Source organism: Chryseobacterium urinae, from assembly GCF_030518295.1.
GTDB classification, from domain to species: domain Bacteria; phylum Bacteroidota; class Bacteroidia; order Flavobacteriales; family Weeksellaceae; genus Chryseobacterium; species Chryseobacterium mucoviscidosis.
Genome location: NZ_JAULSJ010000012.1, coordinates 57,672 through 115,342, shown reverse-complemented (window position 1 = coordinate 115,342; position 57,671 = coordinate 57,672). Strand labels below are relative to the sequence as shown.

The following is a 57,671-nucleotide window of genomic DNA, read 5'->3' as shown; positions in this document are numbered from 1 at the left end:
AGTACATAGGATGTTTGATGATACCAAAAAAAGAACATTTTCCTTTTTTCCGTCACGAACTAACTGAATATGTCAAATATATGCGGGATGAAAAAGGACTATCAGAATGGACTGTTGATGGTCAATGCAGAAAACTTACCTATTTTCTTAAAGACATTTTTTTCAAATGTAAATCATTATCTGATATTTCTCATCAAATTATAGACAGGATGGTAATGAAATTACTTAGTAGAAAATCAAGAATTACTGTAAAAGATTCCGTTGGCGCATTTCGGGTGTTTTTAAGGTTTGCTGAAAGTAAATGCTGGTGTAGAAAGGGGCTGGCTGATTCCATAAAAATACCAAGAGTGTATAAACAATCCTCACTCCCTTATCCTCCACAATGGAAGGATATTCAAAGATTGATTGCAAGTTGTAATAAAGAAACCGCAATAGATATTCGAGATAGAGCCATTATTATGTTATTTGTCATCTACGGATTGAGGAGAAGTGAAGTTACTGAACTTCTGTTGGATGATATCGACTGGGAAAATGATAGAATTTATATTAGAAGATCAAAGCATTCCAAACCACAAATATTTCCACTCTCACCGAATGCAGGTAGTGCCATAATTCATTACCTACAAAAAGTAAGACCAAATAATATTTCCTTAAAAGAAATTTTCCTAACTACTTTAGCTCCTTATAGAAAACTATCGGTTCATACCGTATACAAGATTGTTGAAAAGCGATTAAGACCAATGCAATTAGGAATTGCACATCATGGTCCTCACGCTTTACGGCACGGATGTGCAACCCATTTAATAAACAATGGGATATGTTTGAACGAAGTCCGTGATCATTTGGGACAATTAAGCATGGATGCTGCCCGAATATATGCAAAGGTCGACCTTATAAGCCTTCGGAAAATATCTGAATTTAATTTAAAAGGATTGCTATGAAACTTAAACAAGTCATTGACAAGTATGTCTCATATAGGAAAGCACTAGGTGAAATATTCCGGATGCCTTCAATTTATTTGCAGTCATTTGCAAATAAAATGGGATCATCAACACCTGTTGAAACTATTTCTAAAGATGAAGTTGAACAATTTTTATACGGAAATTCTAAAGTTGTAACGGGCGCCTGGTTTTCCAGATATTCAGCTCTACATGGATTTTATGACTATTTATTGATCCGTGATTATGTCAAAAAATCACCCCTACCAACTATTTTACCTGCACGCCCTAAAGGCCTGAGCGCCTATATTTACTCTAATAATGAATTAAAGTCAATTTTTCACGCTGCATTAACCTACTCAAAGAGAAGAAGCAATATTTCCCCATATATGGTTCAAACAATTCTTTTTATCACATATGCGTTGGGTTTGCGAATTAGTGAAACGCTTTCTATTAAATTGGGGAATATTGATATGAATAATTTAGTTATTGCTTTACATGGAACCAAATTTTACAAATCACGATTGGTTACATTCAATATACAGGTAAAAGCTGTACTTAGTTCTTTTCTGAAATGGAGAACAGATCATAACCAGCCTGGCTTTACAGATGCTGAATTATTTTTAAACGATGACAATCTGCCTGTACACTCAGCTTGCATTGAGGGCATATTTGGGAAAATAAGAGCTAAAGCAGGAGTTAAACGTGATGATGGTGGACGATATCAACCCCGAATACATGATCTTAGACATACTTTTGCTGTTAACAGATTAATAAATTGTTATAAGAAAGGGACTGATCCCCAAAAATACTTACCTATCTTATCTGTGTATATGGGGCATGCACATTATGCTCAGACATCAGTATATCTGACAATGACCGATGCGTTGCTTCAGCAAGCCAATAAACGTTTTGAAAGTTACCTTGAAAATATAAAGTCATGAAAAACTACCAATGTTTAAGTGTTTGGGTAACACGTTTTTTTCTGGAATATCTGGATAATATTAAAAAATTAGCAAAAAATACCCAATGGAGTTATAATGATACGTTCCGGTTACTACTCCCATTTGTAGCCCGGAAAAATAAAAAACATTTTGATCAATTACTTATCCTTGATATAAAACCCGAGATCATTAAGTCATTTCTTTCCGATTTGGAGCAAACCCGTAAATGTTCAATTGCGACAAGAAATGTACGGTTATCTTGTCTCCATGCTTTTGCGGAGTTTGTAGGGATAAGTTGCCCAAGATATATGAATTGGTGTCGGCAGATACGAAATATTCCATTTAAAAAGAAGCAAAAAACAACGATACGTCCCCTCGAAGATTCAGAAATGAATGCCATGCTGGAAGCTCCCGATAGACAAACCGACCTGGGTAAAAGGGACCATATTCTGTTGTTATTTATGTCTAATACTGGTGCGCGGGTAGATGAAGTGGCTAATGCGTTAATTTCTGATCTATCAATCCCACTTGTTCCAAAAAGAGATTATTCTTCGGTACGTATCAGAGGTAAGGGAAACAAGGAAAGGTTTTGTCCTCTCTGGAAAAGAACCATAAATGAATTGATTCCTTTTATAGCTGGTAGAAATACTTCAGAAAATATCTTTCTAAATCGTTCGAAAAAGCCACTAACCAGATTTGGGATCTACACTATTGTAAAGCGATATGCCATGAAAATTGGGGAACAGTTTCCGGCTGTTCTTCAAAAGAGGGTAAGTCCACATACAATCCGGCATACAACAGCTACACAATTATTAGACGCAGGGGTAGATTTTGAAACAGTTAAAAATTGGCTTGGCCATGCATCGTTTAATTCTACATTGATATATACCGATGTCAGTATTAAAAGAAAGACTGCTGCTATAGCTCTTAGTGAACCTGACTCGAGTAGTAAATTAATAGATTGGCACACTGAACACAATGTAATGAGTTTTTTAAAAGAATTAAGGGAAAATGGTGGAAAAAGATAGTTTAAATTCTCACTGTTTTCCATTAACAATTTAATTTATTAAAAAAAATGAAATTCAGAAATGAAATATTTTAAGTTAAGATATAAGAAAGTACAAATTATAGCAATTAAAGGAAATAATTTCATAATTTTGTAATGTTGAAAAATTTCAGTAAACATATCAGCTTTGTCATTTTATTATGCTTGGGCTTTTTTTTAGTGCCAGGCATAAGTTATGCTTGTGCAAAAAAAGCATTTAAGACAGAACAGAAATCTTGCTCAAAAGATCAATCCCAAAAATTAGAACATAAAAGTAGTTGCAGGGACAAGTCCTGTAAAAAATGCAAGGATGGTCACGTCTGCAACGGGATATGTAAGCACGGTTCCTGTGGATGTAGTACTTCTTCATCTTCTGTAAGTTTACAAATACCAATATATTTAAAAGTAACAACCCCTTTTGCCGAAACTAAAAAGCAAAAATTCGGGTTCAAACAAGCCTACTATTCTGCGGGCTACTCTTCCATTTGGCTACCGCCTAAAATAAGCTAAACGATGGCTCGCCAGCCATAGGTATGTCTTGTCGAAAGCTATTAAGTTTTCGCACAATCTTTGTACATTTTATTAAATTAAAAATTTTCAAAATGAAATCATTATCAAAAATAGTGATGGTAATCGCCGTATTACTATCATCAATAAACGGCTTCGCACAAATCAAGAATGCGAAAACAGAAACCGTAAAGATTTACGGCAATTGTGGTATGTGCAAAACCACCATCGAAAAAGCAGGTAACGTAAAAAAGGTAGCCAGTGTGGACTGGAACAAAGATACTAAGATGGCTACGCTCACCTATGACGGCGACAAAACAAATCAGGATGAAATCCTGAAACGTATCGCTTTGGCTGGTTATGACAGTGAGAAGTTCCGTGCGCCGGATGACGTATATGCTAAACTGGCTGGTTGCTGCCAGTATGATAGACCAGTTAAGACGGTTGCCAAAAACAAAGAGGCGGGAATGGACATGAATGCCGGACATGGCAATCACGACCATAGTCAAATGGCAGCTAACAAAGATGCAGCTCAAAACCAATCACAGCTAAAGGTTGTATTTGACAACTACTTTTCAGTGAAAGACGCTTTGATAAAAACCGATGCGGCGACCGCATCTGCCAAAGCCGCTGAATTGGCTGCATCCCTTAAAGCAGTCGATATGAACAAATTATCGGCAGAGGAACATACGGCTTGGATGAAAGTAATGAAGGACTTGACAGCCAATGCGGAAAGCATTTCAAAATCAAAAGATGTTGCAAAACAAAGAAGTGCTTTTGCGGCACTTTCGGGAAGCATCTATACGCTGGTCAAAGTGTCTAAACAGGATACCCCCGTTTATTACCAGCACTGCCCTATGTACAACGGAGGTAAGGGAGCCAATTGGCTAAGTAAAGAGAATGCCGTTAAAAACCCATATTACGGCTCACAGATGCTTACCTGCGGCAGTACCGTTGAAACCATTAAATAACAGGTCTGAAAGCTATGGTACAGTACAATGACATGGTGCAGGCGCTTAAAGACCTAAGACAGCGTGGGTACAGTATGGACTTTAGTCTGTTGCCGGACTGCCTGTACTGTGCGTCGAGGAGCCTGAAACTGAAACCGGAGGATTTTACGGTTACGGAAACTCATAGGTTTGACAGCCTCGACAGCAGTCCTGATAACAATGCCGTGATTTATGCCATATCATCCAATGATGGTAAGAATAAATGCGTACTTGTTGATGCCTATGGTACTTATGCCGAAGAAATGACCCATGAGATGGCAAAAAAATTAAGTGCAACATAACTTTTAAATCCCTTGTTATGAAAAAATACACGTGTCCTATGCACCCGCAGGTGCTAAAAGACGAACCGGGCAAATGCCCGCTCTGTGGCATGGCATTGGTTCCCGTTGGCGGTTCGTCAGCTTCTCATGAACACACATCAGGGCATGGGCATTCTCAACATGTCCATGCTGACGAAAACTTTAATAAACATGAGGGGCATCATACAAGCGATTTCCTCACACGTTTTTGGATAAGTCTTGTAATCACAATCCCTATCCTGCTCCTGTCGCACATGATACAGCAATGGCTGGGTTTCTCCCTTGCTTTCAATGGCGATAAATATGTGCTGCTGGCATTGGGTACGGTGATTTATTGCTATGGAGGCTTGCCGTTCCTAAAGGGAATGATTGGCGAGGTGAAAGCCAAAGCCATAGGGATGATGACCCTTGTTGCTATCGCCATATCCGTAGCCTATGTCTATTCCGTAGCCGTTGTATTTGGCTTGCAGGGTATGGACTTCTTTTGGGAACTGGCAACCCTAATTGACATCATGCTATTAGGGCATTGGCTGGAAATGCGTTCCCAAATGGCTGCTTCACGAGCATTACAGTCATTGGTGGCTTTGCTGCCCAACGATGTTACCGTGGAACGTGGCGGAGAAGCCGTAAAGATAAAGCTCGAAGACCTGCAAAGCGGTGAAACGGCTATCATAAAACCGGGTGAAAAAATTCCAGCCGATGGATTGGTACTGGAGGGGCTTTCGTATATCAACGAGAGTATGCTTACCGGAGAAAGTGTTCCCGTAAAAAAGGAAAAGGACGGAAAGGTCATCGCAGGCTCTATCAATGGCGATGGTGCGCTGAAAGTTAAGGTAACAGCCGTGGGAAAAGACAGCTACCTGAACCGGGTCATCAATCTTGTGCAGGAGGCACAGGCTACTAAGTCCAATACACAGAACCTTGCGGACAAAGTTGCCAAATGGCTCACCTTTATTGCCATTGCCGTGGGCATAGGCACATTTGCCTATTGGTATGCAAGCAGTGGAGATATTGCCTTTGCGCTTGAAAGAATGGTGACGGTGATGGTAACGGCCTGCCCGCACGCATTGGGCGTGGCTATCCCATTGGTGGTCGCCATTTCCACAACGCTTTCGGCGACCAATGGTCTGCTCATCCGCAACCGTACGGCATTTGAAACCACCCGCAAACTTTCCACCGTCATTTTTGATAAGACCGGAACGCTCACCAAAGGTTCCCATGCCGTAGAAAAGGTTATACCGTTAACGGATGAATATAATGCCGATGAGGTTATCCAGTATGCTGCCGCAGTACAGCAAAATTCGGAACACCATATCGCCAAAGGCATTATGGCTACATTGAAAGAAAAGAGCCTTACCCTATGGAAATCTGAAAACTTTAGCTATATGCAGGGCATAGGCGTTAAAGGTGTTGTGAACGGGAAAAATGTCGTAGCTGGCGGCCCGAATTATTTCACCAAAAACCGCCTTTCCCTGCCGGAAATACCAAGCGAAATCAATCAGGAAGCCGAAACGGTCAACTTTGTCCTCATTGATGACCGGGTAATCGGCATCATTACTTTGGCAGACAGCATCCGTGAGGGTTCGGCACAGGCGATTGAGGAACTCAAAAAAATGGGCATCAAGTCCTTTCTGCTCACCGGGGACAACGACAGGATTGCTGCTGCCGTAGCCGGAAAATTGGGTATGGACGGGTATTTGGCCAATGTGCTTCCGCACAACAAGCAGGAAAAAGTAAAGGAGTTTCAGGACAAAGGTGAAGTGGTTGCTATGACAGGTGACGGTGTGAACGATGCCCCGGCACTGGCACAGGCAGATGTGGGCATTGCCGTCGGTTCCGGTACGGACGTGGCTGCCGAAACAGCGGATATCATATTGGTGGACAGCGACCCGAGGGATGTGGTCAAACTGATTGACTTCGGCAAACTTACCTACAAAAAAATGGTACAGAACCTGATATGGGCGGTTGGCTACAACGTAGTGGCAATACCGCTTGCAGCGGGCGTACTCTATCCGAATTTTATTCTAAGTCCCGCTATGGGTGCTGTGCTGATGAGTGTAAGCACCATTGTAGTGGCTATTAACGCAAGTTTTTTAAAAATCAAAAAATAAATAAAAATGAAAAATCTAACATTATCAATCACTGCTGTTATCATGGCATTTGTAACAGTATCATGCAATCAGGCATCCAACAAAAACGAGCAGTCTTCAAATGATACTGCTGTGGTATCACAAGAACAGCCAGCTTCCCAACCAAAAGAGGATGATACGGTAGCTGCGTCCGCTGTGAGCGAAACACCGAGCGGTCAGGAAGCAAAGGCAACAGGAAAAGAAGAAGCAAAAAACTTTTCTATTGCGCCCATAGTTACCGATTATCTGTCATTAAAGAACGCCCTAGTTTCGGACGATGACAAAGCCGCCGCCAGTTCAGGGAAAAAGCTGTTAGCTACCCTGAATAAAGTGGACATGAAAGCAGTTCCTGCCGATAAGCACAAAAAGTACATGGACATAGCGGACGATGCTAAAGAACACGCAGAACATATCGGGGAAAATGTTGGCAACATCCACCACCAGCGGGAACATTTAGCCTCTCTTGGCGAAGATTTGAAAGACCTGATTGATTTGTTCGGTACATCGCAAACATTGTATCAAGACCATTGCCCGATGTTCAATGACGGTAAGGGTGCTGTTTGGTTCAGCGAAAACAAGGAAATCAAAAACCCTTACTATGGCTCTAAAATGCTGACCTGCGGTAAGGTGGAAAAAACAATCAACAGCAAATAAATTTCGGGGTTATGGAAAATATGCAAAACAGTCACCATGCGGGTCATGCCTCGGAGCATAGCACGCACAATCCAAAACATGCTTCGGGCATGTACAAACGCTTTGCGGTCATGGCTGTCGCCATGTTCGCAGTGATGTATTTTATCATGTACGCCATGATTGACGGGTGGCAGAACCTGATACCCAATATCAATAACCTGTACATGACCCTGCTGATGACCTCGGCAATGCTGCTTATCGAATTAGCGATAATGAAAGTGATGTACCCCAACGGGAAGATGAATTGGGCGATAGCCATCATCTCGGTTGCCGTTGGCATCTTTTCATGGTTTGGTATCAGGGAACAAATCAATGTCGGGGACAAGCAGTTTGCAAAGGGTATGATACCCCATCACGCAGCAGCCATATTGATGTCCGAAAAGGCACACCTGACCGACCCGGAACTGATAGAGCTGCAAAAAAACATACTTAAAACCCAAGCGGAAGAAATTGAACTGATGAAGCGCAAGCTAAAAGAGTTTGAAGAAAGTAAATAACAAAATTTCAAAAAACAGTTTCGACATGAGCAAAATAATAATGGGCCTTATTTCCTTATCAGCCCTGCTGTTCACCGCTTGCGGGCAGGCAGGGTCAAATAAGGATGAAGCGGAACAGCACCATTCGCAGGCAACTCCGGAAAGCCACGGGCATATTACCCAAATAGGTGAATTGGTTCCAGCGGATGAAGTCTGCATGGTCAACGATGCCTATATGGGCAAAAAGCAGTTTGACGTAAAATTTGGCGGTAAAACCTACTACGGATGCTGCGAAATGTGTAAGGAGCGTATTCCAAAAGATGCCACTGTGAGGATGGCGATAGACCCCTATTCCCATAAGCAGGTAGACAAGGCTCTTGCGGTGATTGTTGTGACAGGGAATAACGGTGAAGTTTCCTATTTTGAAAACAAGGGGAATTATGCCAAGTATGTAAAAAAACAGTAGACACAAATAAGATGAAGCCACAATAAAATAATTATGACCATAAAGAAGAAAATCATATTGGGGCTGGCTATTATCCTCATCGGCATACAGTTTTTTCAGCCGTTACGGAACCAGGCGGATGAAGTGCCAGCCACCCATATCGAAAGGGTGTACGCCGTACCCCAAAATGTGAAGGCTATCCTTGTCCAATCCTGTTATGACTGTCATAGCAACAATACCCGTTATCCTTGGTACAGCCGTATCCAGCCCGGAGCATGGTACATGGCAGAGCATATAAAAAAGGGGAAAGAGGAACTCAACTTTAGCGAATTTGGCGACTATTCTGCCCGCAGGCAGCGAAACAAGTTCAGGGCTATGGCCGGGCAGGTTAAGGACGGGGAAATGCCGTTGTCATCATACACACTAATTCATCGCAATGCAGTATTGTCACCGGAGGATAAGCAGGTTTTGATAGCGTGGTTTGGCACAATGGAAGACAGCATTAAATAAAATTTTTCAAATAATGAACAGATATAATAAAATACCCATAAGAATATTGCAAACAGTGCTGATACTGCTTTGCACGCAAACGCTGTTTGCACAGAGAGTAGTGCATTACGAGCTGTATGTAAAAGATACACTTGTCAACTATGCAGGTAAGCAAAAAAGGGCGATTGCCGTAAACGGGCAAATCCCTATGCCCACCCTTACCTTTACCGAGGGCGACACTGCCGAAATAGTGGTGCACAACCAATTGAAAGAAAGCACATCACTGCATTGGCATGGTGTGTTCCTGCCCAATAAAGAAGACGGTGTGCCCTGGCTTACGCAAAAACCCATCGCACCGGGTACAACCTACACCTACCGTTTCCCGATTATTCAGCATGGTACGCACTGGTACCATTCCCACTCAGGATTGCAGGAGCAGATTGGCATGTACGGTAGTTTTATCATGAAAAAAAGAAGCAACGATAATACATTTAGAAAAGGGATTGACGACTTGCCGACTGTTCCAATTATATTAAGTGAGTGGACAAATCTTAACCCGGATAATATCAACCGTATGCTACACAATGCAAATGATTGGGCGGCCATTAAGAAAGGCGCAACACAATCATATGTTGAAGCTATTAAGGAGGGAAAATTAGGGGTAAAGGTAAAAAACGAGTGGAAGCGGATGCTGGCGATGGATGTCAGTGATGTTTACTATGATAAAATCCTAATAAATGGTAGCCATAGCACCGATTTGAAAACAATTGATGGTAAAAAGCTAAAAGCAGGCGACAAAGTCAGATTGCGTGTTTCCAATGGAGGGGCGTCTTCATATTTCTGGCTAAGGTATGCTGGAGGAAAAATTACAGTAGTAGCGAATGATGGGAATGATGTTGAGCCCGTAGAGGTGGACAGGTTAATCATTGCCGTTTCTGAAACTTACGATATTGTAGTGACTATCCCTCAAGATGGTTTGGCCTACGAGTTCTTAGCAACAACCGAAGACAGGACACAATCTGCGAGTTACTTTATAGGTGATGGGGTCAAACAGCTTATTTCTCCGCTCCCACGATTGAAGTATTTCGAGGGGATGAAGATGATGAACGATATGATGAAAATGAATGGCGATTTGGACGATATGGGCATGAAGATGAGCCTTAACCAAATGGACATGAATGTAGTGATGTATCCCGAAATTACCGGAGATGCAACAAAAAAAGCAGACCACAGTAAGCATGAGGGTATGGACATGGATAACGACCCCAATCGTTATAATGCTAATGCTTTGGGAGACATCAAAACTCTAAACTATGCAATGCTCCAATCACCCTACATTACTACACTTCCCAAAGATGCACCTGTCAAAGAATTAAAATTTACACTTACGGGAAATATGAACCGCTATGTATGGAGCATGGATAATAAAATACTTTCGGAAACGGATAAAATACCTGTAAAAAAAGGAGAAGTCCTTCGGATCACCATCTATAATAATTCGATGATGCGTCATCCCATGCACCTTCATGGATTTGATTTTAGGGTTATCAACGGAAAGGGCGAAAAATCTCCTTTAAAAAATGTATTGGATATCATGCCAATGGAAACTGACACCATAGAGTTTTTAGCAAATGAGGAAGGTGATTGGTTCTTTCATTGCCATATATTATATCACATGATGGCGGGAATGAACAGGGTCTTTGAAGTTGGAGACTACAATAACCCCTATCTACCCGACAAGGCAAAAGCCTATAAAGAATTACAAAGGGAAAGTAATATGCCCCATTTTATGATTGAAAATGACTTTGCAACGAATGGTAATGATGGCGGTGCAATGTTACAAAATGCAAGATGGTCGTTAGGTACAGAATGGCGTTTAGGATATAATGATATGCATGGCTATGAAGTAGAAACTCATTTGGGAAGATTTCTCGGCAAAATGCAATGGTTCATGCCTTTTGTAGGTTTTGATTGGCGTTACCGTAAAATGGGAGAAGATGAACATGAAAAGAATTTATTTGGTCAAACGAACAAGAAAGATACGCGAAGAGCCTTCAGTGTTGGATTTATGTACACTTTACCTATGTTGGTTAATTTTCAGGCAGAAGTATATCATGACGGAATTATCAGATTACAATTAATGCGTGAAGATATTCCTATCTCAAAAAGATTAAGAGGTGGCTTTATGGTTAATACAGATTTAGAGTATATGGGTGAGCTTAGGTACATCATCAATAAGAATATAGGCATACGGACCCACTATGATAGTGATATGGGCTGGGGTGTAGGACTGAATATTAATTATTAAAATAAAGGACTAAAAGCTAGCCCAAAGAACCGAAAATTTTTCAATTTGTTTGGGCTGCTTCAACTATCTATCGCAATATTACAGTATAAATTAATAATCAACCATAATAAAACTATCAAAGACAAGACCCGCATTGCGGTAGCCATCGGAGTATTCGGCATAAACTCTCCTCAAGCTTTCGTGGGTGTTATTGACCCATTGTAGAAGTACCAGGACTTATTCTTCTAGTACGAGCTAGTTTAGGTTAAAGAAAAAGTACTACAGTTAAAACGATTCCAAATAAGATTAGAGTTCATATAACTTAAGATTATGTTGTGTTCCAGATTCTGATATCGCTAAAATAGCCGACAAAGTTTCAGGAACACTAACATAACTGAATTGTCAACATTATTCCCATTATGTTGTATACAACATAACGGAAACAGTAAATGTACAGGACAGGTATTACTCTCGACAATCGGAGATATTAGACAGCCTGATTCTCAAAAATATGAAACGGTTTCCAATCTTGCTTTTATAACCGATGAATACGGTGATTTATTGAGACAGTCAGAAACAGTAGATGATACTCCAAGTTGCAGTTTGGCAGAAGCACTTGAGAAACAGGATTTATTTATTAATTCTTCTTTAGCCCAATTAGGAGGCTCACTCCTCTGGAATTTATTTCGAAATGGGATGACCGAAAACAGGGGATTTTTTCTGAATCTTCAAAATTTTAACTCACAGCCTATAAAAGTTGCCTGATGGAAATCGGGTGGCAAAAATGCAATTTCTCCTATGGTCGAAAACGCATTTTTGCCTATATGGAGCAACCACATTTTAAAATATACCTATCTAATTCCATTCCTAATATTTTAAAAAAAGGTTGCGGACTTTTTAAATTTTATCATATGATTGTAAAATTAATTTATTTTTAACTCATTGTAATATAGTTTGTTATTATCTTTATGGTAATTAACCTTGAAAACAATAATGCAATGAGAACACGTGCTAAAGAGAACGGACTTGAAGTGACCTGCGTTGCAGGAACTTCAGCAGTGATACTTTCGATTGATATGCCCCAACAACAAACTGAGGGACTACTGGGATTTTCTATCGAAAGAGAAGATTTGATAGAAAATGAAAAGTACTTTTTAAAAGGATTTAAATATTTTGAAGAAACTGTTGGGAGCGCAGTAAAAAATGAATTATTCAGCAGCTTTGAGCATCCTATCCAATCATTTATGTGGGAGGATTTTACTGTAAAATCAACCTACGATTATATCTACAATATAATTCCTGTATATGGAAAGCCTAAATTTTTAGAGCATAGACCTGGCTGTAAAATCAAGGTTAATATTCCCGACGAAAGTACTTCAAAACACTCAGTGTATTTTAACCGTGGGGTAGCGGGGAGCCTAGCATATGCTAGAGAGTTTGGGAATATCAGACCTTGGTCAGAGGGAGTATCTGAAGAGAATTCTTTGAGAGCATTAAAGTGGCTTGGTAAGGGCTTGGATGATGCTTTGTTGAACTTTATCAAAAAAGCTGAAGATGAAACATATAGTATTAGAGCTGCTTTTTACGAGTTTGAATATTTGCCCATTTTAGAAGCATTGAAAGATGCATATGAAGATAGAAGCGTTGATGTTAAGATAATTTATGATTCCAGAGGAGAGGAGAAAGCAAATAATCTTGCCATAAATGAAGCAGGCATTCCAAGACAAATTTTAATTCCAAGAAAAGAAGAAGCAAATAAAAGCTATATTGCTCATAATAAATTTATGATACTGCTGAAAGATGGTAAACCTATTGAGATATTATCGGGGTCTACCAATATAACAGCAAAAGGAATTTTTGGTCAATGTAACGCTGCTCACATTATCAGAGATGAAGAGGTCGCTCAAAAATTTCATCAATATTGGGAATATTTAGCACAAGATCCAATTAACGAAGTGTTAGGTAAGCAAACTTTGGAAATTCAAGAAGATATATTGTATGATAATCTTAACAAGGGTATAACCGTATTTTTCAGTCCCCGCGAACAAAAAACTATTCTTAAAACGTATGCTGAATATATGGATAATTCAAAAAGTCTTATTTGTGGAATGTTTCCATTTTCTTTTAGTAAGCATATGAAAGAAATAATAACTAAAGATACAGAAAATCTCAAATACATCATCTTAGATAATAATAGATCTATACATACTACATTAGTTTCAAACGATTATGATAATGTAATAATTTATGGAACTTATTTAAAAGATGGTCTATATGATTGGCTCGCAGAAAAACATTCAGGTTTACTATTGAATGCAAAGCCAAGTGGAGTAGGGACAAATTTCATTCATAATAAAATTATACTTATTGATCCTCTAGGTGAAGATCCTATTGTCATTTCCGGTTCTGCAAATTATAGTGATAATTCAATTTTGAATAATGATGAGAATACTTTGGTAATTAGAGGTGATAAGGATTTAAGTGATCTTTATTTTACTGAATTTGTAAGAATTTTTAATCATTATTATGCGCGATCTAAAGCTTTAGAAATGTCGGGAAAAGTTTCAGGGAACGATAATCCATTGCATTTGAAGACGGACTACCTTGCTTGGGTAAAATCATTCTACAATAAAAATGCATTAAAATATAAGAGAAAAAAAATGTTTGTAGATTTAATCTGTTCCTGATTTACTAGCTGCAGGGACTTTTTAATTACATAGCGATGTTACCAAATACTTATGACAAACAAGGCTTTACAAAAATTAATAGATGATTTAAATAATAAAGGTAAGAGAACAAAAAGTGTTATTTATCTTAGACCTTTAAGCCCGAATGTAGATTTCGCTAAGGTCTGGATAAATAAACCGAAAATAACTGATAATATTACATCTTCAGACGGATTCAAAAAATTTTACTTCATTAAAAATGAAACTAAAACTTATGTAGCTGTAGTCTTGGATATGTATAGTGATTTACATTGGTATGTTGTACCAGAACATAGAAAAAATGGACATTTGACCAACTCAATGAAGGATGTAGTTTTGTTTCACTTATTTATTAATAGAGATGAGCAAACAATTACTATCACAGAAAATCAAATTGGAAAATCTTTTGCTGATGCGTCGAAAAAAGTGGCACTCGAACTAGGATTTATTCAAACTGATGATAATGAATATGTGCTTGCAGGTGATGACTACGTATGTTCTGAGTCAAATTTTGTTTTGAACTCTAAAATGTCCGAAGATAGAATGGTTGAATTAAGGAACGAAATTAATTACTTAGGTCGATCACTTTGGAAAATTCAAACTGAAATTGAAATGAATCTTGGACTAAGTGATTACTGCGAAGAGCTTAAACAGACGGTTGACACATTAAGAAGTAATTCTTTGAAATTTGAATTCTTATGGAGAAACAATAACAAATAATAACTTAAACTACTGATTTTTTTAAAAAAGTAGTTTAAGATATTATTTAATTCAAGGCATCAAGATTTCCGATATATCTACTTATGATTTTTAGGTCATCATTTTCTTCAGTGTTCAAATCAGTCTTTTTAATCAATGAAATTATTTTGGAATAAAAACTATTATTAAATCCGTCAAGTGCTTTCTGATATTCGATATCAGTGTATGATATTTTGAAATCGTCAAATGAAAATGTAAAACCGATATTTGAATCAAATAACATATCTATCAGAATTTCCTCAGATAATAAAACTGACGGTTTGTCTTTTGGTACAATCTCCTTTAGTTTGAAAGTCGTTTCATATTTTTTGAATTCTTCCGATCTAATTGTTTTCTTTGAAACTTTACCTTTTTCAGAAACACGTTTATGAGCAATTGTAGTAACAAGCTCACCTATATCCTCTTGTGACAATGTTTTTGTAGTAAGTAATTCCTTTTTTTGCTTGTTAACAATTTTTGGAATATACTTTTTTGAAAATGAATCTGTGTCATAAACTCCAATGCTGTAACCGGAATTATTTGATTTGATTTTGGCTAATGGCCTGAATATTTCATTTATTTCCTCCTCTGAAAATTCTTCTTTGATTTCGGTAATTTCTTGTTCACCAAGAGGATTAATGAAAATTTCATTATGGAAATTTTTAACAATATTTGATTTTAAATTAACAATTTCCTTTTCTTCGTCATTTCTTTTCATCCAATCATTAGCAATTGAAAATCGAAAACTTCCATAACTTGAGTTTGTGATGACCGGATTAATAATTCTATCAATTTCTTTTTGAAGTTCACTTATACTGTCATCTCTAAATTTGACCAAACGCCTAACTTTAGTAAGTGCATATGCCTTTAATGATTTCAAATAATTATCTGTAAAGTCTTTAATCATTTCTAAAGTAACAGAATGACCAAATTCAAGCTTGGTAGGCTCAATAGTATAATGTGTGCTATTTTGTCTAAGAATACTTAAATAGGTATATTCTTTTGTCTGCCCAAAAGGATTAATATTTTTTAAAGAAACTAAAATCTCTAAGGCGTCATACAATTGTTCCTTAACCTCTTCATCTTTACTGTTAGTTAACCCAAAAAAAATAAACTTTTGTGCCTCCTCTATCTGTCCAGCTTTTAAATTTAAAAACGCAGCACTTCTTACCAGTATACTCCTTGTGGGTTCAAGGTCTGGTTTGTCGAAATAGAAATCTGCAACCTCACTTTCTAATTTAGCTGCCGTTTTGTATAGTTCTAATGAAGCATCAAAGTCACCTTCATCTAAAGCCTGCTTAGCCTTAAATGAGTAATCCATAGCTTCTCTATGTTGTAACTTTGGTTTCATTTATGAATTTCTTTTATGGTTGTAGGTTTGGCAAAAAGTGTGACAACGACAGATGATGATTGGTCTCTTTTTGAACCTCTATTAATTTGCTCGTGTTTCTTTTTTATGCGATTTATTAAGGTATTTGATTTGTTTTCCTCCAAAATACCGGATATTTCTACATAATGATATTCTTCGTCAAGAAAATTCAAATCATCATCATCAGGTTCAGTTTTAGAAAATCTATAGTCAACGCCATCGCCAATTTCAGTTTGTTCTACATATTTGTAATCCATTATTACTGACATTACAAACCAAGCCAATGCAACACCACCGTGATTAGCAATATCTTTATCCTCCTTCATTGTTACTTTTGAAAAATTGGAATCCCAAGTAACAATGTTTTTGCTGGATTTTCCGTCAATGGTAAATTCAAATTCAGCCTTAGAGTCTTTATGATAGCGATCAAGTCCAACAGCAGCCCAATAATTGTGAACTTTTATATGCTCTTTTGGTGGGCCTTGTAGCTTATCTAAAGTAAGATCAAGATGAAGTTCTGTCATTAAGTTATTAAAGTTATTGTTTTCACCAAATATACAAATTAATCGTTTTAGTTGTCAATTGTCATTCTAAACTACTTTTAATCTTGATTTTGTTATCAAAAAAATATAGAGTTGTTGCAACTAAGAGTTATTACATTTCCATACCTAAATCGAGTACTTCGTCAAGAATTTTCATTGTTTTAAAGGCATTTTCCCAACCTCCACAGCATTCAGGGCTTAATGCAATTGTAATGACATCTATCTTATCCATATTTTCAACTAATACATTCCCGACTTTTCTGATCAATTCATCAGAATAAATCTGATAATAGCCTTTACTGTTAGAATAAAAGAAATCTATATCCAAATTTACTATACCGCCATTTTTGGAATCTTTCAGCCAATGATGTAAGCTGTTAAGAAAGTCTTCTATCTTATACTCCCAATCTATAAATTCATTTTCCGGATATGGCTCTTTGGTTATAAAATGTGTAGTTCCAAAGAAATTCGGATATACTTCATTTAGATTTAATATATAATTATCCCAGCGGAACAACGGAGCTTTTATATTGAGTTCCTCCGGATGATTTTCATTAAGTTCAACATATTCTTCAAATGTAATTTTTTCAAGATCAACATTATCATTTAATAAATCTTCCTTGATAGATGGAATAGGGTATAATAGGTCATTATGTCTGTCAATATGATAGAAGTCGTATGATTTAGTGATATCTGTTTCCTGTAACCAGCACCACGCTGCACATAGATGATTATCCATCACATAAACCTTTCCTTTTTTGTATAAAAAATTGGCTGTTGTACTTCCTGAATCCAATAATTGCTGAGGTTTTTCTTTTATCCACATATGCTACCAAATATAGTAAATATCCAGCTGTTGTTGTATAGATAATAGTTCTCTTAAACCTGCTATAATCTAAATGTTCCGTGTTTTCGGTTTGCAAAACTATAAATACAGTTTCTGTACAAAAAAATCTTTTTGGGTTTCTAAATAAAATGCTGCGCCATTTTTTTCAGATACTCCTAAATCCGAAGGACAAAAATATTTCATAGCCTCCATTACATACTTCATTGCGGTTTTGTATTGAATCTGAATTTCTTTCGTCAGAAGCAATGAAAAACAGGGAGAAAGTAGATTATAAAACAATGCTGTTAAAATATCAACTGCTCTCAACAATTTAAATATTAACCCAAAAAAATTGGCAATTATGAAAAATCCCAAAATCTCAGCTAATGATTTTTACAATCAGTTTACAGGAACTGAGCAGTACTATTCCTACATCTTTGGAATATTATTGACTGACGGAGTCAAAAATGTGGCATATGAAGAAGAGTGCTACTGGTTTCTGGACTGTATAGCATCTTATCAGACTTCTCAAAAATTTCAAAGTGAAGATTTTCAAGTATGGACGATTAAAAGAATCAAGGATGAGCAGTTTAGTCTTTCTGCATCTGACGGAAATGAAAATCAGTTAATGTCAGCCATTATTCCATTCTCTGACTTCTTTTTTGAAGAATTTACCATCTGGAAAGAGGGTAATGTACTATTACTTCCAAGCGAACACTAAATAATATGAAAACCTCACGATGTATAGGTAATCGTTTTATCAAATTCCAAACTTAAGAATACTTATAAATTTTATGGGAACTTATTCAATTATATATTTAAAAGAAGCTCAATTAGCTGAGGAAGTAAATAACTTTCTGAAAGAAAACTTTGATTTGAACTATGAAAATTTCAATGGCGTTGACTATGGTGTTTTCTTTACACAGGCAATGTTCAATGAAGAACTTAGATTTTTAAATGAAGATGAAGAAGGTAAAAAGATACTAGCCCATTATGACCGACCGCTTACTACAGAAACTTACTATTCTCTCTTATTTGGAATAGGCAACTGCTTTGGAGATATTGGAACTGCCTGTATAAAAGTCTCAAGTGTAATTGAATCAGATTTCAAGTTTATCAGAGCACTTCAGAAGTTCAAAAAGACACCTGAATTTATCAAATATGTCGATTTGAAAAAATCACAGCATCTTCAAAGATTATTATCAATAAGGATTGAATAATTTTAATTGTTTTCTAATCCTTTATATTCTGACTTTCTCGGTTTTCTTATGCGAAATTAGAAATCCATCCTCCAATCAAAAAATCTTTTTGGGTCTCTATAATTACAGCATAGCTATAATTTCAGACACTCCTGAATTCTTCGAACAAAAAGATTTCAAAGCCTTCATTACATTCTTTCATTCCGGTTTTATTGAATGACAGATTTCTTTTGGAATGCACATAAAACAATAGAAAAGTCAGAATATTAAATAAAGTATTATGAAAACATTCACAAAAAAAAGTAATTCAAAAGATTCTTCACAAGAAAAAAATGAAGATAGATTCATTTTAAAAATACTCGAAAACCTTGATAAAGTTAATCCGCAGGACTGGGAACATTATGCTGATGTGCAATTTCAAATGCCGAAAAATCTTTTTACAAAAAAGCAATATCAAGGCTTTAACACAGTAGCTCTTTATATTGATGCTTTAATCAATAATTTCCAAACCGCCGATTATGCGACATTCAACTCTATTTCGAAAGCCGGTGGCAGACTAAAAAAAGGAGCAAAAGGTACAATCATTGAATTTTTTAGCTTCATCTACAAACATAGAGAGACGGGTAAAATCTATAGCAGAGAACAAGTATTAGAAATGTCGGTGAATGAAAGAGAAAATATTAATAAGATCAGCTGTTTAAAGAATTATACCGTTTTTAATGCTGAACTGATTGAAAATATAGCCGATCTAAATATTGATACTGTCATTGAAGAGGAAAATCTAGTACTGGATTTTCAGGAACAATGTAATAGTGAAGAATTTATCAATTCAATTATTACTAACGGTAATCTAACAGTTAGGCAAACTCTTTCTAGTACAGCTTATTATACGCCTTTAACAGATATAATTTCAATTCCAGAAAAGAAATATTTTATATCTGAAGATAAATATTATTCTACATTATTTCACGAGATCATTCACTGGACTGGTCACGAAAGCAGATTAAAAAGAGAATTAAAAGGTCATTCAGATTTAACAAGTTACTCTTTTGAAGAACTTATTGCAGAAATGGGTAGTATGCTAATCTGCCTCCAATTTGGAATTACTAAGGAGTTTATCAATTCCGTAAGATATCTTAAAAGCTGGTCTGTCAAAAATACATCTAAGCGTGAGGAAAATATCAAGAAAGCATTTGCATCATCTAAAAAAGCAAAGAAATTTCTTGAACAACTTTGATAAAATAATAAGGCTGCCATAGGGCAGCCTTTTCTATTATCGTCAAGAATTATTATTAAATATTTTCCTAAAGAATCTTTTTAAAGGATTCTTCAAGACATTCCAGCCAACGACGATAATAACTAAAGTTAGAGATATTTTTCTTGCATTATTATTGTCAGTGGTATTACCTATAAACGCAAACAGAAATATGTAAAACGCTATTGCTCCGTACACCACAAATTTTATTATTCTTTTCATTATTAATTCTGATTAATAAGAATATGTAAATATAAAAATATTTTTGAAATAATAGGTAAAATATTTTAAATTGGTTTAATAGGTAAAAAATAGTATATTTGTTTAATTCTGATAACAATGAAATGGAAGAGAGTACAAATCACAATTTATTTACGGACATTGCAAGAAGGAATTTTCTAATAAAACAGTTCTTTAAAGCAAATGATGTTACCATTGATTTACTGGGAGATATCAATAATCCCTTAATGGTAACTGAAAACAATATTGTTTTAAGCTGCTATGTCAGTAATTTTAATCTTATTTTTAAAGATGATTCTTTTGAAGGAAATGAATCATTTACCATTAAACTTAAAAATGACCCGGCTATTTTGAAAGATAAATTAGCGGACTGGATTAATTATGCTTCTCACAGGAAAATATATATTTTTACCTCTGACGAAGGATTGTATTATTCCAAGTTTATAAGAATTTATAATGGAAAATTACCCCTTTTCAGCCCTTCAAAAGAGTTGGCATATTATGTTTTCCAACGACAGAAAGCTGTTGAAATGGTTCAGAAACTTAAAAAAGACAAAATAAAATTGTCTATTGTGCTTTAAATAATTTGTAAAGCCGTAAAAATATGATTTATATTTTTCGGTTTTAGTTTTACATTTGTAATAATTTGTTGTCGTTGAATCGGCAAGTTGGCTAATAAATAAGCATTCTATGTGCGCAAAAAAAGCAACCAAAAACTTATTGGTAAAAACCGATAAGTCTTTAGTGGACAATTTTAAGATTTGCAGTTTTACTTATTACAAGGATAACGACCTGTTATCCCTATTTTCCTATAGACATTATTTATGTGTCACATTACTGAATGTTCAAAAGAGTTTTCAGCAAAAATATCATAAGGTTACCGCTCCTAATGAGCAGTATCTTGTTTTTTATAAAAAGAGAGGAACTAAGATTGAAAATACAAAAGAAGAAAGAATATTGGAAAGTATCAATTTTCTACTTCCACTAAAATATTCTGATCTTTATTATGAATTGATGCACACTTATTACATCAATGAAAAATCTGATTCTTCAAGCTATTCTATTTCCGCTTTTTTTGAATTTCTTGTTTCTTTTGTCAGCAAAACTCCTTTGGAATTTTTTTCTGTTGAATTATAACATTCTATATTTCTACATCAATTTAAATATATAATTGTATAAATACGGTAGTATGTATTTATTGAATTGTTGAATTATATGTTTATATAATTCAATAATACTGTCAATATATATTTATATAATTGTTCAATTGTAGGTTTACACATTATTGCAAATGTTGATTTCAACTTTTAAAAAATGGCTTTTGAAGATGATATTGTAAAAATAATTTGTTTTTTTTGTGGTGCAAGATGTCCTTTTGGACGTCCATTTATATAAAATGAGCCTACAAAAGAGTATCTTGCCTTTTTTCAAAAGGATTATTACTAACTCGGAACTCGTTGAAATTTTAACTTAAAATACTCAATTAATCATATTTTAAATGCTCATTCAGAATGATCTCAATCATTTTCAAATTTAAAGTATATTAGATATAAAATAGTAATTACTTAAAATGGTGAATATTTACATAAAAGAACCTTGGGCGATAGATGCAAAAAAAGCATTGAATTTTTTTGTGTCGAGAATGGGAGATGAAAGATGGTTGAAAAGACGAGACAAAGTTGTATCATATTTTCGTGAGGTTGAAGCTATTCAGTATGGATTTAAAAAAGCGGAAAGTAAAGATGGCAAACTCGTCATGCCAATTGCTTTTTATGATGACTGGATTGCATGGTATATGTATCTGGTAGAAAGTATCTTTGAAAGACCTTTATCTGGTGACGCTCTACAATCCGCTCGTATATTTCCGTTTTTTTCGATGATAGGGAAGAATCTTTCAACACTTCTTGAGATTGATGGGATAGAGAAAAAGATTGAGGAATTATTGAACGAAAAAAAGAATCACCCTGATACCATTTTTTTTGAACTGGCAGTTGCAAATTTATATTGTAAAAATGGATGGAAAGTATCCTTTATACCTGAAAGCACTTATTATAAATCTCCGGACTTGCAGATTAGAAAAGATGGACAACAATATTGGGTTGAATGTAAAAGAATGCAGAAAGTTCCGGATTATTCTGAAAGCGAAAGGTCAGAATGGCAAAACAGATCTTTACGATTGACTGCCATTTTGCAAGAATATAAATTGTCGTATTCCATTGATATTATTTTTAAGGTTCCAGTTTCAGAGACAGGCGAAAATATTTTAGTTGATTGTTTTAATGAATATCTTAAAATTCATAGTGGAGATAAAAGAGCACAAATTCAAACTTCTGAAATTGAAATTTCATTTAGACCGTTGAACTTGGCTTCTATAAATAGAGAATTAAAAGAAAGAGATATTAGAAACAATTCACCGGAATTAATTGAGGTTTGCATTGGAAAATATGAAAGTGGGGGTAATTATGTGACCGTATTTAACCACGATGAACTATATAAATTGGGTAAGGATAAAAATTTTGATATTCTAAATCTTTACATTGACAAAGTAGGAAGTATAAGTATTCTTAAATGGACAAGTGTCTCCGAACATTCTATAAATATGAAAGCAAAGGACGTAAAACGACTTCTTGTAAAAGCAGTAGATCAAATACCACTTGATGGTCCAGGAATTATTCATATCGGCTATGAAAATTTGGACGGACCATATGTAGAAAGAAAAAGATTTTTGAAGTCGGAGGAAATAATACAGGGATTTGATTATAAAGAAAAAGATATCCGAGCGATACATTGTAATAGTATTCAGCTGCTTGCTTCCAGTAATAATTTTGATTGGGCTGAAACTACCTGTTTTTATAAACAAAGCCATTATCCTGTTCTAAAAAATGATTTGCTTTTGGCTGATTCAGTAAGTGGCTTTAATAGACCTCACTGGGAAGATGATATAGAAAATTTAGAAGGTAATCAATATAATTAGTGAGCTTTTAAATATTTAGTGGGAGCTTCCATTGATAATTAGAATTGATTGGATAGAGCCATTGTATTGTCCTGAGACAAAGTATCATCTGATATTTTATACCTTTGCCGCGATTCTCAAGTTTAATTTGAGTTTTCATGGTTATTAGTTTTTATCCCCATCTTCTTGGGGATTTTTTTGTTTAAAACTTTTTCTTTGTATTGTCGAAGCAATATTTATCACTAAATTATTTGATTTTTTAAATATTTAATAACGTAATTTATAGTCATGATCAAAAAAAAGAGATCGAAATTGATGCTCAAAACCTATTTTACTTAACTTCACTAAAAGTTCTAAATAACAAACATTATTTTGTTCTTGAGTACAGCGAAAAAAGAAAATTTATTGTCTTCTACGCTAAGACAAACAAATCAAAAGTTACTCTTAAGCTTTCTCCTCCAGTCAAGTATAATAATTGCATTATTTTGACGGGGAAATTTTTTTCAAAACAGCGATACACTGTTTTTGATATTTTTATTTTGGATAAAAATGTGTTTTTATTTATAGAAGAGCAATTAATTGAAATTAAAGATTCAGATCAAGTGTTGATTAAACTTTCAAAAAAACGTACTTCAATCAAATAAAAAATCCCAAGCCAATTTGGCTTGGGATTTTTTATTTGGAATCAATATTTGTTTGATGATTATATTCAAAAATATCCGCAGCTTCTTTATCCCATCGTTTCCTAGGCAGCAATACGATTGTTGTGAATAAATCTCTTTTTTTATCATAGCTGTCAATTCTTTCAAGCCGTCCTCCATAGTCCTTGTCAGCAAGCGGATTAAGAGAATAGGGTAGAATAGTATCGGTTTTATTTAGATAGAAAATACTGTAGGTCTCTCTACTTATAATTTGGAATCTTTTAAAGTGTTTTTTTCCATAAAGTACAGTGTCATTTAGATTTTTCCGTTGCTGATAGTTGGATATAGGTAAGTCAATCCACATTGCTCCGTACCTTTTATTTTTGACATTTCTACCATTTTCAAATTTTTGATCTTTAAAAATCAAAGATTTTGACTGTAAAGTATTTCCAATGCTGAAATATAATGAATCACGGATATAATATACACTGTCAATTATTTCTGGAATTTGAATATTGGGGACTAATTCTATTAAGTCCTTATCCTGGTAGTTCATTTTGGACAAAATGATCTGTTGGTGCTCTTCAAGACCTTTTGAAGCACTGTAATAAATATTCGTGACTATATCAATTCCACCTCTTTTACTTTGAATTTTTTTTCCCTTATTACAAGAAACTAGAAATAAACAAAAGAATAATAAAGCAAAAACTCTCATAGATATTAAATTTTTCGGGAATGGCTCTGCTGATTCTTTACCTCATTAGTTTCCGAATTATCCTTTTGAAAGGCCTGCTCATTAGAGTTGAATCTTTTCATCTTATTATCATACAGATTCAGCATCTTGTATTGGGGGTTGAGAATTGCTTTTCCTTCGACTATATTATTTTTCAGATCTGAAAATTTTACCGAAACAATATTGCCTTTTTCAAGTGATTTGGTGGTAATTTCTCTGTGCTTATCGTTATCAAAATGAAGTTTTGCTTTATCAATGATCTTTTCAATGTCAATTCCGTAGTTTTTATTAAAAACCTGAAGCTTGAAATTTCCTTTTTCATTCTTTTCTTCATTCAATTGTAGCTTTACAAAAGCATCCTCTTTTGCATCCAAATGTTTATTATAAATCTCCGTTTTAACAGATCTGCCTTCTAAAAGATTGATCGCTTCTTTAGCCGTAAAGTTTCCATTAGCGGAAAATGTATGGTTTAAGTTGACATCCTTCTCATTGTTCTTAAGATTTGCAAGGAAAGAGTTTAAGTAGAAGTTTTCATTTTTTTCAGATTTTTGAAATTTCAGCTCAAAATTGATTTCATTGTTTTTGAAAGATGCTTTATCTGAAGAAATATTGATGATAAATTCTTTTTTATCTGAAGCTAAATTATCAGCCAGTTCCGTATGAACTTTTTGTTCTTCGCCAAAACCTAAATACTTGATCTGATCTTTTAAATCTTGTAGATTTCTATTTTCTTCAGGATGCCCGTTTTTTAGCCTGTTAACTTTATTGTATTCTGTTTCCAGGTTTTGAAGAATTTCTGGCTTCTCGGTTTGTTCTTTGGTGAGCACTAATGAAGTACCGTTCAAATTAACGCGTAGTGTCTCATTTGGATTTAATTTCTGCCCCGCTTTTTGCAGCATATTAACCAAATTATTAGGAGTGGACATTTTTTCAAAAAACGGTTTCTCTTGATTGGGCAGTTCGATTTTTACTTCTAAATCGGCTTTTTTGGATTGAAATACATTATTTTCCATGTTGTTAATATTATGATTGTTATGTAATTTGTTATCTAAATCATTTATTTGCTTGGATCGAAAATTTAGCAATCCCGAGAGTAGCTGCAGTCTTTCGCTGTCATTTTTTATAATTATTTTGAAGTCTGCTCCTGAGGAATTAAAAGGTGAAATAGTTAGATCAATTCCGGAAAACATTTTTCTCTTGTTTTGAAGATTTTCTATAAGAGAGTTATAGCTGTCAATTTCACTTGAGATTGAACCACGGAGCCCTTCTTTTAACCAAATACTGTTGTTTGTATTTCTAAAGTATTCAGATATAATCTCAACTTCTGATTTTAATGCGTCATCGCTTTTCATTATTGCTATATATTTGGATGTGAGGTTACCAATAGAGATTTCTATCACTCATTAAATGTGATAGATCATAATTGCGAATTTTAAAGATCTTATCATTTATACCTAACAGAAACAAAATTTTACTTTTCGTCTGCTGTTCTGTATCAAGTATAATCTGAATTGATTTATACTTTATCTTTAGATAATTTTGACCTTTTAGCTGAATGGTTTCAGAGACAACTCCTTTATCTAAAAGTTCAAGATAGAGTACAGTTAATTCAAAATTTCGCAGTGAATGAAATAAATGAATCTTTGGTACGACAAGATTTTTCTGAATGTATCGTCTAAATAAAAAGGATTTTATTTCTTTTTTATTTTTTGACGCGGTAATGATAATTAGCGAATTCCTTAGATAATCACAATGTTTATTTTGTAAAAAAAGCATTGCTTCCAAAATGTATCTGAAACAGTATATATTATGGATGATCAAATCACCAAAATGATTTATAATCTGGTAAAAAGACTTTGTCTCTAGTGATGAGCCATCTCTGTAAATAATAGTCCAGCTATTCTTTCTGAATCCTAAAAAGTAGAGATTTCCATTTTCACTGATTTTTCCCTGAAATATCTTTAGCGTTTCTAAGCTTAGGAGCATGATAATTATCATTATTACCGTCCTCTGGAATGAGATGTTGACCTTGATGCTTCTTCTGCATCTCGTTTCTCTTCCTCTTTCTTTTGATTAGCATCTTGATACATATCTGGATCGTTAACCTGAAGATTAATATTGCTCTTTTCTTTTTCCTTATTAGTATTTTCATTTAAAGAGGATTGAGAAGCAGAGATTTCTTTGCTGACAATATTAAGGTCAGTTATGATATTTTTATTATCAGGATATTGCTCTGATTTCGATTTCAGGTGTGCTTTTAGTTTTTGAAGCTCGACCTGATATCTTATACTTTCTTTTTGTAGTTGATTTTCTTCCTGCATTCTAGCAAGCTTCTGAATGCCTTTTATGATCAAGAAACTAAGACCGCCATCCGTCGCAAGGGATAGTATCAGGAGTGATTTTGAACTTGCGCTCAATTTAGCCTCATTTTTTGATGCCGGACTTATCTGTATGGTGGTTTCATCATCTAACTTAAGCTCTTTACCTTTTCGTAATTGCTGAAGCTGTTTTTCTGAGATATTGTGACCGTTAACATTTTTGAGCTCGTATTTTGTTGTATCCACATCTTTTATCGTATTGTCTTTTTTATCCAATTCAAAAATCCTGGACTGGAACTGCTTATTTTTTTCTTTGAACGGGTTTATTATAAAAACATTATCAAATTTTGCGAGTTCCTTTTCATCAGCATCATCTATTTTAAGAACCGTTTTTTCAACACCGGTCTGAATAATCTGAATTTTATCTCCAACTTTAAAATCTTTAAGACTATCTTCAAGCTTGTTTCCGAAAAAGATTGTTTTTCCCCTTTCGTTTTCTATTTCAACAAATGTGGTCATTTCGTTTTCCGGGTTCTTATTAAAGTACCCTGTTCCAATATGAGTGATGTTTCCATAGTCAGCCATCACTTTGTAAAGATTTCTATTGCTTGAAGAAATTTCAAAAAGTTCGGCAGTTGAAAGGTCTTTGTGATTGACTATATCTTTATTATAAACATTGACATCAAGCTTATCGTCATTTATTTTAAAAGTGAGCCTGTTTTTATCATTTTCGGCAATGAGAATTCCTCCTTTAAGAAAATCATCAATTTCTTTTTTTGAGAGTTTCTCGGAAAAATGATCCTGCTGATTCATGATTCCGAACTTTCTAAGTTCATCTGTAAGTAAGGTGCTAGTATTTTCCATAATTGTAATCTGAAATTGCGTTGTTTGTTTTTATTAAGTCATTTAAGAAATGAACCGGATCTATATATTTTCCTCTTTCTTTCACTGAAAAATGCAGATGCGGTGCAGTGCTTTTCCCGCTATTACCACTTATAGCGATAATATCACCGGCATAGACGAAGTCGCCCAATGAAAAAAAAGTTTTTTGCAGATGCAGATATATGGTCTCAAAATCGCCGTGCTGTACTTTGATGTAATTTCCTGCACCATTACTGTAACCTGTATCACTAATGATTCCATCCAATACTGCAAATACATAATCGCTGTTAGCCCGCAGGTCAACACCGGCATGAAATTTTTCAATTTTATCGATGGGATGAAAGCGATGCCCGAAATTCGAGGTGATCTTCATTTTTTCTAAAGGCATATAAATAATCTGTAGTTCTTCAGTTGGGTATTTTTCGTATTCTAATAATGAAAGTTTTTTATTTCTGTATTTTTTTTCGGATGGATGATTCTCTGACAATGAATCGTCTTCCGACGTCGCTTGAATATCATCATCTTTTTTAATTGAATTGGCTTGTGGAGTAGTTGTTTGCTCAGTTTCATTTGCTGCATTATTCAATGAATCTTTACTCTTCTCAAAATATTTTTTATTCAACTTCCCTGCAATATGGTAAGACAAAAAGCTGGTGGTGAATTGATTTTGTAAAGAGGAGTTCAATCGAATAGTATTGAGTTTTCCTTTATAGGAAGCCGTATTAAATTGAGGTAGGAAATTTGAAAAAATTAACAAATGCATCAGTATTACTGTTTTTTTCATTTTTTTTAAATTTTATGTTGTTAGAGTTACGGATTGAAGTCCTTAATGATCAACTCTACTTCTCTGTTGATTCGTAGAAAGTTCGACATCAGGATTTTCTCTTTATCATTTTTTCCTGACTTGTCTTTAAAGTTATAATACACGGGCATTTCAATATAGTTAGCTTCCTCATCCTCGATACTTTTCATATCAAGATTGATTCTGCCGTGTATGGCCGAAGTTTTATATTCTTCAGTTTGATTATTTTCATCACCTGCGATAATACCCACCATTTCTCCCGTTTTTAATCCTGCTATTTTACCGGCAGGAATGAGGTTATCCATCTTTTCCTGAATTGAAATGGTCGTTTGATTATTATTGATTGACATAGACTGGCTTTTTTGTTTTACTTTGCCAAATACTTTTTCAAGCCAATCCAGTGTACTTTTATCTCGAGCACTGCCACTGAGAATATTTCCGATGATTGCTGTAATCGTGTCTGCAACTTCTTTTTTATAAAATTGGCGGAACTGGGGAATTTCCTGCAGTCCAAGGAGTACAGCTACTTTATTGCTTCTTGCAGTAGCAATTAAATTATCTATCTTATGTATATAAATAGTCGGCAGCTCGTCGGCAATAATTCCGCTTGGTAAATTGCCTTTGGAATTAATCTGTTTTAATAGTCTATTTAATATGGTAGAATATAATGCAGAATTAATATCCTGTGTATTGGGATCAGACGCTAAGACAATGATTGTAGGGTTTTTTCTGTCAGAAATTTTAAGTTTGACATCATCACCTGAAAATACCCAGAAACTTTCCTTCGTTGCCAATCTGGATAGAAATATCTTAAGTGTTCCGATCTGTCCTTCCAGCTGGTCGAAAGCCCTGTTATCAAAAGCCGATTTAAAAGTTGATAATAGAGAATGCAGCTCTATATTGGTGAAAAGAGTATTGAAAATTTCCTCGTAACCACGGTTCATAAATGAAAGCAGATGCGGTAAGGTCGAAAATCTGCCCTCTTCATATTTTGCAAGAAAAGCGATGCATGATGCTAGAAAATTGATGGCTGACTGGGTGAAAAACTGATCACTTCCACCTCCTGACCCACCACCTTTTTGAAGTGAAGACACCATTGCTTCCGCCATTTCCTGAGCTTCTGCTAATGTAGCGAGATATTCTTTTCTTAAAGGATTGACTCTTTTTGATCTTTCAACTTCATTAAGATTAATTACCGCAAACTCGTGCTTATAGCTCTCGTCATGTTGCCTTTTCAATTGATAATGATAGTACGCTATCTTTCCCAAATCTGGAAATTTATAATCATAAATACAGAGACAAAATCCTTTGCCAATCAATTGCCTGATCGCCGGATTAATAATTCCAAAAGATTTACCACTACCGGGCGTTCCTATTACAAGTGTACCTCTGAATGGATTGATATTAATCCATCCGTGATTCATCCGTTTGTTATAATAAAATAAGTAAGGGATGTTGATTGAAAAGTCATTCGTAATTAATTCCTTGTTTTGATCGAATGATTCTTCTTCAATGTTCCAGCGGTCTTTACCAAGCTTGATTTTCATAATCTTGCTGATGTTGTCAGCACCTAAAAGGGTTATTAAAACACCTACGAATGAAAGTAATGCGTAAACAGCCTGATAGATATTAAAATAGGGAGTAAACTGCGGGATGTCTTTTCTAAATGTATCATCTATAAATGCCAATGAACCAAACATCATCAGTAATCCAACGACTATTGGTAAAAGGATTGATTTTGTAATATTAATATCTTGATTTTTTTTTGGCTTTGTACCAATTGCAATTAGTATGATTAACAGAAGTTCAGCAAGTTTGGCATGGTACGGAGGAAATAGAAATGGCATTTTCGCAAATGATTTCAATAGCTTTGGAAGTATCGGAATCTGAGTACCTCCAAAAAAGATAATGCTGCATTCAATCAAAACCAGCATATAGACTGCTTTCTGAAAGAATCCGTAGATTTTTTGTTGTTCTTTACTTTCCTGCATTGTTTCTCAAATTGAATTATATAAAAAGCAGACAGCCAGGAGTTCCCAGCTGTCTGCTATACTTTAGATGTAAATGAATATTAAAAAGTGTCAGCCTGTAAAATATCTGAGTATTTAATCTCCAGATTAATTGTTCTGCCGCTGATTTGATTTTCGATCAGCCTGATGTTTAGAACCTTGTTATTCGGATAAGTGAATTTCTTAAAAACGAAAATATTTCTGTAAGACTTTTTAAATGTCTTTAAGTCATACAGACGGAATACAGGCTCTATCTCAATAGACTGAACATTCGTGGCTTTGTAAACCTTTTTATCATCGATAGAAAACTTAAGTTTGTCAATATCATAGATGAGATTTGTATTGTTTTTAAAACTAATATCTAGAAATACATAATCACCAAAAGCGTATACATTATTAAGCTGCGATTCGATTCCCAAATCTCTGTTTCTACGTATTTTATTTGCTTCTTTTTTTCTGATAATCTCCACCGAATATTTTCTGAGTTCGGCACTGGACATCTGGTAATCCGGATATTCAAGAGCCTGCATGTCTTCAGGTAAAATTTCAATGTTGGTCATTATAGTCGCACTGCTGTCAACTTTATAGATCAGCTTGTACTGAGCCATAAAGGATTGTCCGACAATGGTAACAATTCCTAATTCCTGATTATCATAATAATAAATCGGAGTTTCCTCTTTTATTCTAATACTGTCGGTAGCGGAATGGCTTTCCTCTTCAAACTGTTGTATTTTAATTCTTACAACATTTTCTGTAGGAAGATCGCCTATAAGGTGTTTCGTACTTAAATCAACAAACTGAATAGGCTGGGGGCTCCTGAAATGAAGATTGACATTACCTGTAATATAGATTTCGGGAAGATTATTTTTATATACTCTCGATAGTACTGTATTCTGAGCGGATGTCTCCGTAGAAACAAGCATCAGCATAAGGATAATAATGAAATTTTTCATAGATTATGGATTGGTGTTTTTCTTATAAATGTTCTTTTTCTTTTTTTCAAGTTCTTTGTTGTCAATGAGGTAAACGAAAGAATTGTATTTAATTTTTGCCTTGTTTTTCCGTATTACGTCCGATATTGTTTTTGAGGTGGATTGATATACTGAGCTAAGCGTCGTGGTAAAAAAATCAGCGCTACCACTGGAAAGATTTTGACCTTGCACAATGTTTTCTCCCATAGATCTTGTCATTTCACGGAATGCCGAACTTGGGACATACAATCCTTCCATGCCATCAACATCATAGATATTGAGACTGATAGGAAGAATCTCGTTCTGATGCATTACCGATACGATGTTAAGGTTCACCCTTTGCAGTGAAAATCCACTGATCAATGCGTAAAGGGGAGTACCTTTCGATATTTTTGCATTTCCGACGTATACATCTTCGAGTAGGCGAATCCTTATTCTGCTTCCTGCAAAGCCCTTAATGTTTTCGTCGATCACAGCTTTGATAAAGTTATTTTCACGTTGTCTGAAGATCGAATTGAATTCTGTGCTTTTCGAGGCTTTTGTTACATCCAATGTAGAATTGAGAAAAAAATCCATCTCTTTCTCATTTTTCTTCATTTTCTCAATGGCTTTGGCTTGATTTTTAAGTTCAGGGTTGTTTGCTTTTTCGATACTATCCATTAACATCATCTGCTCTCTCATCAAGGTCATCTGATCCTTTTTCCAGTCGGAATTTTCAGCACTCCGAGTATCAGCTTTTCCTGAATTGTTTACCCCGTTATTGTCACCATTGAGCATTTTTAACATTTTCATACTTCTGTCGTACTGATCATCCTCACGTTCTTTCGACTGTTTAGCATCCATCGCGTTATAGTAGGACTGTCGATTGGCCTGTCGGGAAAGATTATTCAGACGTTCTTTTTCTCTGACATAATTCATACTGTCAATATGCCTTTTCTGTCGCTCTGAAAGATCATCATCAAATTTTTCAAGACTTTCATGCTCATCACCGAAACCGTCAATCATGGTTCTTCCATCGGTTCTTTTATCAAAGAAATCAGCATAAGCGTCGGCCTTTCCTTTAATTTCAGAGCGTTCTCCAACTTTTCCGAAATCGGTGGAAATGTCTTTACTCTCAGCCAGTTTATTTTTGTCTTTTCCTGAGTTTTCCGTGAATTGAACATAAAAATACCCTATCATTAAAACGAATGGCAGGGCGATGAGGGGAAGAACATATTTAGGTTGTTTTAAATTGAGTTTTTTCATCTTGAATTATTTATATTGTATTTATCGAGGAGGTATTTAATTCTCGAACTATCGGAAGAACTCAATATCTTTTTTTTCCGATAGTAATCAAGTTCTTTCAGCGCTTCTCTTATACCCAGAATTTTTTCTGTCTCTGTAAACGGCGAGTTGAATGAGGTAGCAGCATCCTTTAGGACATTTTGCTTTTTCATCGTTTCGTATTCAGGAATGGAAACTTTTTGTATGTAAATCAAGCTTCCAATTGAGAATAGGGTGGACAAAAAAATCAATCCAAACATGAGATAAAATGTTCTCTTCGGCTGACGTTCTGCAAATTGTTCCACACTTTTCCATATGGTTGATGGATTTTTACTGATGATTTTATTTTGCTGTTCCATTATCTAAATTTTTCTTTTACGGAAATGTCCGAGTTATCTAATGTTTTCCATTTTTCGATCAGAACACCATGAGGATTATTGGGAGATCGGGGAAGATCTTGCAAAAAACCTTCAGTGATCAATTTTCTGACGATAAGCTGCGTCTTTCGGTTAATGGTCTGTTTGCCATAGTAAATAAATTTTAAGTTCTGCTCATCGAGTTTAATGCTGTCTGCTTTTATAGTCATCACACTATTGGAAGAAATGATCTGGTTGTAAAATCCCTTTTCCTTCAGATTCATATACTCCTTCATACCACTGTCATCGATCAGATACAATGCTTTTCGTGTCTGAGATTTTATATAATCGTCATCTGCTGAAAGTGTGAAAAATAAAGAATGAAACATATCGACTTGAGCTTTATATTCAACAGGTCTGTTTAGGAGCAAATCGGTCTGCTTGACTAAAACAGGAACCCCGTTATCTAAAATATAGATGGATTTTCTTGCATCTTTTATCTGTTTATATGAGAAAACAAATCCTGCAATAACGACGATGACTGATAAAATTATGCAGCCAATGGAAGTTACTTTATTGATCTTGATTTTTTTTTCAATGTTTTTTACAACTGCCATAATTATCCTTTTAATAATGAAACTCCTTTAGTGGCTATTGCCATTCCTGCTTTTTTCATCTTACTCATGGCTCCTGTATTACCACCGCCCGACGGAATGATATAATTGGCCAGGGTAGGAACACATAATATTCCTACGGCTGTAATTAAAAAACAGACGATGACCAATCCAAATGACATGATCCCACTGCTAGAATAGGTAAGCAGCAAATCCATGTTCTTTATACTGCCGTCTGTATTGATAATCTGATCATATCTCTCAATTTCTGCCTCAAAGGCAAATAGCTGAAGGAGGGTTCCGATTTTTAAAATAATAAATGCCACAAATCCGTAAAGATTGACATTGATGAATCTGGAAACCCATTGAGAAAGAAAACTTGAAAACGCAGGAAAAACTGATAACCCAACCGGTATAGGACCGATAATAATTAAGATGGTCGAAAATATCAGCTGGATAAAAAATATCCCATAGACACATATTCGAAGTATCCATAACCCAATCAATTCCAGCGCGCTCGATATGGCTAATTGTAAACCAACCTGTAATCTGAGATAAAGTTCATAGACAGGACTCATAAGACTTGTTAATCCATCTCCAACCATATCCAGTCCTTCTTCTATTAAAGATTGGTCTCCGGCTTCCTGTTGTTGGATTTCAGCTTGTGCTTTAGCTTGCTCTTCAACAATTCTGTCTACAACCTGCTGCTGTTTTTTAAAACGTACCCATCTTAAAGAATTCAATTCCTGCTGACTCTCAACAAAGCTGCTCTCTGAGACGTCCTGAAGCTTGATTAGAGGAGTACGGAGAATACCGACAAATGATACCCAATTCACAATAACCAGTCCAATGGCGAAGGGTTTTAGCATCGGTACTATTTCCCATTCACGATCTCCGCCTATCATCTGCCATCCTATATTCCCCAGATAGAGTAGTGCGCCTAAACCCGCTACAGCCTGTCCAAATAATATAAATTGTCCATATTCTGCGGTCATAAAGCTGTCGTAAAGCGGTAGGAACTTTTCAGTAAACCAGCCTTCCAATACGCCCTCACCCTGCAGAAAATCCATTGCTTTCTGGTAATATTCATCACTGTGTGTATCCTGTGAGAATGCAAAGCACGGAATGAATAAAAGCATTATTTTCATAATGCTTTTTAAAATCTTTTTTCGTTTCATAATTTTTTTAACTATAAATGCCCCGTCATTACATCCATGAATATCTCTGCATCTCTCCGTTCTTTTGTAATCTTTCCGGGATTTTTTGTTTTGTAACTTTCAAGTTTAACTTCGGCTCTAAACCTGTTCTCTCCCTGCTGGTTTAAGTACGCTAGGTATTTTTTCATTTTTCGCCATTCGATAAGGCAGTCATGGTAGGCAAGAATCCTTTTGCCTCTCGGCATATCTGCACTTTTAGCAAATTTGTATTTGTCCTGAATGACGTTGATCTTTCGCCTGCATTCTCCGATGATGCCGTAATTATTGAATCGTTCCCAGGCTTTCGAAGAAGTAAATCCCCACTGAGATAATGCCGAAGATCCGGTGTCAAAATTATCCAGACTGTTCAGTACATCTTTATAATAAAGCAGATAAAGAGGATCAGCCCCTGAGGTCGCACTGGAATAATGATAGAATTCTTTCAGGTTTTCTTCATATGTTGTCTTTGCTTCTTCCTGAATATCGCTTGTTTTGTCCTGCTGTACCAAGGTTGTTGCATATCTTTGGTTTTGCAATCCCGCCAGTCCTAAAGGTCTGATGTCATTTCCGCCTTTGTAATCACGGTTTCGACTTGGAGCCAGCCAGCCCCATACCATGGCATAGGCATAATTAGTCTGTATGCCCAAAAAGTATTTTGGTTCAGGCTGCCAGTCTCCCCATTGATAAAAGACCTGCCTTTTCTCCTGACCTACAATGTGTTTGTCCTTAACTCTTTTTATGGTCTGTCCCTTTACGAAAGATAAAAGGGGAAGAAATGATAGTATTAATAGTATGTTTTTCATAGATTATAATTTTACCAACCGTTTAAATTCTGGTTATAATTATTAATAATATTTTGGATTAAACCTTTGTCCCGTATATACCAGCTGTTGAAAACACCAATATGACGGAAGTATGGTTTTTTTTCAGCATTCCTCAGGTAATTGATAATGTGAACTGTCCAGCCATTCATAATTTTTATCTCATGCTGTATTTTTGAAAGAATTTTCTGCCGATCGTAGCTGTCCATAAGAAAATCATTTTCTTCATTGAGAACCGATTCGCTTATATTTTCATATGAGTTCATCGCATGCAGATAAAGCTTAGAATAATAATTCATAATCAATACGGCATACTGAGGTTTTTGAGCTGAAAGCTCCAGCATTTTCTCCATGTTTCCAATAAGTTTGGTAAAATCATAGTATATGGCTTCAAGCTGTTTTCCCTGCTTCAGTGCTGAATTGACATTACGAAGCTGATTATATATGTGATTTTTTATGACCACAACCTGCACAGCCTTTTCCTTGATATCATCGTAAGCTTTTCTTTGTTTCTCGTAAGAATTTTGGTAAAGCTTTTCAGAAGCTACTCTTGCAGCCTGGTTGGCCGTTACCTGAGCCTGCAGTTCTAAATTATAATAGAGCTGATAATAGGTTTGTGACTTTGCATTATTCAGTAAAAGCAGAAAAAATACAATTAGAAATGTTTTCATTTTAATAAAGATTTGCATTGTTAATGATATCCTGAATGATTTTCTTGTCCCTGTTCACCCAATTTTGAAGCAGGTTATTACGCAGTTTTATTTTTCTCTTGACATTGATGATTTTCTGAAGGGTAGAGTAGGACTGCTGCCGAAGAGTCTTGATTTCACTTTGAGCAAAATCCAGAAGAATTTTACGTTCGGCCTTTTCCATTTCGTTTATCGTCCCATACGATAAAACTATACCTGCCATCAGCCTGATATACAACTGCAGACTATTTATAAACTCATACTGACCATTGAGTGCGACAGGAATCCAGATTGGGGCATCAGATAATTCAGTATAAATTTTCGACTGTATCTCATAAATCTTATCAATTTCTCTGACGATGTTCACCGATGTCGGAATAGCCTGAACTGCAAACGAAAGGTTGTTAAGCCTTCCACGAATTTTTTCAGTCACATCCCTGTATTTGCTCCATTGTTCCTTATTGGCTGATTCCAGACTTAAATTGGTCAGCTGCTTATTTCTCATTTCTTTCTGCTTCTCATTTTCATCCATTGTTTTTTGAATTTCAGAGTTAATAAGGTAGTAGCAGATATAATTCCCTCCAGTAAGCTGACCTTTAAGTATATTTGAAAAAATCAGAATCAGGAAACAGACTTTAGTTTTTGATAAAGTTTTCATAGTCCCAATGTTCCTGCGTTGTTCAATATTTGCTGAAAAATATGCCTGTCAGTATTGACATACGTCTGAAATGGATTGATAGATTTCCAGAATCCTTTTCTTTTGGCTCTCCTTATCGTCATCTTTACGTTGATCAAATAGACATTCAGCAGACGGGTGTTATTTTCAATATTGTACAGAAGCCTTTTCCGATCTCCTGAAGTTGCAAGATTCAGCTCACCACTTGTCAGCAGATCAGCAACATCAGTATAAATGTCGGTCGCTTTGTTAGTTACCAGCTGTATTGATTTTGTCGCAAATATGCTGTACTCCGGTGCATCCTGCACTTCGTTATATATCCCATCAACATTCGTGATTATTTTGCTAAGGTTGTTGTAAATATTCTGAACTTGAATGCCGTTTTTCAAAGTACCATTTACCTCTTTTAATCCTTTGTACAATTTATTCTGCAGATCGTTGGCCAGAACCATCTGAGTTGAGACAACCGCCTGCGCCTGCTGCAGTTTATTCATCTCGTCGACTGTTTTCTCCTGCTCGCTTTTAATTTGATTGGCATATAAAATCATAGCAGGAGCTGTCAGTACATCTATATAGGGAGTTTGTGTTTTATAAAAACTCATGATAAAGACCATGAGTATGATGCTATATTTTTTCATAAGTCTGATTTTTGCTTTTAATAAATTCCTTTAGCGTTATATCTTGATCTATAAGTAGCCGTTTGATACTTTTGAAGAAATCTTTACTAGGGTTTTGCTTTTTGAATGAATGATAGTATTCGATTAACCCGTTGTCAATAGGTTTTTGGTAAATATTTACCAATGATACCAAGTTTGGTAGACCGTCTTTCAGATGATCAATATCTAGAACAAACTGCTCCAATGCATCCTGATAGTTTCGATATTCATTAACATAGTATTCGAGTGCAGATTTTTCAGGTTTTTCAGTAGTATAAGTCAAATATTGCTGTAGTGAAACTTCATTACCATATACTTCACCTTTGCTGCCCCGTTTAAGATAAAATTCTTTGAACCGGCTTCTACCGCTTTTATTATTTAGATTATTAATGGTGAAAATCTTACTCTGCTCAACCTCATTAAGTGAGAGCAATTTTGCAATCTTATCAAAATTATCGATGAATTTTGTCTGATCGAGAAGTATGAAGGTATCCGAATTATTAATAATACTGTCTTTTACGACAGCATTCCCGATAATATCATCCAGCTCCTGTGTAACAACAACGGCTTCACCCCAGAATTTTCTGACTGTTTTATACAGGTATAAAATATAACTTCCCATTAGTTTACTCGCAATTGCCTTCCAGGCTTCTTCAATAATGAGTGCTTTTCGCCTATCTTTTCTCAGACGCATTTTCTGGATAAACGTATCCATAATAATGAGGGTTACAATAGGAAACAGCTTAGGATTATCTTTAACATTATCAATCTCAAAGACGATAAAGGGCTCATAAAATAATGAGTTGTCTGCATCTTCATTTAAAGTCGTTCCATACCTACCTCCTTTGTAAAAATCAGCCAATACATAAAGGAATGTTCTCAGGTTGAATTCAGCTTCAGAAATTTTGAACTTTTTATTGGAAAGATAAATAGGAAGAAATTTTTCAGAATACTCATAAAAAGTGTTGAAAGAAAGTTCTTCCACGTCTAGCATTTCTTCAAGCTCTACCAGTTTTTTGATGAGTGATTTTCTGAAGGCATTTTCCCACTCCGCACTGTTGATTTTGGGTCTTTCAATTATTTTAGTATTTGAAAGGATCAGTTGGCTTTCATCGTAAGTCTTTCTTTTTTCGGTATTGACCAATGTTTCGTAAGCCTCGTGTATTTTGTCGAATATGGAATCATCAAAATCAGCTTTATCAAGATTTTTATCAGGATGATACTGTACCGCCAATTTTCGAAACGCCTTTTTAATGTCCGAGCTTTCAGCATCCATTGGTATTCCTAAAATTTGATAGTAATTTTCATTTTCACTGTATTGGCTCTCAAATTCATTATAAAGATCATCTTCGTAGATGTTGTATTTACTTAGGTATAGAATCAGCTCACGCGAGGTCTTTTGCTGATACCAATTGGTACCACCTTTGAAAAACTGATGGTAATACGCTAAGAGCAGATTATCAATAATGGATTTTTGTGTGGTGGTCATCGATGAATCTGCACCCTGCCATATCAGAAAAATAAGATTTCCTAGAAACTCAATTTTCTCAATATTAAATTCCGATTGGCTGACTACAAAGGGGTTCATTGTGATTGGCTTCTCTTCGGTGTACTGAATATACTTCCCATTCTTATATTTTGCCGTCCCGCTGTAACTGTCTCCGGTGTCCACAATTACAACATCATAATTGTAGGCTAAATATTGTTCAATGATATTATTCATCAAAAAAGATTTTCCGCTTCCTGACGGTCCAAGAACAAATTTGTTTCGATTATTGATTCTGCCGATCTGCATTGGCAGATCAGCGGTGTCGACCTTTAACGGAACTCCCTGTCTGTCCGTAAATCTCAGGTAAAAACTGGATGGTTCATCTACGGGGTAGCTCTCTTTAAAAAAAAAAGCACAGCGAGGCTTCACTCGTTGTGGTAAACAAATCGTATTCTTTTAGTTCATTGGCATTCCCCGGTAGTGATGCTCGAAACAACTCCAATTGATTGAAAGAATTTTTACTGGAAATTACTCCTTTTTGAAAGAGCTGGTTCTCAATCATCGACTGGATTTTTTCCAAATCCTCAATAGTTGGGCAGCTGGTGACAAGACTGTAATGTGCGTCAACAATAAGCTGACCGTCCTTAGCAATATTATCCAGCAAAATACCTATTTCTTCGGCGCAGATCCTATTCAAAGGTTCATTCTGAAATCCTTCGTGACGATTTTTTTTATTGGCTAAAAATTTAACTCTTTCCGTCTGATCAGGAATGACAATAATTTGGTTGTAAATAATGGTATTGTACAGTTCCAGGTCATTAATAAAAGAAAAATTGTCAACTGCGGTATCTTTGATAGCTCCGTTTCCACCCAACGTTGTGTAAGGGTAAATTTCATTGGGCAGTTCAATATTTTCAACATCTACTAAAGAAATGGTCTTCACATAGGAATTACCAATCTGGAGATTACTGTCAAGTGACCTTATATTGTCAAAAGCTTTTGTTGATCTGCCAAAGTTCATGGAAAGAATAGAGGAGATGTAATACTCAAAATTCTTTTCAAAGAAAAAATGGGGCTCAAAATCATTTTCCTTCAGAAGCATAAAGATTTTTTCTGCTTTGTCTCGCAATTCCTTATACTTTTTATCTGAATATTTGTACTGGTTTTTCTTTTTGCTTTGATCGATCCTGTGGGTAAATACCAGAATGCTATCGATTGTTTTGTAAATTCTTCCCGCAAAATGTTCTGAATATTTTTGCTGTAAATATTCTTCATGTGCTTCCGCCTGGTAGATCTTTTTATCGAAAATGTCCAGCTTCTGAACGATATATCCTTCTCCAATAATACTGATAATATTAAGTAGTATTGAATGATACTTCAGATACAAGGCACGGTCTGCCGAATACTGTGTGACAATATTTTTAATTTGGATGGCAATGATCGGGTTTCCAAATTCACCGATAAGAACATCATAATTAACATTAAATTCTGAACCGTAGTCGTAGCCAATAAATGGCAGACTAAAGCTTTTCTTTTTCATTGTGTGTATTTCCTAACGTTTGTACTTCTGCTTCAGTTTTATTTTTACAGGAATCATAAAAATCTCATTTTTGTTAAGCGTTTTGTTAAAAAGACCTTTGGTTTTCTGTAATCTGAAGACATTCCAAATCAATCCTGCACCAATACCTAAAGCAAGAACTATCCCTATAAAGAATCCTATAACTTTGCTTAGAATGATGCCTAAAACCATTGTGCCGGCAAATGAACCACCGGCATAATAGATATACTTTCCTTTCAGACCTTTAAACACAAGGGGCTTCTTTAGCCCCTTGTATAGAAAGAAACTCTTTTCTTCCATTTCTTATATTCCAAAAAATGCCTGAATTACTGTGGGAACGAGAAGCAGGAAGATACAGGCACCTCCCCAGCCAATCAGTTCTTTATTGACGTCTTGGTCACCATTGTTCCATTTGTTGTAAATTCGGACACCTCCGACAATGCCTACGATCGCACCTATCATTTGAACTAAGTTTGAGACTGGCTCAACGTACTCTTCGATATCCGATGTTGCCGAAGATATAGCTCCGGCGCCTCCTGTCTGAGCAAAAAGTAAATTTGTGCATAATACCAAGATTGCGGAGAACAGCGCTTTTTTAATTTTATGGTGTTTATTAATGCTTGTAATATTATTTTTCATTTGATTTTTAAAATTTTAATTGAACAATAATTGAATTGTTTCATTTGAAACCGTCTGGTAAAAAAAGATTCCAAAGCTCCATAAAGTGCTTTGGAATCGAAACAGATACGGCGTTTTCCGTATCATTGACTGAATGTAATTAAAAAACTAAACTTGATTTGTAAAAACTCTGACCGCTTTCAGAGCCGACAACGATATGTCTTGATGCTTTTTCAAAGAAATTTCGAAACATCTCATCCGAAATAACTGACGGAATTATTTCCTTCTGATGAGGTATTGCCTCCGAATTTTTGCTTCCGATCACTGAACTTAAATTTGAAAGAAATGATTGACGCACTTCTTTTTCATCTTTGCCCTGTTGATTGTCGCCATAGAAGTTTTCAATTTCCCGCTCTTCCTCAAAACGTCGATGGTTAAAAGGTTCGCCGTTTTCTTCGGAGGATAATTCTGTCTCTTCATAATCATAGGAACTTGGTAAGTTTAAATTCTCTACGTCATCTTCATAAATATTTATTATTTCTCCTGGAGTTTCTTCAATAAAGTTCTCAAGGCTGATCAATTCGCCATCATTTTCATTTCTATTTACGATCTGTTTTTTTATAAATAAGTCATAAACTGCAATGCCGGTATAATATAGAATGTATAGTAAACCAGTAATCATTAGGACTTTTCCCATAAATTTTCACTTTTTTAAAATGTTTAAGAAATTTTCATAATCGTCAGATTTTAGAGCGAGATGCACCGCAAAACTTACAAATTCGCTTACAGATATCCCGTCAGCACGAAGGCCCACCAACTTTCTGTAATGATGATCCTGTATCCTTATCATTCTGCTGGTTTTGTCATTACTCTTGTAAGAGTCAACAAATTCATTAATTATGCATAAGGTTTTATCATCAAGTTCGGTTAGATTGGTTGGTTTTTTCTTTGTCCGAGTGTTTTTTGCTGCATCTGCTGTTTTGTGTTTAATGCCCTTTTTCGATAAGACTGCCTCGTCACTCAGAATATTGAGATTCTTTGCTAATTCCTCTTTATCTTCATCGGTCGTATAGCGGTCTAAAATTCCCATAGATGATAAATTAATTCATCGAATGTTTCTTTGACAGCTAACTTTTGTTCATATGTCAGTCCTTTTGTGTTGATGCTAAGCATACATTTTCTGGTTAGAACTGATCCGCCAATTACTTTCCCTATCGTATTGAATTCAGCATCCATTACAGGTTTCAATTCGTAGCTGTCGTCTTTGCGCATATTATTTCTGATGAAATATATTTTTGCCTTGACTTTGATAAGCTTAAGAAGATTGAGAAACAGTACTGTAGACATCATTGTAACACTGGAGTATCCATAAGGAATTATTATGGCATCACTGTATTGTAATACCTGCGTGTAATTATTCTGAATATTTCCGGCGGTATCAAAAAGAATAACCTCCTGACTTTCCTTTAACTGCATTAAAACTTTTTCATTCTGCGTGAGATGAATATTTTCTTCCGAAATTTTCTCTACTTCATAAAGATAATCTGCTTTTAATTCTTTGTCTTCTGACCATTGCCTGTAAAATGAACGCTGAAAATCAAAGTCGATGACATTTACCTTTTTATCGGTAAACATAGAAAGATAGTTGGCAAATGCAATGGCTAAAGTGGTCTTGCCAACTCCGCCCTTCTGATTTGCAAACGTAATAATCATCTCTTTTTTTTCTTTTTTCTTCTTCTATTTTCTAGTTCTTCGCTTGATGGCGGAGAAGCTGCTGAAATATCAAATAGGGAAGTGCGTTTTAACATTTCTTCTAAACTTGATGCTTCTGCAGCTTGCACGCCATTGACAATAGACTGGTGTCCTGGATTTTGAGGATTTAGTAATTGAGATAAATAAAGGTTGTAATAGTAATCTCCGACCAATTCTTTTACGGTAAAGACAACATTGTCAATCTTATTAATGACGAATGCCTCATTTGAGAAACTGACGATCTTTATTTTATCCTGCGAATTATTACTTACTTTCCTTAAGTTTAGGATGTGATCTATTGTTGAATTTCGTGTGTCTTTCCAGATATTATAATTTGTCTTTTTCGATTGTTTCAAAAAAAGCATATAATCCTGGATTTCGCATTTGTACTCTTGTTCCAAATGCTTTTTAAAAACGTTCTTCGTTTCGATTGTCAAATTTGAATTGGCCAGAATGTCAAAGATCTTTTTGTCTAATACTTGGGAGCTGATAATGAATAGGTCACTCATTTTCATTATATCACTGCCTTTGTAAATCGTATTGGTTTTGTGGTCGATGATGGAATAGCCGAAAGGCTGTTTATCATCTTTGAATGAAAGAACAACATCAATCCCAAATTTTTTCTTCAGATGGTATTGAAGCTCTGATTGGTAGGAGGCATGGTTTTTATCCGATACTCTGAAAACCGAGTTGGAAAATACCTCTTTGTATTTTTTGAATAGAGCAAATATCTGTTTTTTTCTTTTCTCGTCAAAACTTTTTTTTGAAAAATTTAAATCATTGACATTTAAAACTTTGATAAAAGCGCCGTTTTTTGTAATATTTAACTTATCATTTTTTTCATAATAGCCGTATCCATTAAGTTCCAGCAGTGTCTTAAACTGATGTAACGTACTATAATTATAATCAATCAATTTTTCTAAATTTTGATGTACGTCAGTACCGTACAACTCTTTAATTGTTTCCTGTAAAGCAGTTTGACTTTTATATTTTTCGAAATCTCTCTCAATACGCTTTGAGCTGTCTTTATTAACCCTTGTACTTACAATATGAATGTGGTTGTTGGCAGTATCATTATGAAAAACAACAATGTACGGTTGTTCACCATAGCCCATTTTATCCATGAATTTATCTGCTGTAAGCGCCAATTGTTCCTTAGAATATTCGCGTCCTTTTGCGGATATTGTAGCGTGAAACTGCGGATTTTTTATTCTTGAATTATTTTTGGAAACTGCTTTCAGATAGTTTTTTATGTCTGGAGCTCCCGAAGAGTGATTAAGATGAGCCGGGAAATTTTTAATTGATAAAAGTTCTCCCTTTCCTTTTTCAATTTTCTTGTCATTATAAATCACACCATTGAACTCACTGGATGATTTGTTTAATATTTTAACAATCATTTTGCAAGTTCAATATAGATTTTTTTGATTATTCTGTTTTGCTCAATTTTCAGACTGTTGAGAATTTCAAGCTTTGAATTATAATCAGATAAAAGGGTAGTGGGTAAGTGCTTGTTGGTGTTGATATGTTTTGCAATCTGATTGATATTATTCTCAATTTTAGAGAATAAATTAACCTGATTTTCGATGAAATTCATGATTTCTTTCCTGTCATTATCAAGTAGCTTTCCTTCGACGCCGCTAATGATATAATCGGAAAGATGAAGGTTGTATTTATTACAGTGATTCAGCCATTTTTCTTTTACTTCGTCATGTAGCCTTAAAGTAATTCGTGCAGTCTTTGATCTGCCTGAGGTTTTTAAATCTTTCATTTGGCAATTTTTTAAAATAGTTAAGGCAATCCTAATTAGGATTCGCACATTTCAATTTGCAAACGAGAAGATTCTTCTCCTGATTAGATCATCAAAATTATGTAAAATTCACTTGAAAATTATAGATTAGTATTTTCGATTTCTATTTACCGTTATTATTTTTTTGCTCTTCTTTCTTTTTTTTGATAAAATCTGTTGGACGCATCCCATTAATTTCATAAAAAAGATCTGAAAAATTCTGACGGGATGCTATACCGCATTTTTCAGCTAATGCTTCAATTGTGTATTTCAAGTAATTTTTATCAGTATTCATTAGATTGGTAATGTAATCAATTCTAAGATTGTTTAGGTAATTTTTAAAATTAACGCCTTTTGATTCGTTGATAAAAGTTGATAAATATGTTGTATTAGTATTGAATTGAGCCGCCAACTGATTTAATGTTAATCCTATTTGAGTATATTCTTGTCTATCCTCAAATGATTTTATTTTTAATAGTAAATCTTGGTAAATCTCCTTACTAATTATCGATGTCTTCTCATCCTCGTAAATGGTATCGGGACTATGTTGATGTAGCATTTTTTCAAGCTGACGATTGTCAAGCTTTATCTGCAGTATCCTGTAATTCAGCATGATCTTCTTATTCTTCCTATATTTAAAAATGTATAGTGTGATAAAAAGCAGCGAAAGACATATAAAAAATATTACCATTAAGGAAGTGAGAAGATTTCTCTTCTCTAAAGCTTCTTTGTTATCTAACAATCGCTTCGTGTCGTATTCTTTGTGAATTCTTGAGGTCAAATAGTAAAACTCTTTTCCTAATAAGCTGTCAACTGATAAGAGCTGTTTAGTGTAGTACAGCTCTTTCTTTGTGTTGTTCAGGTTATTAAAATGGTTTATTAAAATTTCGTAGCTATCACGTGTCTCCGGTAAAACAAAATTTTTATGAACGAAAATTGAATCTACCATCTCAAAATAATGGAGTGCTTTTTCCTTATCAGAATGATAGTAGCTCTTTCCTAAGTAAGAGTAAATTAATGATGCAGTCGCAAAATCATCTACCTTCAATATTTTTGGTAAAGATTTATTTAAGATATCGATTGCATGCTTATAATTTTGACGGTTATATGCTGAAATGCCTTTGCACTTTAAAAAATAACTCTTTTCCAAAGAAAATTCATCAATCCCCTCAATTTCTTTTAGCCCAACATTTATTAAACTATCAGCAGCAGCAAAATTTTTTAGATTTCTCTGACAGATTATTAACTGGTGAAGAGAGTTAAAATATCCCCTTTTATTATTGAAAACTTCATTTGGATGAAGTTGTTTAACTGATTCATTATTAAAAAATTTAATGCATTCTTCGAAATTTTCTTTAGATTCTGAATAATAGCCTAGGTAGCTTTTGACGACTCCCATATGATAGACGACCTTATATTTCAAATACTCGTCTTTAGTATTTTTTAAATAGTTATAAGCTTTTAAATATTCATCTAAAGCCGGATCAAATTTTTTATAGTTAAAGTAATAGATAATCCCTTTTCCCAAATAAGCTAAACCTATCAAATCTTTATCTCGTGATTTTAAAGCGGCATAGATCATACTATCGGAATATACTAATTTTTGCTTTTCATTTTTAGTAAAGAAAACGGCATCCCGATATCCTTGGGTTAAATGTTCAAAATCATTTTCATTTTTCGATTTTTGAATATAAGTCTTTACATAAGGAATTGCTCTTTTATCATTTTTAGGAAGATTCTCATAATTTTTTCGGATAATCTCATATTCGCTCATCTTCTGCGCATTTAACAGCAGAAAAAAGGGGAATAATATCAAAATGAATGAAAATCCTTTAAGCATGGTTAGTAGGCTTCAATTAAGAACCGCCAAATTTATGTAAAATCTCCATAAAACAGGGCTTTTCCCAATATTCTATTAAGATATTTAATTATTATTAAAAACAATTGATAATGAAGCGGTTTCATTGTTTTTTGTTGTCGTGCTTTATAAAACACGACGTCGTGCTTTGTAAAGCACACCCACATATGCTTGTTTGGACGGTCTTTTCGACAATACCTTTGACTCCAAGAATTCTGAGAAAAACCGGCCGGGATAATCCTTAATAAATTTTACTATTATGAAAAAAGTTATCCCATTTTTAATTCTTATTGTGGGTTTATGTGCGCAAAGTTGCAGACAAGTTGATGAGCAAGTAGATAATGATTTTGCACTATCTAGAGTTGCAAAGGAAAGTAATAAAACATCTGATTCAACTAGAATGAAAATTGAATTAGAAAAAGATCCCCCTGTAAAGGATGGTCAAGATTGGAAACACTAAATGAAATGATATAAAGATTCCCTATACTTTAAAAAAAGAATATCATATTCCAGTGGAGGGTTATGGGCAGAATTGTAAAATAAAAGGTAATTCAGGGGTTATGCATCAAATTGATGTGCTGACCGCTGAGTTTGATGGTTGCCAAACTTACAAAACGGCTATCGAATGTAAATACTGGAAAAAAAAAGTAACTAAAGATACAGTTATGAAGCTTCTTTCTATCATCAATGATACCGATATACAAAGAGGAATTATTGTGTCAAGGAATGGATTTACTCGGGATGCACAAATGTTTGCAGAACATCATAATATAAAGATAGTGCAGCTGAGAGAATCTGAAAATAATGATAATGAACAGAAGGAAGTTGAATTTGGAATTTTAGATTTATTTTTCAAGATCAATGTGAGCAGACCAGAGGTCACAAGAATAGTTGTTAAAACAAATGACGATAATGAAATTATACTTCCTGAAACACAGCAATATTTGGTTTATATTGAAAATAAAGATGGCACAAAAATAAGATTGTATGATTCTGTAATGGTTTTTAAAAAAAATCTACACACTCAAAAACCTTTTGAAATGGTTTTGAAATCTTACGATTTTACAGATCATAGACTGTTTTTTAATGGAAATTATCAAAAGATAAAAAGCATTACCTACACAGGTTTACTAACTATTATTAATAAGGACCATCAAAAAACATTTTCTCTAGTGGATAAAGTATGGATGATTATGAACCAAATCTTTGAACAAAAGACATTTCTTATAACCCAGCTTGGTATTGTTGTGAATAAAGAAGATTTGTCATAAATACTATTTATGTTCTTAGTAATACGGTTTCCCGTAATGTCAATTTAGTTTTCAAATCTATCTTTGACAAAATTAAAAAATGAAAGCTATTTACAGTTTATTACTTTTAGTATTAATATTATCGTGTTCTAACCCAGTCCAGCGAAATACAATAAAATTTTCAAAGCTGGAGTATGGAGAAAAATGGCCATTTTCAGTTGATGAAGTTGAAGTTTATTGTTCTGGATATAAAGAAATTTACTGCAAGGCCAGCAATGGAAAGACATATGCTTTAAATGGAACTGCTAAAGGTGTTTCACATAATAATGCTGCTATCAGTAAAGTTGATGAAATATGGTTGGATGATCCCAAATGGGCTGGATTAAAAATTTCATACGGAGATTTTATCACTAAAGGTCTGGAACTTTGTGAAAATAAATAACAAGAATACTAAAGAATCAGTTTATCTTTTTTCTTGGTAATCCAATTTCATGTTCCTGTGGATAGGGATTTCGGTGAGTCATACTAACGTCTTCCCGTAGACTTCTTTCCATTTCTTTAGATTTTTCATCATCCATCGAATATCGCGGATCGGCAATCAAAGGCATTTTTGCCATTTTAGTAATGGTAATAGTAGGAAAATGATAATCTACTTCAACAGTTCCTAATAAAAGGTAGACTCCTCCTTCCTTAAAGGGAAATTGTTTTAAACTGTCGGGAAAATGTGCCGTGTCAAAATACTCACCTTCAGCATCGATCCATGTTCCGAAATACATATCGTCTTTCTTTCCAGGATGATTTCTCATCTTGATAGGAACGTGTTTCCTGGAAATTAAATATGCCAGCATTTTAACCTGTTTTTTATGATACTTCAAGAGATCTTTAACCAAAACGTGACCTCTGTATTTAGTCTTGAGTAAATCAAAGATCGAATAGGAAACTGGAAATCCTAAAATTTCAATTTCATCAAAAGCGTCTTCAAAAGGGTTTCTATCTATTGTCGGTAGCTTATAATCTTTTTGAGGTTCCTCAAATAATGATATGATCTTGCTTTTATATTGATTCTTTGAAAGTAGGAATCTTGCTTCAATTAAAAGTTCGTGTTTCTGCTTTCCGGTAAATCTGAAAGCCCCGACAAAAATTAATATCTGTAAAGTTTCAATACCAATGTTGACTCTTTTTATAAAATCTTCTAATGATCCGTAATCGCCGTTTTCTTTCCTTTCTTCCGGGATATTTACTTTGATAGAAGCTTCAAGTTTTTCAATATGCATTAGACCTAAGTACACATCTGTTCCATATAATGTTGTATGAAATTCGCTTAGGTTAATGCAGGGGTTATGAATTTTAGCACCTGACATCTTCGCCTCGTGTACATAAACTTCTGTTCGGTAAAAACCACCGCCATTATTAATAGCAGATACCATAAATTCGATAGGGTAATAGGCTTTCAGAAACAGACTCTGATAGCTCTCCACGGCATAAGAAGCAGAGTGTGCTTTACAAAAGGAGTAGCCGGCAAAAGATTCAATCTGTCGATATACTTCCTGAGAAAGCTGCTCAGGATGTCCTTTCCTTTTGCAGGATTCAAAGAAATCATCTTTTAATTTTTGTAAAGCTGAAAGTGATCGTCCTTTACCACTCATAGCTCTTCGAAGAACATCTCCATTAGCTGCAGAAACTCCACCAAAGTGCATCGCAATTTTAATGACATCTTCTTGATAAACCATAATGCCATAGGTTTCGCCTAATTCTTTTTCAAATACATCGTGGAAGTATTCAAATTGACCGGGATGATTGTGTCGGAAAATGTACTCCCGCATCATTCCACTCTGTGCAACTCCTGGACGAATAATTGATGATGCAGCAACCAATACTTTGTAATTATCACATTTTAATCTTCTCAAAAGTCCACGCATAGCTGGAGATTCAATGTAGAAACAACCAATGGTCTTTCCAATGCTCAAAAATTCATTGCACTTGACTTCATCCTTAGAGATTCTGGTATCTTCAATATCTACATTGATTCCCTTTTTTTCTTTAATTAGATTAACGGTATCTTTAATCGTTCCCAATCCTCTTTGTGAAAGAATGTCAAACTTTTCCAGACCAATATCCTCAGCTGTATGCATATCAAACTGAACAATTGGAAATTCTTTTGGAGGAAATTCTAAAACTGAATAATTTGTAATAGGTTCTTCGGAAATAAGAATCCCACAAGAATGCATACTTCTTTGATTGGGAAATCCAACTAACAACTGTTCATACTTATAAATCTCTTGAACAATTGAATTTTGATCGTGTAGTTCTCTCGGTTTTTTTGAAAGCTGATCTAGTTCATCTTTCGGCAGTCCAAAGACTTTTCCCAGTTCTCTGAATCTCGATTTTCTCTTGAACTCCACATTAGTTCCACAAAAAGCAACGTGATTTTTTCCATATTTATCAAAAATGTATTCCAAAATAGTGTCACGATTCTTCCAACTCCAATCGATGTCGAAGTCGGGAGGACTTTTACGGTTTAAGTTTAGAAAACGCTCAAAGTACAAATCTAGCTCTAGAGGACATATGTCGGAAATGCCTAAACAATAAGCTATAATACTGTTAGCGCCACTTCCTCTTCCGACGTGCATAAAACCCATACGCTTACTGTATTGAATAATATCCCAAGTAATCAAGAAGTAGCCGCAAAAATTAAGTTGATGAATAACTGTTAATTCTTTTTCAGCTCTCTCAATAGCCTGTCTGTTATTATCAGGATATCTATGAGATAAACCTTCATAAGCAAGCTGGGATAACAATTTAAAGTCATTTTCCTTGCTGTCAGTATAATATTTTTTATTCTTCGGGGTTTTAAATTCAAAATCAAAACTGCATTGACTGACGATAAATTTCGTGTTTTCAACGATTTCTGGGTAATGCTTAAACTGATCGAGAAGAGTTTTCTTACTCATAAACAACTCATCTTTTCTACAATAATCTTTTTCAGCCAGTTTTGTAAAAAGAATATTACCATCTATGGCTCGTAATATTTTATGAAGTTCGTATTCGTCATCAGTCTTAAACGTTACCGGATGAAGGATAACCATTTTATGAGTGAGGGATTTGAATTCAGAATTGATTAAAAGGTTTAACTCATCTTGTCTGATTCCGATAAACTCGTGTTCCAATAATATATCAGGTTTATTTTGTAAAGTATAAATCACAAAGCAGTTTTCTAATTGAGGATTAGATTTTGGAATTTCAATATTTTCACAATTATAATCGGTCAAAAGCCTGTTGACTTCAGCTATTCCTTTCGGGTTCTTCGCTAAGCATATATAATACTGCTCATTTTCAACTCTGACATCAACGCCTACAATAGGTTTAATGCCTTTATCTTCACACAGTTTATAAAACTGATAGATTCCCGTTACGGTATTGATATCAGTTAGCGCAAGAACTTTCAGCTTATAATCCATAGCCAGATCAACTAATTCTTCAACAGAAATAGTCCCATAACGAAGGCTATGATAGGTATGACAATTGAGGAACATAATTTTATTTATTGAGTCAAAAAACCGGAAGCCCTTCCAAGGCTTTTAGCACCAAAACGGTCTTTCATTTTATCCATGGTCTGATATAATGAGATCAGCTCTTCGGTATCTTCAAAAAGATTCATCTGATGGCTTCCGTGAACCAGTCCTGTAAACTTGACACCTACAAGACGAATTCTCATTCTTCGGGTATAAACTTTCTTGAAGAGTTCCAGAATATATTTCAGCAATGTGTGGTCTGCTGAGGTATAAGCCACCTTACATTGTTTAGTCTCTGTATCAAAGTTGGCATATCTTATTCTTACTGATACCGTTGAGGTCAGCCATTTTTCCTGTCTTAACTGGTAGCATAACTGTTCAACCATTCCGGAAAGAATACTTCTGATATTCGGAATATCGATGGTGTCTTCGGAAAAAGTTGTTTCAGTTGATATGGATTTACGCTCTGAATATTGAATCACAGGATTTAAATCAATGCCATTGGCTTTTTTCCATAACTCAGTTCCATTTTTTCCAATTAATTCCTGAAGCACATCCACTGGCATTTTAGCAAGTGTTTCAATCTTTCTTACACCTAATCTTGAAAGGAGTTCAAAGGTCACATCACCAACCATAGGAATCTTTCTGACGGATAAAGGATTTAAAAAAGGCTGTATTGCGAGCGGTTTTAATTCTAATTTACCGGCTGGCTTTGCTTCACCTGTTCCAATCTTTGAAACTGTTTTATTGGTAGACAATGCAAAACTAATAGGTAGACCTGTATTTTTCTTTACCGCTTCCGCAATTTCGGTTGTCCATTGATAGCAGCCGAAGAACTTATCCATGCCCGACAGATCAAGATAGAACTCGTCTACACTTGCTTTTTCCATAACAGGAACTTTTTCCTGAATGATTTCAGTCACCAAATGTGACATTTTGGAATAATACTCCATATCACCTTTGATAACCTGCGCTTCGGGACATAAGCGTAAAGCCATTCGCAAAGGCATCGCAGAACGAACCCCAAATTTCCTGGCTTCATAGGAACAAGATGCTACTACACCACGATCTCCGCCACCTATGATCACGGGCTGATTCTCCAATACAGAGTCTCTCAGCCGTTCACAGGAAACAAAGAATGTATCCAGATCCATATGTGCAATCGCTCGTTCCATTTGACAAAATTATCACGATTTGTAGCAAAAAATTGTATATTTGTTGCTATAATTTATAGCAATGTCAATTTTATCAGAAAACATGCGGTATTTAAGAGGTAAGCTCAATCTGTCTCAACAAAAGGTTGCCGATGATCTTTTAATTACCCGAGGCCGATATAGTAAGTATGAAGATGATGCCGCAGCGCCACCCCTTGATATTTTAGTGAAAATTTCAAGATATTATAATATCAGCATCGATTTACTTTTGACCATCAACGTCAGCAAATATTCGATTGATGAGATTATGGAGCTCCCTGACAATAGGATTGTTCTGCCTATCAGGGTTGATCAGGATGGAAACGATCAGATTGAGATTATTCCACAAAAAGCCTCTATGGGTTATCTGAACGGTTATGGAGATCCGGAATACATAGAAAGTTTGGAAACGATATCCTTACCTTTTTTAAAAGGTGGGAAGTTTAGAGCGTTTCCAGCGGACGGAGATTCTATGCCGCCTTATAAGAACGGAACTTATATTGTTGGAAAATATGTAGAAAATCTTTCTGATCTGAAAACGGACCGGACTTATATTTTCATCACCACTAATGATGGAATCAGTTACAAAAGATTCCAGTTTCATGAAGCAGACAGTATATGGGTAAAAGCTGACAATCAATTTTATGAGCCATATAAAATTCCATTATCTGAAATTAAAGAGATCTGGGAATTTGCCTGTAGTATCAATACGATAGAATATGGAGCTGATGAATTTGCAGAACGTAATATTCAAAACTTTATGACAGAGATCAAGACCGATATCAAACAGATTAAAGAAAAAATAGGAGATAAGAATTGAATTCATTTGAATAAAGCTCAAAAATAAGTTTCCTAACATTACTTCATAAAAAAAAATCTCCTAAGGGAAGCAAAAACACAAATGATGAAAAAAATCCCGTATAAACGGGCCAGATCAAATATAAATATTTTAATAGAAAATTGCAATGAGTCAGCTGAGTTTATTTGATACGGAAGAGTTTTATAAATTTCCAAAAGACCTTTTGGAATACAAGGAACATTTCCTGAGCAGCAAAGAAGCCGATGAATTGAAAGATATACTGCTGAAAACGACACCTTGGGAACAGCGAACTCAGAAGATGTATGATAAAACAGTTGTAACACCCCGCCTTACTGCTTGGTATGGAGGAAATGATAGCTCTTACGATTCAGACGGAAATGTTTCAGGAACTAATCCTTGGACTCCCGAGCTTTATACTTTAAAAGAAAGGATAGAAAAAGAATTTGGGTATCAGTTCAATGGTGTTTTATTAAACCTGTATCGTGATAATAATGATTCCGTGGCATGGCACAGAGATAAAGAAAGCCGCTATGGAAAACGACCTGTGATTGCATCAATCAGTTTAGGTCAAACCAGAAACTTTGATTTCAGAAAAAAAGACCATCATCAGAGCAAATACAGTTTGCCATTGCCTCACGGTTCGTTACTCATTATGAAAGGGGATTTACAGGAAAACTGGGAACATCGAATTGCTAAATCAACAGTAAAAATGAAAGAAAGGATTAATTTGACCTTTCGTTTAATTATTTAAATAAACTCTTACTTATCCAATTAACTTTTCCTATTTTAGAAAAAATAAGAAAGTATTAATAACCATTATTTTATGACTCAAAAAACACATCGGATTAGTTTTCATTTTTTCGATATCGGCGGCGGTGATGCTATTTTTATCAGATTTTTAGGAACAGATTCCCAATGGCATAATATACTTATTGATGGAGGATATGGTAAAGAGTACAAAAATTCTTTTGCCCCATTAATAAAAGAAATTTTGTCTTCTGGCGAACAAATTGAAAATTGGATTATCAGCCATATAGATCGCGACCATATCGGTGCCGTAAAAGGTTTTGTCGTGGACAAAAAAATTGAAAATAAACAAGACGCTGTAAAGAATTTTTTATTTAATCATTCTCCTGAGATGATAAAGGAATCTAATGGGAAAATCTCAGTCGGTGACGGGATTTTACTTAGGGATTTTTTAACTGCAAATAATCTTCTTACCACAGTGCCAATAAATACTGAAACATTACCAATTGAATGTTTTGGTTTTAAAATGACCATTCTTTCACCTACACCTGAAAAGGAAGCTGCTGCAACAGAATTGTGGAAAGAAGAAGAAAGTAATGGTAAAATTGGTAGAAAAGAAAATCAATCCGACCATAAAAAAATAATTGAAGAACTTACAGGGAATGAATTTAAACCGGATACAGATCCTGTTAATGGAAGCTCTATTGCTGTTCTTGCCGAGTTTGATAAGGTAAAAGTACTCTTATTAGCCGACAGTCATCCCTCTGATATAATTGACAGTTTAGATGCATTGGGGTATAATAAAGATCGGCCACTGCCCGTGAAGTTTATGCAATTATCACATCATGGCAGTAAAGCCAATACCTGCCCTAAATTGCTGGAAATAGTTCAGACCAATTGTTATGTGATAACTGGAAACGGTATCCATAACAGACATCCGGATAAAGAGACTATAGTTAGAATCATTACGAACGAGAGAAGAAATTCTGAAATTATCAAAATTCATTTTGCTTGTGATACTCAAGAATTGAGAAATATCTTTGAGGTCGATGACGACGCTTTTGAAAGATATACATTTGAATGTGATTATTCACAAATAGGACCTGACAGCTTAGAACTTTCGTACCTGCCCTTAACTCATAAAATATGAATGAAAATATACCACAGCTTTCTACAATCAAAATCAGATGTAACCACGAAATTGCTACAGCAGTAATTTTCTACCCGAGTCCTGATGTTGATGACGTGTATGTCTTGACTGCAAAACATTGTTTAGAAGGTAAAAAGTTCGATAAAGAATATGTAAATACGGATATTAAACTTGAAGAGATTTTTAATCAGGAAACATCAGAATTTCATTCATACAATTTGACCGAAACAGATATTGTTATTGTGTCAGATGATGATGAGGATATGGCATTGTTGATTCTTTCTAAAAAGAATATTCTTCCACTTACAGGTAAACAATTTTTTTGTCAGGTAATTGATACTGATGAAATGGTGGAAGATTATCAAATTAGAGGGTATGCTAATTTTAATGATCAAGAGGCAGATCGATCTTTTCCTATGAAATTTATCGAAGATATCAAGAGCAATCGATATAAATTTACACTAAAGTCTGAAAATTCTCTCGATACATATTATCAACAGGCCTTGGAAAATGTTGAAGGATTGTCTGGAAGTGGCGCTTATTCTATCTTGTATGGAAAAACTTATTTTACAGGTATTATTCATACATACGAGGACGGTGGATTTTTTTTGGCGACCAAAGTTTTAGCATACAATAAGCTGATTCCATATCCTAAGTTCAGTCTGATCAATTCTATCAAACCGGAGACAGATAAAGATGTTCTCTTAAGTTATGAAGAAATGGAAAAAAATGAACAAACCACTAATTCTAGAACTAGAGAAAAAATCGGAGATTTTAATGTTCCTCGTGATAATATAGACCTCCTGCAATTGCTTAAAGAAAAGAATCTTGTAGTGGTTCATGGAAACCCGGGAGTTGGAAAATCGGCTTTGACAAAATCAGCTGTAAGTGATTTGAAAATGTCTGGAGATCGTAGTGTTTTAACTTTTACCGCTGAAAACCTGTATTGTGAAACAATTAGTGAAGCTTTGATAAAAGCCGGATGTAAAGTTAGTATCGAACAAATATTGGCAAGTCCTTTATCAAATAAGTATTTTTTAATTTGGATAGAAAGCTTTGAAAAACTAATAGAGTCAGGTAGCTCGGGAGCATTTAATGAACTACTTCAGATACTGGAAAAAAATAAAAATATAACTATAGTTTTAACAATAAGAGACTACTTATTACAGAAGTTTAAAATCGATTACTATTATGAGCTGCCAGAAAATATTGCTTATTTTCAAGTAGGTGAATTTAATGATGCTGAGGTTGAATTAATCGTTGAAAAAATTCCTGACTTACTGCCATTGATGGAAAATTCTAAGATTAAGCATCTTTTGAGAACTCCTTATTATCTTGATAAAGCTGTACGAATTATACCAGAACTATTAAGTGAGGAACACTTGGACGAGTTACAATTTAAAAGGTTAATGTGGAAATATATTGTTGAAGACAATCAATCACGACGAGGAACTGTTTTCTATGAGATTTGTCTTAAAAGATCTAGAGAAATGTCTCTTTTTACAACATATGAGAGCGATAACAGTGTGACTGCTGATCTTGTTAAAGATAATATTCTACAGTTGGATGATATGTCCGATACCAGTGCTTACAGTCCTTCTCACGACATATTGGAAGATTGGGCATTGATCAGATTTATAAGAAATCAAAAATCGGAGATTGCAAACTCAAAAGATTTTTTACTTTCGATAGAAAATACTCCCGCCATGAGAAGGGCATTCAGATTATGGATGGAAGAGTTTTATGAATATGAACCGGAAGCTTCCGTATATTTTATGCACGAGCTCTTAAGTGATGATACTTTGTCCCCTTCATGGAAAGATGAGCTACTGATTGTTTCACTTAGATCAAATCATTCCAAAGTACTACTGGATAGTTTAAAAGTACAGCTTCTTGAAGATGAAGCGAAATTGTTGGATCGCATAATCTATTTACTACAAACGAGTTGTAAAAAAATAGATCCTCAAAAAAGAAATTTTAATGATCTTCTGCCTATTGGCTCCGGATGGGATTATATAATTGATTTTATCAAAGCTAATATTAATGAAATTAAGCTGCAAAATTTTGAATTAAAACATTTGACTCTTATTGAATCATGGTCAAAACAGCTCCCTGAATTTAACCAAGGCATACTTCCATCTGGTGCAAAAAGCGCTGCTTTTCTGTTGGAAGATTTTATTTTTAGGTTGCAGGGTCGTTCAATTCAGAGGAGATTAGGCAGG

At 34.9% G+C, this 57,671-nt stretch carries 53 protein-coding genes and 3 pseudogenes (2 of these 56 cut by a window edge); 28 read left to right on the top strand and 28 right to left on the bottom strand.

Translation table 11 applies throughout. The features are described from left to right. The 15 genes and pseudogenes from QWT87_RS09845 to QWT87_RS09780 all read left to right on the top strand — a co-directional run. Positions 1-941: the 3' portion of a tyrosine-type recombinase/integrase gene (locus QWT87_RS09845; protein ID WP_302715884.1), read on the top strand. 643 nt of this gene lie to the left of the window's left edge; 941 of the gene's 1,584 nt are visible here — the last part of the coding sequence; the start codon falls outside the window, past its left edge; its stop codon occupies positions 939-941. Then, entirely contained in the window at positions 938-1,882 is a 945-nt protein-coding gene (locus QWT87_RS09840) for a tyrosine-type recombinase/integrase (protein ID WP_302715882.1), read from the top strand. The genes QWT87_RS09845 and QWT87_RS09840 overlap by 4 nt, the downstream gene beginning before the upstream one ends. Then, positions 1,879-2,910: a tyrosine-type recombinase/integrase gene (locus QWT87_RS09835; RefSeq protein WP_302715881.1), complete on the top strand. Its 1,032-nt coding sequence runs from the start codon at positions 1,879-1,881 to the stop codon at positions 2,908-2,910. Before QWT87_RS09840 ends, QWT87_RS09835 begins: the two co-directional genes overlap by 4 nt. Before the next feature lie 619 nt (positions 2,911-3,529). Then, positions 3,530-4,405, top strand: a complete 876-nt coding sequence (locus tag QWT87_RS09830; protein WP_302715880.1) for a DUF3347 domain-containing protein — start codon at positions 3,530-3,532, stop codon at positions 4,403-4,405. An 89-nt stretch (positions 4,406-4,494) separates the two neighbouring features. Continuing rightward, positions 4,495-4,725: a phosphoribosylpyrophosphate synthetase gene (locus tag QWT87_RS09825; protein ID WP_302715879.1), complete on the top strand. Its 231-nt coding sequence runs from the start codon at positions 4,495-4,497 to the stop codon at positions 4,723-4,725. Positions 4,726-4,763: 38 nt separating this feature from the next. After that, positions 4,764-6,854, top strand: coding sequence for a heavy metal translocating P-type ATPase (locus tag QWT87_RS09820; RefSeq protein ID WP_407933586.1), 2,091 nt, complete (start codon positions 4,764-4,766; stop codon positions 6,852-6,854). A 6-nt stretch (positions 6,855-6,860) separates the two neighbouring features. Further along, on the top strand, positions 6,861-7,526 hold the full coding sequence (locus tag QWT87_RS09815; RefSeq protein WP_302715876.1) for a DUF3347 domain-containing protein: 666 nt from the start codon (positions 6,861-6,863) through the stop codon (positions 7,524-7,526). Between the two features lie 11 nt (positions 7,527-7,537). Further along, the gene (locus QWT87_RS09810) at positions 7,538-8,062 is read left to right on the top strand and encodes a DUF305 domain-containing protein (protein ID WP_302715875.1); all 525 of its coding nucleotides are present in this window, start codon (positions 7,538-7,540) and stop codon (positions 8,060-8,062) included. Further along, the gene (locus tag QWT87_RS09805) at positions 8,046-8,507 is read left to right on the top strand and encodes a hypothetical protein (RefSeq protein WP_302715874.1); all 462 of its coding nucleotides are present in this window, start codon (positions 8,046-8,048) and stop codon (positions 8,505-8,507) included. Before QWT87_RS09810 ends, QWT87_RS09805 begins: the two co-directional genes overlap by 17 nt. A gap of 33 nt (positions 8,508-8,540) precedes the next feature. Next, entirely contained in the window at positions 8,541-8,996 is a 456-nt protein-coding gene (locus QWT87_RS09800) for a heme-binding domain-containing protein (RefSeq protein ID WP_302715873.1), read from the top strand. 13 nt (positions 8,997-9,009) lie between these two features. Then, complete coding sequence (locus QWT87_RS09795) at positions 9,010-11,283, top strand: multicopper oxidase family protein (protein ID WP_302715871.1); 2,274 nt, start codon at positions 9,010-9,012, stop codon at positions 11,281-11,283. A 132-nt stretch (positions 11,284-11,415) separates the two neighbouring features. Continuing rightward, positions 11,416-11,551 (top strand): annotated as a pseudogene (locus QWT87_RS21340) (arsenical-resistance protein); the annotation flags it as partial. Between the two features lie 149 nt (positions 11,552-11,700). Next, positions 11,701-12,027 (top strand): annotated as a pseudogene (locus QWT87_RS09790) (PRTRC system ThiF family protein); the annotation flags it as partial. Positions 12,028-12,260: 233 nt separating this feature from the next. After that, positions 12,261-13,949: a phospholipase D-like domain-containing protein gene (locus QWT87_RS09785; RefSeq protein WP_164720334.1), complete on the top strand. Its 1,689-nt coding sequence runs from the start codon at positions 12,261-12,263 to the stop codon at positions 13,947-13,949. Positions 13,950-14,000: 51 nt separating this feature from the next. Continuing rightward, positions 14,001-14,687: a hypothetical protein gene (locus QWT87_RS09780; RefSeq protein ID WP_002977283.1), complete on the top strand. Its 687-nt coding sequence runs from the start codon at positions 14,001-14,003 to the stop codon at positions 14,685-14,687. Between the two features lie 46 nt (positions 14,688-14,733). Here the strand turns inward: QWT87_RS09780 and QWT87_RS09775 are convergent, their stop codons facing one another. From QWT87_RS09775 to QWT87_RS09765, 3 genes are all read right to left on the bottom strand, one after another. Beyond that, the gene (locus QWT87_RS09775) at positions 14,734-16,056 is read right to left on the bottom strand and encodes a hypothetical protein (RefSeq protein WP_002977285.1); all 1,323 of its coding nucleotides are present in this window, start codon (positions 16,054-16,056) and stop codon (positions 14,734-14,736) included. Beyond that, positions 16,053-16,598, bottom strand: coding sequence for a hypothetical protein (locus QWT87_RS09770; protein WP_002977286.1), 546 nt, complete (start codon positions 16,596-16,598; stop codon positions 16,053-16,055). Before QWT87_RS09770 ends, QWT87_RS09775 begins: the two co-directional genes overlap by 4 nt. Before the next feature lie 130 nt (positions 16,599-16,728). After that, positions 16,729-17,442 (bottom strand): hypothetical protein, encoded by a 714-nt coding sequence (locus tag QWT87_RS09765; RefSeq protein WP_002977288.1) that lies wholly within the window; start codon positions 17,440-17,442, stop codon positions 16,729-16,731. A gap of 361 nt (positions 17,443-17,803) precedes the next feature. Here QWT87_RS09765 and QWT87_RS09760 point away from each other — a divergent pair, with 361 nt between their 5' ends. The 6 genes from QWT87_RS09760 (at position 17,804) to QWT87_RS09735 (ending at position 23,110) form a co-directional block, all read left to right on the top strand. Further along, complete coding sequence (locus QWT87_RS09760) at positions 17,804-18,163, top strand: DUF6876 family protein (RefSeq protein ID WP_002977293.1); 360 nt, start codon at positions 17,804-17,806, stop codon at positions 18,161-18,163. Positions 18,164-18,236: 73 nt separating this feature from the next. Beyond that, on the top strand, positions 18,237-18,662 hold the full coding sequence (locus QWT87_RS09755; protein WP_002977295.1) for a hypothetical protein: 426 nt from the start codon (positions 18,237-18,239) through the stop codon (positions 18,660-18,662). A gap of 259 nt (positions 18,663-18,921) precedes the next feature. Next, entirely contained in the window at positions 18,922-19,878 is a 957-nt protein-coding gene (locus QWT87_RS09750) for a zincin-like metallopeptidase domain-containing protein (RefSeq protein ID WP_002977297.1), read from the top strand. 362 nt (positions 19,879-20,240) lie between these two features. Continuing rightward, complete coding sequence (locus tag QWT87_RS09745) at positions 20,241-20,717, top strand: hypothetical protein (protein ID WP_002977301.1); 477 nt, start codon at positions 20,241-20,243, stop codon at positions 20,715-20,717. A gap of 109 nt (positions 20,718-20,826) precedes the next feature. After that, positions 20,827-21,273: a hypothetical protein gene (locus QWT87_RS09740; protein ID WP_002977302.1), complete on the top strand. Its 447-nt coding sequence runs from the start codon at positions 20,827-20,829 to the stop codon at positions 21,271-21,273. Positions 21,274-21,706: 433 nt separating this feature from the next. Then, on the top strand, positions 21,707-23,110 hold the full coding sequence (locus QWT87_RS09735; RefSeq protein ID WP_002977303.1) for a hypothetical protein: 1,404 nt from the start codon (positions 21,707-21,709) through the stop codon (positions 23,108-23,110). A gap of 654 nt (positions 23,111-23,764) precedes the next feature. On the opposite strand, the gene QWT87_RS09730 is transcribed toward QWT87_RS09735, so the two are convergent. The 23 genes and pseudogenes from QWT87_RS09730 to QWT87_RS09620 form a co-directional block, all read right to left on the bottom strand. Next, positions 23,765-24,445 carry a hypothetical protein gene (locus tag QWT87_RS09730; protein ID WP_002977304.1) on the bottom strand — a complete coding sequence of 227 codons (681 nt, stop codon included), beginning with the start codon at positions 24,443-24,445 and terminating at the stop codon, positions 23,765-23,767. Between the two features lie 5 nt (positions 24,446-24,450). Next, positions 24,451-25,476, bottom strand: coding sequence for a hypothetical protein (locus QWT87_RS09725; RefSeq protein ID WP_185205013.1), 1,026 nt, complete (start codon positions 25,474-25,476; stop codon positions 24,451-24,453). Between the two features lie 987 nt (positions 25,477-26,463). Continuing rightward, the gene (locus tag QWT87_RS09720) at positions 26,464-27,645 is read right to left on the bottom strand and encodes a hypothetical protein (RefSeq protein ID WP_002977307.1); all 1,182 of its coding nucleotides are present in this window, start codon (positions 27,643-27,645) and stop codon (positions 26,464-26,466) included. Continuing rightward, the gene (locus QWT87_RS09715) at positions 27,632-28,447 is read right to left on the bottom strand and encodes a M23 family metallopeptidase (RefSeq protein ID WP_002977308.1); all 816 of its coding nucleotides are present in this window, start codon (positions 28,445-28,447) and stop codon (positions 27,632-27,634) included. The genes QWT87_RS09720 and QWT87_RS09715 overlap by 14 nt, the downstream gene beginning before the upstream one ends. Before the next feature lie 26 nt (positions 28,448-28,473). Next, positions 28,474-30,456 carry a type IV secretion system DNA-binding domain-containing protein gene (locus QWT87_RS09710; RefSeq protein WP_002977309.1) on the bottom strand — a complete coding sequence of 661 codons (1,983 nt, stop codon included), beginning with the start codon at positions 30,454-30,456 and terminating at the stop codon, positions 28,474-28,476. A gap of 80 nt (positions 30,457-30,536) precedes the next feature. Then, positions 30,537-31,427: a conjugative transposon protein TraN gene (gene traN, locus QWT87_RS09705; protein WP_002977310.1), complete on the bottom strand. Its 891-nt coding sequence runs from the start codon at positions 31,425-31,427 to the stop codon at positions 30,537-30,539. 3 nt (positions 31,428-31,430) lie between these two features. After that, entirely contained in the window at positions 31,431-32,690 is a 1,260-nt protein-coding gene (gene traM / locus QWT87_RS09700) for a conjugative transposon protein TraM (protein WP_002977311.1), read from the bottom strand. Beyond that, positions 32,687-33,067 (bottom strand): hypothetical protein, encoded by a 381-nt coding sequence (locus QWT87_RS09695; protein WP_002977312.1) that lies wholly within the window; start codon positions 33,065-33,067, stop codon positions 32,687-32,689. Before QWT87_RS09695 ends, traM begins: the two co-directional genes overlap by 4 nt. After that, a complete protein-coding gene (traK, locus tag QWT87_RS09690) occupies positions 33,067-33,681 on the bottom strand; it encodes a conjugative transposon protein TraK (RefSeq protein ID WP_002977313.1) in 615 nt (204 codons plus the stop codon). The genes QWT87_RS09695 and traK overlap by 1 nt, the downstream gene beginning before the upstream one ends. A gap of 2 nt (positions 33,682-33,683) precedes the next feature. Next, positions 33,684-34,856: a hypothetical protein gene (locus QWT87_RS09685; protein WP_002977314.1), complete on the bottom strand. Its 1,173-nt coding sequence runs from the start codon at positions 34,854-34,856 to the stop codon at positions 33,684-33,686. An 11-nt stretch (positions 34,857-34,867) separates the two neighbouring features. Continuing rightward, positions 34,868-35,677 (bottom strand): hypothetical protein, encoded by an 810-nt coding sequence (locus QWT87_RS09680; RefSeq protein WP_002977315.1) that lies wholly within the window; start codon positions 35,675-35,677, stop codon positions 34,868-34,870. 11 nt (positions 35,678-35,688) lie between these two features. After that, positions 35,689-36,366, bottom strand: a complete 678-nt coding sequence (locus tag QWT87_RS09675) for a hypothetical protein (protein WP_050791097.1) — start codon at positions 36,364-36,366, stop codon at positions 35,689-35,691. A gap of 1 nt (position 36,367) precedes the next feature. Next, positions 36,368-37,042 (bottom strand): hypothetical protein, encoded by a 675-nt coding sequence (locus tag QWT87_RS09670; RefSeq protein ID WP_002977317.1) that lies wholly within the window; start codon positions 37,040-37,042, stop codon positions 36,368-36,370. Further along, positions 37,039-37,698, bottom strand: a complete 660-nt coding sequence (locus tag QWT87_RS09665) for a hypothetical protein (RefSeq protein ID WP_027383743.1) — start codon at positions 37,696-37,698, stop codon at positions 37,039-37,041. Before QWT87_RS09665 ends, QWT87_RS09670 begins: the two co-directional genes overlap by 4 nt. Beyond that, positions 37,685-40,745: pseudogene (locus QWT87_RS09660) on the bottom strand (TraG family conjugative transposon ATPase). The gene QWT87_RS09665 and the pseudogene QWT87_RS09660 overlap by 14 nt, the downstream one beginning before the upstream one ends. Before the next feature lie 12 nt (positions 40,746-40,757). Then, on the bottom strand, positions 40,758-41,063 hold the full coding sequence (locus tag QWT87_RS09655; protein WP_002977321.1) for a DUF4133 domain-containing protein: 306 nt from the start codon (positions 41,061-41,063) through the stop codon (positions 40,758-40,760). 3 nt (positions 41,064-41,066) lie between these two features. Beyond that, complete coding sequence (locus QWT87_RS09650) at positions 41,067-41,402, bottom strand: DUF4134 domain-containing protein (protein WP_002977322.1); 336 nt, start codon at positions 41,400-41,402, stop codon at positions 41,067-41,069. Positions 41,403-41,541: 139 nt separating this feature from the next. After that, positions 41,542-42,078: a hypothetical protein gene (locus tag QWT87_RS09645; RefSeq protein ID WP_002977323.1), complete on the bottom strand. Its 537-nt coding sequence runs from the start codon at positions 42,076-42,078 to the stop codon at positions 41,542-41,544. 6 nt (positions 42,079-42,084) lie between these two features. Beyond that, the gene (locus QWT87_RS09640) at positions 42,085-42,471 is read right to left on the bottom strand and encodes a hypothetical protein (protein ID WP_002977324.1); all 387 of its coding nucleotides are present in this window, start codon (positions 42,469-42,471) and stop codon (positions 42,085-42,087) included. Next, positions 42,459-43,094, bottom strand: a complete 636-nt coding sequence (locus tag QWT87_RS09635; protein WP_002977325.1) for a ParA family protein — start codon at positions 43,092-43,094, stop codon at positions 42,459-42,461. The genes QWT87_RS09640 and QWT87_RS09635 overlap by 13 nt, the downstream gene beginning before the upstream one ends. Continuing rightward, a complete protein-coding gene (locus QWT87_RS09630) occupies positions 43,091-44,530 on the bottom strand; it encodes a relaxase/mobilization nuclease domain-containing protein (RefSeq protein ID WP_002977326.1) in 1,440 nt (479 codons plus the stop codon). Before QWT87_RS09630 ends, QWT87_RS09635 begins: the two co-directional genes overlap by 4 nt. Further along, the gene (locus QWT87_RS09625; RefSeq protein ID WP_002977327.1) at positions 44,527-44,901 is read right to left on the bottom strand and encodes a hypothetical protein; all 375 of its coding nucleotides are present in this window, start codon (positions 44,899-44,901) and stop codon (positions 44,527-44,529) included. Before QWT87_RS09625 ends, QWT87_RS09630 begins: the two co-directional genes overlap by 4 nt. Positions 44,902-45,043: 142 nt before the next feature. Further along, positions 45,044-46,693, bottom strand: coding sequence for a helix-turn-helix domain-containing protein (locus QWT87_RS09620; protein ID WP_164720332.1), 1,650 nt, complete (start codon positions 46,691-46,693; stop codon positions 45,044-45,046). Positions 46,694-47,036: 343 nt separating this feature from the next. On the opposite strand from QWT87_RS09620, the gene QWT87_RS09615 reads away from it, so the two are divergent. From QWT87_RS09615 to QWT87_RS09605, 3 genes are all read left to right on the top strand, one after another. Then, the gene (locus tag QWT87_RS09615; protein ID WP_002977329.1) at positions 47,037-47,237 is read left to right on the top strand and encodes a hypothetical protein; all 201 of its coding nucleotides are present in this window, start codon (positions 47,037-47,039) and stop codon (positions 47,235-47,237) included. Between the two features lie 52 nt (positions 47,238-47,289). Next, entirely contained in the window at positions 47,290-48,048 is a 759-nt protein-coding gene (locus tag QWT87_RS09610) for a restriction endonuclease (RefSeq protein ID WP_302715863.1), read from the top strand. A 79-nt stretch (positions 48,049-48,127) separates the two neighbouring features. After that, a complete protein-coding gene (locus tag QWT87_RS09605; protein ID WP_002977357.1) occupies positions 48,128-48,469 on the top strand; it encodes a DUF2511 domain-containing protein in 342 nt (113 codons plus the stop codon). Positions 48,470-48,485: 16 nt separating this feature from the next. Here QWT87_RS09605 and QWT87_RS09600 read toward each other — a convergent pair whose 3' ends face one another. Further along, positions 48,486-51,560 carry a DNA polymerase III subunit alpha gene (locus QWT87_RS09600; protein WP_002977358.1) on the bottom strand — a complete coding sequence of 1,025 codons (3,075 nt, stop codon included), beginning with the start codon at positions 51,558-51,560 and terminating at the stop codon, positions 48,486-48,488. An 8-nt stretch (positions 51,561-51,568) separates the two neighbouring features. Then, positions 51,569-52,714 (bottom strand): DNA polymerase IV, encoded by a 1,146-nt coding sequence (dinB, locus tag QWT87_RS09595; RefSeq protein ID WP_027383735.1) that lies wholly within the window; start codon positions 52,712-52,714, stop codon positions 51,569-51,571. A gap of 61 nt (positions 52,715-52,775) precedes the next feature. On the opposite strand from dinB, the gene QWT87_RS09590 reads away from it, so the two are divergent. From QWT87_RS09590 to QWT87_RS09575, 4 genes are all read left to right on the top strand, one after another. Then, complete coding sequence (locus QWT87_RS09590) at positions 52,776-53,552, top strand: XRE family transcriptional regulator (protein ID WP_027383734.1); 777 nt, start codon at positions 52,776-52,778, stop codon at positions 53,550-53,552. Between the two features lie 145 nt (positions 53,553-53,697). After that, positions 53,698-54,303, top strand: a complete 606-nt coding sequence (locus QWT87_RS09585; protein ID WP_002977361.1) for an alpha-ketoglutarate-dependent dioxygenase AlkB family protein — start codon at positions 53,698-53,700, stop codon at positions 54,301-54,303. Positions 54,304-54,375: 72 nt separating this feature from the next. Beyond that, positions 54,376-55,449 (top strand): ComEC/Rec2 family competence protein, encoded by a 1,074-nt coding sequence (locus QWT87_RS09580; protein ID WP_002977362.1) that lies wholly within the window; start codon positions 54,376-54,378, stop codon positions 55,447-55,449. Beyond that, positions 55,446-57,671, top strand: the 5' portion of a protein-coding gene (locus QWT87_RS09575; RefSeq protein ID WP_002977363.1) for an NACHT domain-containing protein. It continues 2,652 nt past the right edge of the window; 2,226 of the gene's 4,878 nt are visible here — the first part of the coding sequence; its start codon is at positions 55,446-55,448; its stop codon lies off the right edge, out of view. Before QWT87_RS09580 ends, QWT87_RS09575 begins: the two co-directional genes overlap by 4 nt.

Coding starts and splice junctions, on each gene's coding strand:
- traK (WP_002977313.1), bottom strand. CDS start 33,681: ATGGCAGTTGTAAAAAACATTGAAAAAAAAATCAAGATCAATAAAGTA.
- QWT87_RS09755 (WP_002977295.1), top strand. CDS start 18,237: ATGGGAACTTATTCAATTATATATTTAAAAGAAGCTCAATTAGCTGAG.
- QWT87_RS09655 (WP_002977321.1), bottom strand. CDS start 41,063: ATGGAAGAAAAGAGTTTCTTTCTATACAAGGGGCTAAAGAAGCCCCTT.
- QWT87_RS09695 (WP_002977312.1), bottom strand. CDS start 33,067: ATGGAACAGCAAAATAAAATCATCAGTAAAAATCCATCAACCATATGG.
- QWT87_RS09810 (WP_302715875.1), top strand. CDS start 7,538: ATGGAAAATATGCAAAACAGTCACCATGCGGGTCATGCCTCGGAGCAT.
- QWT87_RS09795 (WP_302715871.1), top strand. CDS start 9,010: ATGAACAGATATAATAAAATACCCATAAGAATATTGCAAACAGTGCTG.
- QWT87_RS09590 (WP_027383734.1), top strand. CDS start 52,776: ATGTCAATTTTATCAGAAAACATGCGGTATTTAAGAGGTAAGCTCAAT.
- QWT87_RS09640 (WP_002977324.1), bottom strand. CDS start 42,471: ATGGGAATTTTAGACCGCTATACGACCGATGAAGATAAAGAGGAATTA.
- QWT87_RS09760 (WP_002977293.1), top strand. CDS start 17,804: ATGAAAAATCCCAAAATCTCAGCTAATGATTTTTACAATCAGTTTACA.
- QWT87_RS09630 (WP_002977326.1), bottom strand. CDS start 44,530: ATGATTGTTAAAATATTAAACAAATCATCCAGTGAGTTCAATGGTGTG.
- QWT87_RS09710 (WP_002977309.1), bottom strand. CDS start 30,456: ATGCAGGAAAGTAAAGAACAACAAAAAATCTACGGATTCTTTCAGAAA.
- QWT87_RS09740 (WP_002977302.1), top strand. CDS start 20,827: ATGTGCGCAAAAAAAGCAACCAAAAACTTATTGGTAAAAACCGATAAG.
- QWT87_RS09675 (WP_050791097.1), bottom strand. CDS start 36,366: ATGAAAACATTTCTAATTGTATTTTTTCTGCTTTTACTGAATAATGCA.
- QWT87_RS09625 (WP_002977327.1), bottom strand. CDS start 44,901: ATGAAAGATTTAAAAACCTCAGGCAGATCAAAGACTGCACGAATTACT.
- QWT87_RS09765 (WP_002977288.1), bottom strand. CDS start 17,442: ATGTGGATAAAAGAAAAACCTCAGCAATTATTGGATTCAGGAAGTACA.
- QWT87_RS09775 (WP_002977285.1), bottom strand. CDS start 16,056: ATGAAACCAAAGTTACAACATAGAGAAGCTATGGATTACTCATTTAAG.
- QWT87_RS09835 (WP_302715881.1), top strand. CDS start 1,879: ATGAAAAACTACCAATGTTTAAGTGTTTGGGTAACACGTTTTTTTCTG.
- QWT87_RS09615 (WP_002977329.1), top strand. CDS start 47,037: ATGAAAAAAGTTATCCCATTTTTAATTCTTATTGTGGGTTTATGTGCG.
- QWT87_RS09645 (WP_002977323.1), bottom strand. CDS start 42,078: ATGGGAAAAGTCCTAATGATTACTGGTTTACTATACATTCTATATTAT.
- QWT87_RS09840 (WP_302715882.1), top strand. CDS start 938: ATGAAACTTAAACAAGTCATTGACAAGTATGTCTCATATAGGAAAGCA.
- traN (WP_002977310.1), bottom strand. CDS start 31,427: ATGAAAAATTTCATTATTATCCTTATGCTGATGCTTGTTTCTACGGAG.
- dinB (WP_027383735.1), bottom strand. CDS start 52,714: ATGGAACGAGCGATTGCACATATGGATCTGGATACATTCTTTGTTTCC.
- QWT87_RS09635 (WP_002977325.1), bottom strand. CDS start 43,094: ATGATTATTACGTTTGCAAATCAGAAGGGCGGAGTTGGCAAGACCACT.
- QWT87_RS09585 (WP_002977361.1), top strand. CDS start 53,698: ATGAGTCAGCTGAGTTTATTTGATACGGAAGAGTTTTATAAATTTCCA.
- QWT87_RS09580 (WP_002977362.1), top strand. CDS start 54,376: ATGACTCAAAAAACACATCGGATTAGTTTTCATTTTTTCGATATCGGC.
- QWT87_RS09725 (WP_185205013.1), bottom strand. CDS start 25,476: ATGGAAAATAATGTATTTCAATCCAAAAAAGCCGATTTAGAAGTAAAA.
- QWT87_RS09720 (WP_002977307.1), bottom strand. CDS start 27,645: ATGGAAAATACTAGCACCTTACTTACAGATGAACTTAGAAAGTTCGGA.
- QWT87_RS09745 (WP_002977301.1), top strand. CDS start 20,241: ATGGAAGAGAGTACAAATCACAATTTATTTACGGACATTGCAAGAAGG.
- QWT87_RS09785 (WP_164720334.1), top strand. CDS start 12,261: ATGAGAACACGTGCTAAAGAGAACGGACTTGAAGTGACCTGCGTTGCA.
- QWT87_RS09820 (WP_407933586.1), top strand. CDS start 4,764: ATGCACCCGCAGGTGCTAAAAGACGAACCGGGCAAATGCCCGCTCTGT.
- QWT87_RS09670 (WP_002977317.1), bottom strand. CDS start 37,042: ATGAAAACTTTATCAAAAACTAAAGTCTGTTTCCTGATTCTGATTTTT.
- QWT87_RS09680 (WP_002977315.1), bottom strand. CDS start 35,677: ATGAAAAACATACTATTAATACTATCATTTCTTCCCCTTTTATCTTTC.
- QWT87_RS09770 (WP_002977286.1), bottom strand. CDS start 16,598: ATGACAGAACTTCATCTTGATCTTACTTTAGATAAGCTACAAGGCCCA.
- QWT87_RS09750 (WP_002977297.1), top strand. CDS start 18,922: ATGAAAACATTCACAAAAAAAAGTAATTCAAAAGATTCTTCACAAGAA.
- QWT87_RS09780 (WP_002977283.1), top strand. CDS start 14,001: ATGACAAACAAGGCTTTACAAAAATTAATAGATGATTTAAATAATAAA.
- QWT87_RS09685 (WP_002977314.1), bottom strand. CDS start 34,856: ATGAAACGAAAAAAGATTTTAAAAAGCATTATGAAAATAATGCTTTTA.
- QWT87_RS09650 (WP_002977322.1), bottom strand. CDS start 41,402: ATGAAAAATAATATTACAAGCATTAATAAACACCATAAAATTAAAAAA.
- QWT87_RS09665 (WP_027383743.1), bottom strand. CDS start 37,698: ATGAAAAAATATAGCATCATACTCATGGTCTTTATCATGAGTTTTTAT.
- QWT87_RS09735 (WP_002977303.1), top strand. CDS start 21,707: ATGGTGAATATTTACATAAAAGAACCTTGGGCGATAGATGCAAAAAAA.
- QWT87_RS09730 (WP_002977304.1), bottom strand. CDS start 24,445: ATGAGAGTTTTTGCTTTATTATTCTTTTGTTTATTTCTAGTTTCTTGT.
- QWT87_RS09830 (WP_302715880.1), top strand. CDS start 3,530: ATGAAATCATTATCAAAAATAGTGATGGTAATCGCCGTATTACTATCA.
- QWT87_RS09800 (WP_302715873.1), top strand. CDS start 8,541: ATGACCATAAAGAAGAAAATCATATTGGGGCTGGCTATTATCCTCATC.
- QWT87_RS09605 (WP_002977357.1), top strand. CDS start 48,128: ATGAAAGCTATTTACAGTTTATTACTTTTAGTATTAATATTATCGTGT.
- QWT87_RS09815 (WP_302715876.1), top strand. CDS start 6,861: ATGAAAAATCTAACATTATCAATCACTGCTGTTATCATGGCATTTGTA.
- QWT87_RS09620 (WP_164720332.1), bottom strand. CDS start 46,693: ATGAGCGAATATGAGATTATCCGAAAAAATTATGAGAATCTTCCTAAA.
- QWT87_RS09715 (WP_002977308.1), bottom strand. CDS start 28,447: ATGAAAAAAACAGTAATACTGATGCATTTGTTAATTTTTTCAAATTTC.
- traM (WP_002977311.1), bottom strand. CDS start 32,690: ATGAAAAAACTCAATTTAAAACAACCTAAATATGTTCTTCCCCTCATC.
- QWT87_RS09600 (WP_002977358.1), bottom strand. CDS start 51,560: ATGTTCCTCAATTGTCATACCTATCATAGCCTTCGTTATGGGACTATT.